The sequence below is a fragment of the Pseudomonas sp. FR229a genome (assembly GCF_030209115.1).
Classification (GTDB): Bacteria; Pseudomonadota; Gammaproteobacteria; order Pseudomonadales; family Pseudomonadaceae; genus Aquipseudomonas; species Aquipseudomonas moraviensis_A.
Genome location: NZ_JARVSP010000012.1, coordinates 1 through 55,223, shown reverse-complemented (window position 1 = coordinate 55,223; position 55,223 = coordinate 1). Strand labels below are relative to the sequence as shown.

General features: G+C 60.4%; 55 protein-coding genes and 1 pseudogene. 24 read left to right on the top strand and 32 right to left on the bottom strand.

All coding sequences use genetic code 11. From position 1 onward, the window contains the following. The first annotated feature begins 53 nt into the window (after positions 1-53). Positions 54-557, top strand: coding sequence for a universal stress protein (locus QRN33_RS10805; RefSeq protein ID WP_016770874.1), 504 nt, complete (start codon positions 54-56; stop codon positions 555-557). A 112-nt stretch (positions 558-669) separates the two neighbouring features. Then, positions 670-1,644, top strand: coding sequence for an HTH-type transcriptional regulator CysB (gene cysB / locus QRN33_RS10800; protein ID WP_016770873.1), 975 nt, complete (start codon positions 670-672; stop codon positions 1,642-1,644). 9 nt (positions 1,645-1,653) lie between these two features. Here cysB and QRN33_RS10795 read toward each other — a convergent pair whose 3' ends face one another. Together QRN33_RS10795 and QRN33_RS10790 are read right to left on the bottom strand one after the other, a co-directional pair. Further along, on the bottom strand, positions 1,654-2,136 hold the full coding sequence (locus QRN33_RS10795) for a GreA/GreB family elongation factor (protein WP_285408488.1): 483 nt from the start codon (positions 2,134-2,136) through the stop codon (positions 1,654-1,656). 2 nt (positions 2,137-2,138) lie between these two features. Then, positions 2,139-2,552: a hypothetical protein gene (locus QRN33_RS10790; RefSeq protein ID WP_042607890.1), complete on the bottom strand. Its 414-nt coding sequence runs from the start codon at positions 2,550-2,552 to the stop codon at positions 2,139-2,141. Positions 2,553-2,677: 125 nt separating this feature from the next. Here QRN33_RS10790 and earP point away from each other — a divergent pair, with 125 nt between their 5' ends. After that, positions 2,678-3,820, top strand: a complete 1,143-nt coding sequence (gene earP, locus QRN33_RS10785) for an elongation factor P maturation arginine rhamnosyltransferase EarP (RefSeq protein ID WP_285408486.1) — start codon at positions 2,678-2,680, stop codon at positions 3,818-3,820. A gap of 48 nt (positions 3,821-3,868) precedes the next feature. Further along, positions 3,869-4,438, top strand: a complete 570-nt coding sequence (locus QRN33_RS10780; protein WP_003226785.1) for an elongation factor P — start codon at positions 3,869-3,871, stop codon at positions 4,436-4,438. A gap of 186 nt (positions 4,439-4,624) precedes the next feature. Here QRN33_RS10780 and QRN33_RS10775 read toward each other — a convergent pair whose 3' ends face one another. The 4 genes from QRN33_RS10775 to QRN33_RS10760 all read right to left on the bottom strand — a co-directional run bounded on the left by QRN33_RS10775 (position 4,625) and on the right by QRN33_RS10760 (position 7,902). Further along, positions 4,625-5,635: an alpha/beta hydrolase gene (locus QRN33_RS10775; protein WP_042607888.1), complete on the bottom strand. Its 1,011-nt coding sequence runs from the start codon at positions 5,633-5,635 to the stop codon at positions 4,625-4,627. 36 nt (positions 5,636-5,671) lie between these two features. Further along, a complete protein-coding gene (locus tag QRN33_RS10770; RefSeq protein ID WP_007940002.1) occupies positions 5,672-6,091 on the bottom strand; it encodes an organic hydroperoxide resistance protein in 420 nt (139 codons plus the stop codon). A gap of 324 nt (positions 6,092-6,415) precedes the next feature. Further along, complete coding sequence (locus tag QRN33_RS10765) at positions 6,416-6,871, bottom strand: MarR family winged helix-turn-helix transcriptional regulator (RefSeq protein ID WP_042607887.1); 456 nt, start codon at positions 6,869-6,871, stop codon at positions 6,416-6,418. Positions 6,872-6,945: 74 nt separating this feature from the next. After that, positions 6,946-7,902 carry a LysR family transcriptional regulator gene (locus tag QRN33_RS10760; RefSeq protein WP_042607886.1) on the bottom strand — a complete coding sequence of 319 codons (957 nt, stop codon included), beginning with the start codon at positions 7,900-7,902 and terminating at the stop codon, positions 6,946-6,948. A gap of 112 nt (positions 7,903-8,014) precedes the next feature. On the opposite strand from QRN33_RS10760, the gene QRN33_RS10755 reads away from it, so the two are divergent. Then, the gene (locus QRN33_RS10755; protein ID WP_301291685.1) at positions 8,015-8,761 is read left to right on the top strand and encodes a sulfite exporter TauE/SafE family protein; all 747 of its coding nucleotides are present in this window, start codon (positions 8,015-8,017) and stop codon (positions 8,759-8,761) included. Here QRN33_RS10755 and QRN33_RS10750 read toward each other — a convergent pair. Beyond that, on the bottom strand, positions 8,751-9,605 hold the full coding sequence (locus QRN33_RS10750; protein ID WP_172667885.1) for a LysR substrate-binding domain-containing protein: 855 nt from the start codon (positions 9,603-9,605) through the stop codon (positions 8,751-8,753). The genes QRN33_RS10755 and QRN33_RS10750 overlap by 11 nt on opposite strands. A gap of 97 nt (positions 9,606-9,702) precedes the next feature. Between QRN33_RS10750 and QRN33_RS10745 the strand changes: the two genes are divergently transcribed. Next, on the top strand, positions 9,703-9,924 hold the full coding sequence (locus QRN33_RS10745) for a DUF1127 domain-containing protein (RefSeq protein WP_042607883.1): 222 nt from the start codon (positions 9,703-9,705) through the stop codon (positions 9,922-9,924). A 64-nt stretch (positions 9,925-9,988) separates the two neighbouring features. Beyond that, positions 9,989-11,224, top strand: coding sequence for a winged helix-turn-helix domain-containing protein (locus tag QRN33_RS10740; protein ID WP_285408480.1), 1,236 nt, complete (start codon positions 9,989-9,991; stop codon positions 11,222-11,224). Between the two features lie 91 nt (positions 11,225-11,315). Here the strand turns inward: QRN33_RS10740 and QRN33_RS10735 are convergent, their stop codons facing one another. Continuing rightward, the gene (locus tag QRN33_RS10735; protein WP_064361542.1) at positions 11,316-12,662 is read right to left on the bottom strand and encodes a class II 3-deoxy-7-phosphoheptulonate synthase; all 1,347 of its coding nucleotides are present in this window, start codon (positions 12,660-12,662) and stop codon (positions 11,316-11,318) included. 151 nt (positions 12,663-12,813) lie between these two features. On the opposite strand from QRN33_RS10735, the gene QRN33_RS10730 reads away from it, so the two are divergent. Beyond that, complete coding sequence (locus QRN33_RS10730) at positions 12,814-13,569, top strand: spermidine synthase (protein WP_042607880.1); 756 nt, start codon at positions 12,814-12,816, stop codon at positions 13,567-13,569. Positions 13,570-13,680: 111 nt separating this feature from the next. On the opposite strand, the pseudogene QRN33_RS10725 reads toward QRN33_RS10730, so the two are convergent. Further along, a pseudogene (locus QRN33_RS10725) lies at positions 13,681-14,473 on the bottom strand (crotonase/enoyl-CoA hydratase family protein). Between the two features lie 420 nt (positions 14,474-14,893). Between QRN33_RS10725 and QRN33_RS10720 the strand changes: the two are divergent. After that, positions 14,894-16,567: a DEAD/DEAH box helicase gene (locus tag QRN33_RS10720; protein WP_042607879.1), complete on the top strand. Its 1,674-nt coding sequence runs from the start codon at positions 14,894-14,896 to the stop codon at positions 16,565-16,567. 106 nt (positions 16,568-16,673) lie between these two features. On the opposite strand, the gene QRN33_RS10715 is transcribed toward QRN33_RS10720, so the two are convergent. Then, positions 16,674-17,441: a DODA-type extradiol aromatic ring-opening family dioxygenase gene (locus tag QRN33_RS10715; RefSeq protein ID WP_042607878.1), complete on the bottom strand. Its 768-nt coding sequence runs from the start codon at positions 17,439-17,441 to the stop codon at positions 16,674-16,676. A 103-nt stretch (positions 17,442-17,544) separates the two neighbouring features. On the opposite strand from QRN33_RS10715, the gene QRN33_RS10710 reads away from it, so the two are divergent. Then, on the top strand, positions 17,545-18,201 hold the full coding sequence (locus tag QRN33_RS10710) for a thiopurine S-methyltransferase (RefSeq protein ID WP_123419053.1): 657 nt from the start codon (positions 17,545-17,547) through the stop codon (positions 18,199-18,201). Between the two features lie 172 nt (positions 18,202-18,373). Here QRN33_RS10710 and htpX read toward each other — a convergent pair whose 3' ends face one another. Both htpX and QRN33_RS10700 read right to left on the bottom strand, forming a co-directional pair. Further along, complete coding sequence (gene htpX / locus QRN33_RS10705) at positions 18,374-19,261, bottom strand: protease HtpX (RefSeq protein WP_007908619.1); 888 nt, start codon at positions 19,259-19,261, stop codon at positions 18,374-18,376. 302 nt (positions 19,262-19,563) lie between these two features. Beyond that, positions 19,564-20,775: a pyridoxal phosphate-dependent aminotransferase gene (locus QRN33_RS10700; RefSeq protein ID WP_042607876.1), complete on the bottom strand. Its 1,212-nt coding sequence runs from the start codon at positions 20,773-20,775 to the stop codon at positions 19,564-19,566. 224 nt (positions 20,776-20,999) lie between these two features. Between QRN33_RS10700 and msrB the strand changes: the two genes are divergently transcribed. From msrB to QRN33_RS10685, 3 genes are all read left to right on the top strand, one after another. Then, positions 21,000-21,395 (top strand): peptide-methionine (R)-S-oxide reductase MsrB, encoded by a 396-nt coding sequence (gene msrB, locus QRN33_RS10695; protein ID WP_083352269.1) that lies wholly within the window; start codon positions 21,000-21,002, stop codon positions 21,393-21,395. 104 nt (positions 21,396-21,499) lie between these two features. Further along, the gene (locus QRN33_RS10690; RefSeq protein WP_285408471.1) at positions 21,500-21,985 is read left to right on the top strand and encodes a glutathione peroxidase; all 486 of its coding nucleotides are present in this window, start codon (positions 21,500-21,502) and stop codon (positions 21,983-21,985) included. Further along, positions 21,982-22,440, top strand: a complete 459-nt coding sequence (locus tag QRN33_RS10685; protein ID WP_285408469.1) for a MarR family winged helix-turn-helix transcriptional regulator — start codon at positions 21,982-21,984, stop codon at positions 22,438-22,440. Before QRN33_RS10690 ends, QRN33_RS10685 begins: the two co-directional genes overlap by 4 nt. Here QRN33_RS10685 and QRN33_RS10680 read toward each other — a convergent pair. Beyond that, positions 22,424-24,745, bottom strand: coding sequence for a hybrid sensor histidine kinase/response regulator (locus tag QRN33_RS10680; protein ID WP_285408467.1), 2,322 nt, complete (start codon positions 24,743-24,745; stop codon positions 22,424-22,426). The two genes, QRN33_RS10685 and QRN33_RS10680, sit on opposite strands and share 17 nt — an antisense overlap. Positions 24,746-24,910: 165 nt before the next feature. On the opposite strand from QRN33_RS10680, the gene QRN33_RS10675 reads away from it, so the two are divergent. Both QRN33_RS10675 and msrC read left to right on the top strand, forming a co-directional pair. After that, positions 24,911-25,801, top strand: a complete 891-nt coding sequence (locus tag QRN33_RS10675) for an ATP-binding protein (protein WP_041478431.1) — start codon at positions 24,911-24,913, stop codon at positions 25,799-25,801. Then, positions 25,798-26,280 (top strand): free L-methionine (R)-S-oxide reductase MsrC, encoded by a 483-nt coding sequence (gene msrC / locus QRN33_RS10670; protein WP_042607871.1) that lies wholly within the window; start codon positions 25,798-25,800, stop codon positions 26,278-26,280. The genes QRN33_RS10675 and msrC overlap by 4 nt, the downstream gene beginning before the upstream one ends. Here the strand turns inward: msrC and QRN33_RS10665 are convergent, their stop codons facing one another. The 8 genes from QRN33_RS10665 to QRN33_RS10630 all read right to left on the bottom strand — a co-directional run bounded on the left by QRN33_RS10665 (position 26,281) and on the right by QRN33_RS10630 (position 37,661). Further along, complete coding sequence (locus QRN33_RS10665) at positions 26,281-29,226, bottom strand: HD domain-containing phosphohydrolase (protein ID WP_285408463.1); 2,946 nt, start codon at positions 29,224-29,226, stop codon at positions 26,281-26,283. Positions 29,227-29,274: 48 nt separating this feature from the next. Further along, on the bottom strand, positions 29,275-32,919 hold the full coding sequence (locus tag QRN33_RS10660; protein WP_285408461.1) for a transporter substrate-binding domain-containing protein: 3,645 nt from the start codon (positions 32,917-32,919) through the stop codon (positions 29,275-29,277). An 8-nt stretch (positions 32,920-32,927) separates the two neighbouring features. Next, a complete protein-coding gene (locus QRN33_RS10655; RefSeq protein ID WP_042607868.1) occupies positions 32,928-33,554 on the bottom strand; it encodes a response regulator transcription factor in 627 nt (208 codons plus the stop codon). Between the two features lie 386 nt (positions 33,555-33,940). After that, positions 33,941-35,269 (bottom strand): deoxyguanosinetriphosphate triphosphohydrolase, encoded by a 1,329-nt coding sequence (locus tag QRN33_RS10650; RefSeq protein WP_042607867.1) that lies wholly within the window; start codon positions 35,267-35,269, stop codon positions 33,941-33,943. A gap of 69 nt (positions 35,270-35,338) precedes the next feature. Beyond that, positions 35,339-36,502, bottom strand: coding sequence for an EAL domain-containing protein (locus tag QRN33_RS10645; RefSeq protein WP_285408458.1), 1,164 nt, complete (start codon positions 36,500-36,502; stop codon positions 35,339-35,341). A gap of 120 nt (positions 36,503-36,622) precedes the next feature. Beyond that, positions 36,623-36,961 carry a hypothetical protein gene (locus QRN33_RS10640; RefSeq protein ID WP_042607865.1) on the bottom strand — a complete coding sequence of 113 codons (339 nt, stop codon included), beginning with the start codon at positions 36,959-36,961 and terminating at the stop codon, positions 36,623-36,625. Next, positions 36,958-37,344: a phage holin family protein gene (locus QRN33_RS10635; protein ID WP_008079909.1), complete on the bottom strand. Its 387-nt coding sequence runs from the start codon at positions 37,342-37,344 to the stop codon at positions 36,958-36,960. Before QRN33_RS10635 ends, QRN33_RS10640 begins: the two co-directional genes overlap by 4 nt. Positions 37,345-37,346: 2 nt before the next feature. Next, positions 37,347-37,661 (bottom strand): ElaB/YgaM/YqjD family protein, encoded by a 315-nt coding sequence (locus tag QRN33_RS10630; protein WP_016770842.1) that lies wholly within the window; start codon positions 37,659-37,661, stop codon positions 37,347-37,349. 293 nt (positions 37,662-37,954) lie between these two features. On the opposite strand from QRN33_RS10630, the gene QRN33_RS10625 reads away from it, so the two are divergent. Further along, positions 37,955-39,163, top strand: a complete 1,209-nt coding sequence (locus tag QRN33_RS10625) for an ammonium transporter (RefSeq protein ID WP_285408454.1) — start codon at positions 37,955-37,957, stop codon at positions 39,161-39,163. Here QRN33_RS10625 and QRN33_RS10620 read toward each other — a convergent pair. Further along, the gene (locus tag QRN33_RS10620) at positions 39,160-40,872 is read right to left on the bottom strand and encodes a cation:proton antiporter (protein WP_116657950.1); all 1,713 of its coding nucleotides are present in this window, start codon (positions 40,870-40,872) and stop codon (positions 39,160-39,162) included. The genes QRN33_RS10625 and QRN33_RS10620 overlap by 4 nt on opposite strands. Positions 40,873-41,070: 198 nt before the next feature. Here QRN33_RS10620 and QRN33_RS10615 point away from each other — a divergent pair, with 198 nt between their 5' ends. From QRN33_RS10615 to QRN33_RS10605, 3 genes are all read left to right on the top strand, one after another. After that, the gene (locus QRN33_RS10615) at positions 41,071-41,307 is read left to right on the top strand and encodes a glutaredoxin family protein (protein ID WP_123419059.1); all 237 of its coding nucleotides are present in this window, start codon (positions 41,071-41,073) and stop codon (positions 41,305-41,307) included. Positions 41,308-41,421: 114 nt separating this feature from the next. Beyond that, on the top strand, positions 41,422-41,739 hold the full coding sequence (locus QRN33_RS10610) for a hypothetical protein (RefSeq protein ID WP_042607861.1): 318 nt from the start codon (positions 41,422-41,424) through the stop codon (positions 41,737-41,739). Positions 41,740-41,809: 70 nt separating this feature from the next. Next, positions 41,810-42,700 (top strand): pseudouridine synthase, encoded by an 891-nt coding sequence (locus QRN33_RS10605; protein WP_042607860.1) that lies wholly within the window; start codon positions 41,810-41,812, stop codon positions 42,698-42,700. Positions 42,701-42,782: 82 nt separating this feature from the next. On the opposite strand, the gene QRN33_RS10600 is transcribed toward QRN33_RS10605, so the two are convergent. Further along, positions 42,783-43,004 (bottom strand): YgdI/YgdR family lipoprotein, encoded by a 222-nt coding sequence (locus tag QRN33_RS10600; RefSeq protein ID WP_016770600.1) that lies wholly within the window; start codon positions 43,002-43,004, stop codon positions 42,783-42,785. Between the two features lie 78 nt (positions 43,005-43,082). Continuing rightward, complete coding sequence (mobA, locus tag QRN33_RS10595; RefSeq protein ID WP_285408451.1) at positions 43,083-43,685, bottom strand: molybdenum cofactor guanylyltransferase MobA; 603 nt, start codon at positions 43,683-43,685, stop codon at positions 43,083-43,085. Between the two features lie 81 nt (positions 43,686-43,766). Between mobA and moaB the strand changes: the two genes are divergently transcribed. Then, the gene (gene moaB / locus QRN33_RS10590; RefSeq protein WP_016770598.1) at positions 43,767-44,306 is read left to right on the top strand and encodes a molybdenum cofactor biosynthesis protein B; all 540 of its coding nucleotides are present in this window, start codon (positions 43,767-43,769) and stop codon (positions 44,304-44,306) included. Next, positions 44,290-45,516, top strand: coding sequence for a molybdopterin molybdotransferase MoeA (locus QRN33_RS10585; protein ID WP_285408450.1), 1,227 nt, complete (start codon positions 44,290-44,292; stop codon positions 45,514-45,516). Before moaB ends, QRN33_RS10585 begins: the two co-directional genes overlap by 17 nt. Positions 45,517-45,575: 59 nt before the next feature. Here QRN33_RS10585 and QRN33_RS10580 read toward each other — a convergent pair whose 3' ends face one another. Both QRN33_RS10580 and QRN33_RS10575 read right to left on the bottom strand, forming a co-directional pair. After that, complete coding sequence (locus QRN33_RS10580; protein WP_185054017.1) at positions 45,576-45,884, bottom strand: hypothetical protein; 309 nt, start codon at positions 45,882-45,884, stop codon at positions 45,576-45,578. Positions 45,885-45,940: 56 nt separating this feature from the next. Next, on the bottom strand, positions 45,941-46,174 hold the full coding sequence (locus QRN33_RS10575; RefSeq protein ID WP_133247397.1) for a hypothetical protein: 234 nt from the start codon (positions 46,172-46,174) through the stop codon (positions 45,941-45,943). Positions 46,175-46,199: 25 nt separating this feature from the next. Between QRN33_RS10575 and yegS the strand changes: the two genes are divergently transcribed. Then, a complete protein-coding gene (gene yegS, locus QRN33_RS10570) occupies positions 46,200-47,117 on the top strand; it encodes a lipid kinase YegS (RefSeq protein WP_042607857.1) in 918 nt (305 codons plus the stop codon). Here the strand turns inward: yegS and QRN33_RS10565 are convergent. From QRN33_RS10565 to QRN33_RS10555, 3 genes are all read right to left on the bottom strand, one after another. Then, entirely contained in the window at positions 47,101-47,760 is a 660-nt protein-coding gene (locus QRN33_RS10565; protein WP_042607856.1) for a response regulator, read from the bottom strand. The two genes, yegS and QRN33_RS10565, sit on opposite strands and share 17 nt — an antisense overlap. Further along, positions 47,757-48,650 carry a sensor histidine kinase gene (locus tag QRN33_RS10560; protein WP_285408687.1) on the bottom strand — a complete coding sequence of 298 codons (894 nt, stop codon included), beginning with the start codon at positions 48,648-48,650 and terminating at the stop codon, positions 47,757-47,759. The genes QRN33_RS10565 and QRN33_RS10560 overlap by 4 nt, the downstream gene beginning before the upstream one ends. 462 nt (positions 48,651-49,112) lie before the next feature. Continuing rightward, positions 49,113-49,583, bottom strand: a complete 471-nt coding sequence (locus tag QRN33_RS10555; RefSeq protein WP_042607854.1) for a hypothetical protein — start codon at positions 49,581-49,583, stop codon at positions 49,113-49,115. Positions 49,584-50,037: 454 nt separating this feature from the next. Here QRN33_RS10555 and QRN33_RS10550 point away from each other — a divergent pair, with 454 nt between their 5' ends. Both QRN33_RS10550 and QRN33_RS10545 read left to right on the top strand, forming a co-directional pair. Continuing rightward, positions 50,038-50,973, top strand: coding sequence for a chemotaxis protein CheV (locus QRN33_RS10550; protein WP_016770829.1), 936 nt, complete (start codon positions 50,038-50,040; stop codon positions 50,971-50,973). 192 nt (positions 50,974-51,165) lie between these two features. Further along, entirely contained in the window at positions 51,166-51,972 is an 807-nt protein-coding gene (locus QRN33_RS10545; protein WP_064361557.1) for an MOSC domain-containing protein, read from the top strand. Positions 51,973-52,045: 73 nt separating this feature from the next. Here the strand turns inward: QRN33_RS10545 and ppnP are convergent, their stop codons facing one another. The 3 genes from ppnP to QRN33_RS10530 all read right to left on the bottom strand — a co-directional run bounded on the left by ppnP (position 52,046) and on the right by QRN33_RS10530 (position 54,976). Beyond that, the gene (gene ppnP, locus QRN33_RS10540; protein ID WP_039759849.1) at positions 52,046-52,330 is read right to left on the bottom strand and encodes a pyrimidine/purine nucleoside phosphorylase; all 285 of its coding nucleotides are present in this window, start codon (positions 52,328-52,330) and stop codon (positions 52,046-52,048) included. Positions 52,331-52,401: 71 nt separating this feature from the next. Then, positions 52,402-52,944: a 3'-5' exonuclease gene (locus QRN33_RS10535; protein ID WP_252880572.1), complete on the bottom strand. Its 543-nt coding sequence runs from the start codon at positions 52,942-52,944 to the stop codon at positions 52,402-52,404. 70 nt (positions 52,945-53,014) lie between these two features. Further along, complete coding sequence (locus QRN33_RS10530) at positions 53,015-54,976, bottom strand: acetyl-CoA carboxylase biotin carboxylase subunit (RefSeq protein ID WP_285408444.1); 1,962 nt, start codon at positions 54,974-54,976, stop codon at positions 53,015-53,017. Positions 54,977-55,223 lie beyond the last annotated feature (247 nt).

Below are 55,223 nucleotides of genomic sequence, written 5' to 3'. Positions count from 1 at the left end.
GCACTGCTAAGCTGAATCAATCTCCGCCATCGTTGGCTCGCGAGGAGGTCCCGATGATTCGCTCAATGCTGTATGCCACCGACCTCGGTCTCTATGCACCGTTCGTGATGCAGCATGCCCTGGCGTTGGCGCGCACCTTCAATGCCGATCTGTATGTAGTGCACGCGGTGGAACCCATGGGCCTGTTTGCCGAGTCGGTGCTGCAGAGCTATCTCGACGAACAGGCATTGAACGAATTCCATAGTCAGGGTCTGAAAACAGTCATCGCCAATATCGAACAGCGGGTGCTCGACAGCTTTCGTGAAGAACTGGGGGACGACGGCGAACAGGATCTGCAGCGCATTCGCGCAGTGCGCGTGCTGCAGGGCGATCCGTCGCAGGTGATTCTCGATCAGGTGCACAAGCTCTCGGTCGATCTGCTGATCGTCGGCAGTCACAGCCATGGCGTCGGCGCTGAAACGCCGTTGGGGCGCACGGCGGCGCGGGTGCTGCAACTGGCCAAGGTGCCGGTGTATCTGGTGCCGTTGATGGAGCGCCGGCGGCGGGAAGATCGTTGAAGCAGGAATAATGGCGTTTTGATAAAAAGTTCTAGATTTATTCTTCAAACCATTAATATAGTTATATACCGTCGCTGATGCCCGTGGCGTCTACCTGCTTTGAGGGATTGATATGAAGCTTCAACAACTGCGCTACATCTGGGAAGTGGCGCACCACGACCTCAACGTTTCCGCTACCGCCCAAAGCCTGTACACCTCGCAACCGGGCATCAGTAAGCAGATCCGCCTGCTGGAAGACGAACTGGGCGTCGAAGTCTTCGCCCGCAGCGGCAAGCACCTGACCCGCGTCACCCCGGCCGGCGAGCGCATCATCACCACCGCCGGCGAGATTCTGCGCAAGGTCGAGAGCATCAAGCAGATTGCCCAGGAATTCTCCAACGAGAAAAAAGGGACGCTGTCGATCGCCACCACCCACACCCAGGCACGTTATGCGCTGCCGCCGGTGATCAGCAATTTCATCAAGCAATACCCGGACGTGGCGCTGCACATGCATCAGGGCTCGCCGATGCAGATCGCCGAAATGGCCGCTGATGGCACCGTCGATTTCGCCATCGCCACTGAAGCGCTGGAGCTGTTCGGGGATCTGGTGATGATGCCGTGCTACCGCTGGAACCGTTGCGTGGTCGTGCCTCATGGGCACCCGCTGACCAAGCTGCCGAAGCTGACCCTCGAAGCGCTGGCCGAATACCCGATCGTTACTTATGTGTTCGGTTTTACCGGCCGCTCCAAACTCGACGAAGCGTTCAGCCATCGTGGGCTGACCCCGAAAGTGGTATTCACCGCTGCTGACGCCGACGTGATCAAGACCTACGTGCGCCTGGGTCTGGGCGTGGGCATCGTGGCGAAAATGGCCGTCGATACCAAACTCGATAACGACCTGGTGGTGCTGGATGCCAGCGAGTTGTTCGAGTCGAGCATCACCAAGATCGGTTTCCGTCGCGGCACGTTCCTGCGTGGCTTCATGTGCGATTTCATCGAGAAGTTCGCCCCGCACCTGACCCGCGAAGTCATGGCCAAAGCCATTCAGTGCCACAACAAGCAGGAACTGGAAGAGCTGTTCGACGGTGTCGAACTGCCGGTCCACTAAGGTCCCGCCTCAAAGCACCTCGGTGACAGCGAACTGTTGCCGGGTGCCCGCCACCAGAATCTCCACCTCATCGCCTTCGAACTTGCCCAGCAGGCTTTTGCCCAGTGGCGAGCGCGGAGTGATGACGGTGATCGGCTGACCCACTACATCGACTTTCAGGCCCGCCGCATCCGGCGCCAGAAACAGCCATTGCTCGCGACCCTTTTCGTCTTCCAGACCGAGCAGGGCGCCGACTTCGATACCGCGGTCTTCATCGTAGGCACGCAACGTCAGATTCTGGCACAGCGCCAGTGACTGACGGATCTCCTCAACCCGTTTCGCCTGACCGGCCGCCAGATACGAAGCCTCCAGCCCCAGGGTGTCGTATTTGTTTTCGGCGATGTTTTCTTCGTGGGTCGCGGTTTCGTAAGCGGTTTGCGCAGCGCGCTCGGCAATGTCGAGGTCGATGCGCAGCTTGTCGAGAATCAATTGGTGGACGCTGTGTTTGTTCATGATCAATCGCAGAATTGCAAAACGTTGGCGCGGCTCTTTTCGGTTGGCGCGGTCTGGTCCTGCTGCAGCCAGAACTGGCATTTCGGATTGGATGCATTGCGCGAATTGGCGCGTGCCTGATCCAGTCGCGCCTGCTGTTCATTCTTGCGCAGGTTTTCTTCGTACTGTTGGAACATCGGCGTTGGCGGCGGCGCAACGTCCGGCTGTGGCTCGACGGCTGCTGGTGGATTGACGCGCTGCTGCACCGCTTGCGCGACAGGGGCCAGTTGCTCGGCAAAAAACAGACGCGAGAGCAGCCAGCAGGTCAGCGCGATCGCGAGAAACCCCAGCCACAGGCCCAATGCGATGCTGCCGGTCAGATGCAGCGCGCTAAGCTGAACAGGCAAGGGACGACGCGGATTCGGACGGTAGGGCATGGCGGCCTCCTGGCGGATGGTTGCAGGCAAGTGACGATTGTCGCACGAAGATTAATCGCCGTTGGCTCTTCTGCGCGAGCGCATTTATGCGGACAATCGAGGTTTTTTGCCAACGGGAGAACGGCATGCCTGAAGCGAAACCCCGCTGGGATATTTTCTGCACCGTGGTCGACAACTATGGCGACATCGGCGTGACTTGGCGCCTGGCCCGGCAATTGGTGGCCGAACAGGCATTGCCGGTGCGCCTGTGGGTGGATGATCTGCGTGCGTTCGAGCGCCTCTGCCCAGAAATCGATATCGATCTTGCGCAGCAGTGGCAGCAGGGTGTCGACGTGCGACAGTGGCCGAGCGAGTGGCGGCATGCGGACGCTGCCGACGGAGTCATCGCAGCCTTCGCCTGTCAACTGCCGACTGATTACATGGACAGCATGGCCGCGCGGGAAACGCCGCCGCTGTGGCTCAACCTCGATTATCTCAGCGCCGAAGACTGGGTCACCGGTTGCCACGGCTTGCCATCGGTGAAATACAAATCGGTGCAGAAGTTCTTCTTCTTTCCGGGCTTCAAATCGGGCACCGGCGGCCTGCTGCGTGAACGCGGACTGCTCGAACAGCGTCGGCAATTTCAGCAGGATCGACCGGCGCAGCGACAATTTCTGCAGGGCCTGGGCATCGATCCTGCGCCCGGCGCACAGCTGATCTCGCTGTTTGCTTACGAAAACGCCGGGTTGGCCAGTTGGCTGGATGTGCTGGCCGCCGATGCACAGCCGACGCACCTGCTGGTGCCGGAAGGGCGGATTCTCGGTGATGTGGCGCGCTGGCTGGACGTGGAAATCCTGACGGTCGGGGCGATTCATTTGCGCGAGTCGCTGACCGTGCAAGTGCTGCCGTTCGTTCGTCAGGACCAATACGATCATTTGCTCTGGTGCTGCGATTTCAACGCGGTGCGCGGTGAAGACTCATTCGTGCGCGCGCAATGGGCGGGGCGGCCAATGCTCTGGCACATCTATCAGCAGGACGACGACATCCATCTGGACAAGCTCGATGCTTTCCTCGCGCTCTACACCCAAGCGCTTTCACCTGCGGCCGCTGAGGCGATGAACGGTCTGTGGCGCGCCTGGAGCGCTGGTCAACCGATCGGCGAGCACTGGCTGAGGGTGCGAAAACATTGGCCGGAACTTGAGGAAAACGCCGAGGCATGGTGTCTGGAACAGGCCTTGCAGGCGGATCTTGCCACGGCGCTGGTACAGTTTTATGTAAATTGGATATGATACGCGGCCTAGATTTTTGTAAATCCCATCCAAATTCGGATATTCGCAATGAAAACTGGTAAAGAACTCAAACCCGGTACCGTGATCCGTATCGACAACGATCCTTGGCTGGTTCAGAAAGCTGAATTCACCAAGTCGGGCCGTAACAGCGCGATCATGAAGACCAAGCTGAAGAACCTGCTGACCGGTTACAAGACCGAAACCGTTTACGGTGCGGACGACAAACTGGACGACGTGATCCTGGATCGTAAAGAAGCCACCCTGTCGTTCATCAGCGGTGACACCTACACGTTCATGGACACCACTGACTACACCATGTACGAGCTGAACGCCGAAGACATCGAAAGCGTTCTGCCTTTCGTTGAAGAAGGCATGACCGACGTTTGCGAAGCCGTGTTCTTCGAAGAGCGTCTGGTTTCCGTAGAACTGCCGACCACCATCGTGCGTCAGGTCGACTACACCGAAGGCTCCGCTCGCGGTGACACGTCCGGCAAGGTGATGAAGCCTGCCAAACTGAAGAACGGTACCGAACTGTCGGTTGCCGACTTCATCGAAATCGGCGACATGATCGAGATCGACACCCGCGAAGGCGGTTCCTACAAGGGCCGTGCGAAATAAGCACTGCTTTTTGCGGAAAGAAAAAACCCGACCATTGAGTCGGGTTTTTTTGTGCCTGCGGTATTTGCGGCAGCGCGAATCCCTTGTAGGAGTGAGCCTGCTCGCGATGGCGGTGATTCAGTCGCTGAAGATGTTGACTGAGACGACGCTATCGCGAGCAGGCTCACTCCTACAGGAGGGCTGCGGTTATTTCAGGTGTTCCTTGAGCTCCTGCGAAGCCTGCAACATCGCCGAACGCACCGCTGGCACCTGGCTGACCACGTTGAGCAAACCGTAATCGTGGATCATGCCGTTGTAGCGCACCGACGTAACCGGTACTCCGGCTTCGTCGAGTTTGCGCGCATAGGCTTCGCCTTCATCGCGCAGTACATCGGCGCTGGCCGTCTGCACCAGTGCAGGCGGCAGGCCTTTGAGTTGCGCGGTGGTGGCGCGCAGCGGTGAGGCGTAGATCTCGTTGCGCTGTTTGGCGTCGGTGGTGTAGTTGTCCCAGAACCACTTCATCATGTTGCGAGTGAGGAAGTGCCCTTCGGCGTACTGGTTGTACGAACCGGTGTCGAAGTTGGCATCGGTCACCGGCCACAGCAGCACCTGGAATTTGATTGCCGGGGTGCCCTTGTCCTTGGCCATCAGCGCGACCACTGCGGCCATGTTGCCGCCGACGCTGTTGCCGGCCACGGCCAGGCGCTTGCCGTCGACATTGATCTCCTTACCGTGTTCCGCCACCCACTTGGTCGCAGCGTAGGCCTGATTGATTGCCACCGGGTAGTGCGCTTCCGGCGATGGGGTGTAATTGACGAACACCGCCGCCGCCCCCGAGCCGACCACCAGATCCCGCACCAGGCGTTCGTGAGTCGGGAAGTCCCCCAGTACCCAGCCGCCGCCGTGGAAGAACATGAACACCGGCAGCTCACCCTTGACCCCGGCCGGCCGGACGATGGTCAGGCTCAACGGTTGGCCATCGACCTGCACGGTCTTCTCGCTGACATCGGCTTTGGGCAGTGTCAACTTGACCCCGGACTGCGCGCCGACCAGCACGGCGCGGGCATCCTTGGGCGACAGCTGCTCGATCGGTTTGCCGCTGCCGGCATTCAGCGCATCGAGAAATGCCTGGGTGTTGTGTTCGACATCACCGGCAAAAGCGCTGTGCACCGACAGGGCGAGAAGGGTACCGGTCAAGACTTTGCTGAAAGTGTTCATGTTCAATTTCCTTGTTCGGGCCGGGGGCTTCAGTGCTTACACGGTCACGTGCAGACGGACATCGACGTTGCCACGGGTGGCGTTGGAGTACGGGCAGACCTGGTGAGCAGCGTCGACCAGCGATTGCGCGTCGGCCTGTTCGAGGCCCGGCAGGCTGATGTGCAAGTCGATGTCCAGACCGAAACCGCCAGGGATCTGGCCGATGCCGACGTGGGCGGTGATCGATGCGTCGTCAGGAATTTTGCGCTTGGTCTGGCTGGCAACGAATTTCAGTGCGCCGATGAAGCAGGCCGAGTAACCGGCAGCGAACAGTTGCTCAGGGTTGGTCGCCGCGCCGCCAGCACCGCCGAGTTCTTTCGGAGTGGCCAGTTTGACGTCGAGAACGTTGTCGCTGGAGATCGCACGACCGTCACGGCCGCCAGTGGAAGTTGCGATTGCGGTGTAGAGAGTTTGCATGATGTGAGCCTCGTTGGTTGTGTTGTTGTGCGCTAATTGTTTGCGCGCTAAGTAGGTGTGAAGAGAATGTATAGCGCTAATGTTTAGCGCGCAAGATAAATTTTCGAAAAAACTTGGAGGAATGCGACTGTCTGGAGATCAATTAACTTGAAAGACTTGAATTAGAGCGGTCGGAGGGAAAGGTGAAGGGTGAAATATTTTCTGGCGGTGGAGATCAATTGTGGGAGTGAGCCTGCTCGCGATTGCGGTGGGTCAGTCACCGCCTGTGTAGCCTGACAGACCGCAATCGCGAGCAGGCTCACTCCTACAGGGGACTGCGTGCGTTCAGTTGAGGCTGTCTTGCAGATGACCGCGCAGCGCTTGCAGCTCGGCCTGTAACTTCTGCAGGCGTTCAAGGGTGAAGCCGCTGGCGCCAAGAATGCACTGCGGCACGGTCTGCGCCTTGTCGCGCAATGCCCGGCCTGCTGCGGTCAGCTCGACAATCACCACGCGTTCATCTTCACGACTGCGGGTGCGGCTGAGCAGGCCTTCGGCTTCCAGGCGTTTGAGCAACGGCGTCAGCGAACCCGGATCGGTCAGCAGGCGCGCGCTGATTTCTCCGACAGTCAAACCGTCCTTCTCCCACAACACCATCATCGCCAGATACTGCGGATAGGTCAGGCCCAGCGCCTGCAATAGCGGCTTGTAGACCTTGGTCATCATCAGCGAGGTCGAGTGCAGGGCGAAGCACGCCTGATTGTCGAGCAGCAGGTCGTCGCAATTGTCGCGTTCGGAAGTCATGTAAAAGCCTTGATCGTTGATCGTTTTGAATCTAGCGCTCGAACCTTTAATGCGCCAGATAAATATGCCCGGCGTCAGTGCCCGGCGAATTGCCGTTGCAGCGCCAGATCCCACGGCGGCACCGGACTGAAGCGGGTTTTGAGGTATTCCAGCAGCAGGCGACTGCGTGAATGGATCTGCTGTTCCATGCGCAGCGCATAAATGCCGGTGGACTCCGGTGGCGGCAGGCCGTTTTCGCAGAACAGCGGCACCAGCTCGCCGCGCAGCAGGTATTCACTGGCCAGCCAGGTCGGCAGGTGTGCGACGCCCAGACCCGCCGCCGCGCCACATGCCAGAGCTTCGGCATTGTTGGCGCTCAGGCGTACGCGCGACGGACGATGCAGTTGCAGCTGCCCATCCACTTCGAATTTCCAGGCAAAGGGCGGGGCGAGGCCCTCCCAATCGAGGCCGTCGTGTTCGCTCAACTGCGCGGGATGATTGGGCATGCCACGACGCTTGAGGTAGTCAGGACTCGCGCAGGCCACGCGGACCATGCTGGCCAAGGGCGTGGCGACCAGACGCGAGTCGGCCAACTGCCCGGTACGCAGCACCAGATCGACCTTGCCCAGACTGCTCCCGGCCATGTCGATGAAGCTGTCGATCAGATGCATCTGCACATCGAGTCCCGGGTACAGCAGGAGAAAGTCGGCAATCACCGGCGCCAGATGCCGCCGTCCAAATGCCGCTGGCGCATCGATGCGGATCAAGCCTTCCGGCGCGCTGCTCAACGAAACGGCCTCGGCGCGGGCCAGCTGCAATTCGGCGATGATCCGCCGCGCCCGTTCGGCAAAGGCCAGTCCGGCCGAAGTCGGCAGCACGGCATGGGTGCTGCGCACAAACAGCTGGCTGCCGACGGCACTTTCCAGGCTGTCGATGCGCCGGGCTACAGCGGAAGGCGTCAGCGGGTGACGGCGCGACGCGGCAGAAAAGCTGCCACTCTCCAGCACGTCGAGAAACAGACCAAGCTGCTCGGTCAATTGGTTGGGATTCATGGGAAACCACGCTTGTGCAAAATCGGCACAGCCATTGTGCGTTGCTGTGCGTTTCCCCGCTAGGCGCGAGTGCGTAGCATTGGCCGCCTGTCGTTAGAGGATTACGCTTGTGATGGATTTTCTGTTGTACCTGCTGTTCGGCGCTGCCCTTGGCACATTGGGCGGGATCTTTGGCATTGGCGGCGGTTTGATCGCGATTCCGTTGCTCGGCGTGTGGTTCGGCCTTGATCAGCAGATCGCCCAAGGCACGGCGCTGGTGATGGTGGTGCCCAACGTCATGCTGGCGCTGTGGCGTTATCACCAGCGCAACCGCATCGAATTGCGCCATGCGCTGCCGCTGGCGGTGATGGGTTTCTGCTTCGCCTGGCTCGGCTCGATCTGGGCAGTGGGCATTGATGCGCAAACCATGCGCATCGGCTTTGTCGCGTTTCTGGTGGCGCTGTCGGCCTACAACCTGCTGAAAATGTTTGGCCCGCGCCCGGCGCCGACTGCCGAGATGCGCTATTCGTGGCCTTGGCTGGGTGTGCTTGGCGCCGCATCGGGAACCATGGGCGGCTTGTTCGGCGTGGGCGGCGCCGTGGTCGCGACGCCGGTGCTGACCAGCCTGTTCGGCACCACGCAGGTGGTCGCTCAGGGCTTGTCATTGGCGCTGGCCTTGCCGAGCACCGGTGTGACGCTAGTGACTTACGCCGTGCACCACGAAGTCGACTGGATGATCGGTTTGCCGCTGGCAGTCGGTGGTCTGCTCAGCATCAGTTGGGGCGTGAAAGTTGCCCACGCCATGCCGGAGAAACTGCTGCGCGGGCTGTTCTGCGGCTTCCTGGTGCTGTGTGCGGTGATGCTCGCATTTAAAGTTTGAAGCCTTCGACGATGTGTTCGGCCAGGCACTCGGTGATCGGCGACGGGTTGTTCAGGTTGCGGATCAGCATGATGCTCGCCTCGGGCAACAGCGGCAGGTCTTCGGCGGCGCCGAGGATGCGCATGTCCGGGGTGATCAGGCTTTCCAGCTGCGCGGTGATCGCCAGACCCGCGCTGACCACGGCCATCAGCGCCGACAGGCTGCTGCTGTTGTAGGCGATGCGGTAATCGCGGCCCATCGCGTCCAGCGCATTGCACGCCCACAAGCGGCAGAAACAATCACTGTTGAACATCGCCAGCGGCAGCGGCGTCTGTTCGTGGGCGCTGAAGTTCTGCGCCTCGGCCCAGACAAAGCGCTCCTTGCGCAATAACTGGCCAATCTCGTTACCGGGTTCACGGGTGACGATCGACAAATCCAGATCAGTGCGTTGCAGCAATTGCTTGCTCGACTCGCAATGCACCTCGATCTGGATCAGCGGATAGAACTGCGCAAATCGCGACAGGATCCCCGGCAGAAAACGCATCACATAATCATCCGGTGTGCCGATGCGCACGGTGCCGACCATGTGCGGCTCGCGCAGGGTGTTGAACACCTCACTGTGCAGCTTGAGGATGCGCCGCGCGTAACCGAGCAGCACCTGGCCCTCAGCGGTCAAGCGCACCTGGCGACCATCGCGCTCGAACAGCTGGCGCTGCAACACGTCTTCTTCCAGGCGTTTCATCTGCATGCTCACCGCCGACTGGGTGCGATTGACCATCTCGCCAGCACGGGTGAAACCGCCCTGATCGGCAATCGCGACGAAGGTGCGCAGGACATCGGTATCGATACTGGGGTACGCGGACAATTGATGAATCTCCGTGATGCATGCCATCAGAAACATTCGTTGGATTGATCTTAGCGCCGGCGCGAGACTTGAGCCATCCACAAAAGGAGGCAAGACGATGAAAGGTCAAAGAGAGTATGTAAGTGAACAACAGCAGGCTGGCCACGGGCATATCGTGTCCGATCTGCTGCACAAGTTCAGCCGTTGGTACGAGCTGCACCGTGAGCGGGAAATGCTAGCTGGGCTGAGCGACGAAGCGTTGAAGGACATCGGCATCAGCCGCGCCGATGTCGAACACGAAACCGTGCGGCCGTTCTGGGACGACCCGATGCATAAATGATGAGGCCATCGCTACACAAACCCCTTTCAGGTGAGGTAGGTTGCGAGCAGACATGGAGGAATCAATGCCCGCGACAGTGTCCTTTTCCATCAAACAGGCGCGACGTCTGGCGCTGGCTGCCCAAGGGTTCAATGGGCGCCAGCCGCCGACCGTCAACGCCAGCCACCTCAACCGGCTGATCGATCGGCTGGGTCTGCTGCAAATCGATTCCGTCAATGCCGTGGTGCGCTCGCACTACCTGCCGCTGTTTTCCCGCCTTGGTTTCTATTCTTCCGACTTGCTCGACCAGGCTGCCTGGAGTTCGGGGCGTCGTCGTACGCTGTTCGAATATTGGGGCCATGAAGCGTCGCTACTGCCGCTGTCGATGTACCCGTTGCTGGGCTGGCGGATGCAGCGAGCCAGGCGGGGCGAGGACATCTATCAGCACTTGGCGAAGTTTGGTCGCGAACAACAGGAAATCATTCGCCGCGTGCTGGCCTCGGTTGAAGAGCGGGGCGCGTTGGGCGCGGGAAGTCTGTCGACCCGCGAAGACAAGGCCGGGCCGTGGTGGGACTGGAGTGCTGAGAAACAGGCGCTGGAATGGTTGTTCGCCGCCGGCGAGGTGACGGTGGCGGGGCGACGCGGGTTTGAGCGTTTGTACGATTTACCCGAGCGGGTGATTCCGGCAGCGATCCTGCAGCAGCCGCTGGCGGATGAGGCCGAAGCTCAACGCGGTTTGCTGTTGCACGCAGCGCAAGCGCTGGGCGTCGGTACGGAGAAAGATTTGCGCGATTATTTCCGGCTGAATCCTGCGGATGCACGGCCGCGTCTGGCTGAGCTGGTCGAGGCGGGGCAATTGCAGATGTGCGAAGTCGGCGATTGGCGGCAGATCGCCTATTGCCTGCCGGAGCCCAGAGTGCCGCGCAAGGTCATTGCCAGTGCGCTGTTGTCGCCGTTCGACTCATTGATCTGGGAACGCAGCCGCACCGAGCGCCTGTTCGATTTCCGTTACCGCTTGGAGATTTACACGCCGCAGCCCAAGCGGGTTTACGGCTATTACGTGCTGCCTTTTTTGCACAACGAGCGGATCGCGGCGCGAGTCGATTTACGCGCCGAAAGAGCGGCGGGGCAGTTGGCGGTGCATGCGGTTCACGAGGAAGAGCCGGGGCTGGACGAGGAGGGGATGCTGGCGCTGGCCCTGAATTTGCGGCAGATGGCGGGTTGGTTAGGGCTTGAGCGGGTGCAGTTGAATTGTCAGCGCGAGAGTGCTGCTCGGCTCAGGCTGGCATTGGCGCAACTGGATGGCACCGGCTCCCTGTAGGAGCTGCCGAAGGCTGCGATCTTTTGCTCTTGTTTTTGAAGATCAAGATCAAAAGATCGCAGCCTTCGGCAGCTCCTACACGGGATCCGGTTTAGCGCCGGACTTGCTTCAACGTTTCGGCAATCAGAAACGCTAATTCCAGCGACTGATCGGCATTCATCCGTGGATCACAATGGGTGTGATAACGATCGGACAAGCCATCCTCGGTAATCGGCCGCGCGCCGCCAATGCACTCGGTGACGTTCTGTCCGGTCATTTCGATGTGGATGCCGCCGGCATAACTGCCTTCCGCTTCGTGCACCTGGAAAAACTGCTTCACTTCGCCAAGGATCTGCGCGAAGTCGCGGGTCTTATAGCCACTGCTGGCCTTGATGGTGTTGCCGTGCATCGGATCGGAGCTCCACAGCACGTGCTTGCCTTCGCGCTGCACCGCGCGGATCAGTGCCGGCAGGTGATCGCCAACCTTGTTTGCGCCCATCCGCGCGATCAGGTTCAGACGGCCCGGATCGTTGTCGGGATTGAGCACGTCGATCAGGCGGATCAGGTCATCGGGGTTCATGCTCGGACCCACTTTGACCCCGATCGGGTTGTTCACCCCGCGCAGGAATTCGACGTGCGCGCCGTCGAGCTGGCGGGTGCGGTCGCCGATCCACAGCATGTGCGCCGAGCAATCGTAGTAATCGTTGGTCAGGCTGTCGCGGCGCACGAAGGCTTCTTCGTAGTTCAGCAGCAACGCTTCGTGGGCGGTGAAGAAACTGGTTTCGCGCAGTTGCGGCGAGCTGTCCATGCCGCAGGCGCGCATGAATGCCAGGGTTTCATCGATGCGGTCGGCGAGGTGGGCGTACTTCTCGGCCAGCGCCGAGTTGGCGATGAAATCCAGGTTCCACTTGTGCACTTGATGCAGGTCGGCAAAACCGCCCTGAGCGAAAGCGCGCAACAGGTTCAGGGTCGCCGTGGACTGATGGTAGGACTGCAGCAGACGTTCCGGATCCGGCACGCGGCTCTTTTCGTCGAAGCCGATACCGTTGACGATGTCGCCACGGTAGGCCGGCAAAGTCACCCCGCCGATGGTTTCGTCGTTGGCCGAACGCGGCTTGGCGAACTGACCGGCCATGCGCCCGACCTTGACCACCGGGCAGCCGGCGGCGAAGGTCATGACGATTGCCATTTGCAGCAACACTTTAAAGGTGTCGCGGATCTTCGCTGCGGAGAACTCGGCGAAGCTTTCCGCGCAATCGCCGCCCTGCAACAGAAACGCCCGGCCCTGGGTGACTTCGGCGAACTGACGGCGCAGCTCGCGCGCTTCGCCAGCGAACACCAGCGGCGGATAACTGGCCAGCGTTTGCTCGACCTGGCGCAGGTGCGCGGCGTCGGGGTATTGCGGTTGTTGCTGGATCGGCAGGGCGCGCCAGCTGTCAGGGCTCCACGGTTGGCTCATCACGGTCTCGAAGTTCGTACGCAGGGGAGCGCCATGTTAGCAGCAATTAGTGCGTGACCTGTTCCCGCCCCATCGCCGACAATCGCCGCTTTGCCACGGTGCCACAGCGGCGCCATCGCGTCACCGCGCCCGGTGACCATCAGGAGACGAAATGACTGAGGAGCGCGTCGAGCATCTGCTCGCCGAAGTACAGGATGAGTTCGGCGTGATTCGCGTGCTGGAAGTGGCCGATTACCGCTTTCTCGAATTCGGCGATGCGATCGAGCAGAGTTGCGTGTTCACCGCTGACCCGAGCTGGCTGGAGTATGACTACACCCGTGCGATGCTGATCGGCGCGCTGTGTCACGAGCAACCTGAGAGCGCACTGTTTCTCGGATTGGGGGCGGGCACGCTGACCCAGGCCTGTCTCAAGTTTCTGCCGCTGGAAGACGTCGAAGCCATCGAACTGCGCCCGGACGTGCCGCGTCTGGCCATCGAGTACCTCGGTCTGGATGACGATCCGCGTCTGTACATCCGCGTCGGCGATGCGCTTGAGCTGCTGCCCACTGCCGAGCCGGCGGATCTGATTTTCGTCGACCTGTACACCGATGTCGGGCCCGGGGTCGGGCATCTGGCCTGGAGCTTTCTCGGCGATTGCCAGAAGCGCCTGAATCCGGGCGGCTGGCTGGTGATCAACCAGTGGGCCACCGACGATGGCAAACCACTGGGCGCGGCGTTGTTGCGCGGCCTTTATCACCGGCATTACTGGGAGCTGCCGGTGAAGGAGGGCAACGTGATTCTGATCGTCCCGGCGGACCTCGATCAGACGCTGGATCTGCAGGCGCTGACCCAACGGGCCGAAGCGCTGGCGCCACAGCTGGGGTATTCGTTGCAGTCGTTGATCAAGGCGATTCGCCCGGCGACCTGAAACGAGGGCCGTGCCGGCCCTATCGCGAGCAGGCTCACTCCTACAGGGGATTGCATTTCAAATGTAGGAGTGAGCCTGCTCGCGATGTCGCCTCGACAGGCGCCAGACTTCTCAAACTCCTTTGAAGATCCCTGGCCGCCGCTCCACCAACGACCGCACCCCCTCCCTGGCATCCTCAGTAGCAAGCAACTTCTTCACCAGTGCCGGTAACGCCTGCGCCGCGGCCGTCTCACCCTCATAGCGCGCCTTTCGCGCCGACAGCAAAGTCGCCTGCACGCCCAGCGGCGCCTGCCGGGCAATCCGTTCGGCCAGCTCGATCGCCCGCGGCATCAGGTCTTCACTGGCCATCACTTCCTGCACCAGGCCCAGATGCAACGCCTCGTGGGCATCAAACTCATCGCCCGTGAGCAACCAGCGCATCGCATTGCCCCAGCCGGCGATCTGCTGGAAACGCAAAGTCGCCCCGCCAAACGGAAAGATCCCACGTTGCACTTCCATCTGCGCGAAGCGGGTGTTGCTCGCGCACAGGTTGATGTCCGCCGCCAGCATCAGCTCGATGCCGATGGTCAGGCAGTAACCCTGCGCGGCGACGATCACCGGTTTGCTCACCCGGGGCCCGACGAAAACACCCCAGGGATCGCAACCGCCGCTCGGAACCTGCCAGCACTTCGGCCAGTGCGGCACTGGCATTGACCAGATCGAGCCCGGCGGTGAAGTGCTCGCCGTGGCCGAACACCACGGCCACCCGCGCTTCGCGGTCGGCTTCGAACTCGCCGTAAGCCAGGCTCAGCTCATTGAGCAGATCGAGGTCGAAGGCATTGCGCTTGGCCGCCCGATCAAGGCCGATCAGGTACACGTGACCACGACTTTCTCGGCTGACGCGGCCGGCGCAGGGCTGATTCATGAAGAATTCCTCGAGCAGGATGGACGGGTGCGCGGCGCTTTGCCGCAGGTCGGTGAACCGTTTAAGCGTCATCACCCGCAGGGCCGGGCCTTTGCAAAATAGACCGTTGCACGATTATCCGCAAAAGCCCGTTACACGGCGGTGACACACGGGTTGTGGCGATAAAAAAAGCTCCCTTTTTGGGCAAAATCCGGTATAGTGCGCGCCGGCCTTTAACCGGGCCGCGTTTAGGTAGCGCAATTTCCCGAAGTCAGCTTCGGCTGCACGTCCGCACTGCGGGCTCTTCCTTGACGATTCATCTTCATTCATTCGTTTTCGCAAATCCCCGCCGACAAAGCTGCCAGGGCGACTCTTGAGTCTCAACACGGCATGCGCAGCTTTGGAGCATGGGTCTTTGCGGATGCACTTAGAGGCAGACCCATGACCCAGGAAACCGGCGGATTCGCCGCTTTTAATCTCAACCCGAATATTCTTGCAGCCGTCGCAGCGACCGGCTACGAGGAGCCTTCGGCGATTCAGCAGCAATCGATCCCGATCATCATGGCCGGCCAGGACATGATTGGCCAGGCGCAAACCGGTACCGGTAAAACCGCCGCGTTCGCACTGCCTATTCTGCACCGCATCGATCCTGCCAAGCGCGAACCGCAAGCCCTGATCCTGGCGCCAACCCGAGAGTTGGCGCTGCAAGTAGCAACCGCTTTTGAAACCTACGCCAAGCAAATGCCAGGCGTTACGGTCGTGGCCGTTTACGGCGGCGCGCCGATGGGCCCGCAACTCAAGGCAATCCGTAATGGCGCACAGATCGTTGTCGCCACTCCGGGTCGTCTGTGCGACCACTTGCGTCGCGACGAGAAAGTCCTGTCGACCGTGAACCATCTGGTTCTCGACGAAGCCGACGAAATGTTGAAGCTGGGCTTCATGGATGACCTGGAAGTCATCTTCAAGGCTCTGCCAGCGACCCGTCAGACCGTTTTGTTCTCGGCGACCCTGCCGCAGTCGATCCGCGCCATTGCCGAACGCCACCTGCGCGATCCGCAACACGTCAAGATCCAGACCAAGACCCAGACCGTTACCGCGATCGAACAGGCTCACCTGTTGGTTCACGCTGACCAGAAAACCTCGGCCGTGCTCAGCCTGCTGGAAGTCGAAGACTTCGACGCACTGATCATGTTCGTGCGCACCAAGCAGGCCACCCTGGACCTGGCCAGCGCCCTCGACGCCAAAGGCTACAAAGCCGCCGCGCTGAACGGTGACATCGCCCAGAACCAGCGTGAGCGTGTGATCGACTCGCTGAAAGATGGCCGTCTGGACATCGTTGTTGCCACCGACGTTGCTGCCCGTGGTCTGGACGTTCCGCGCATCACTCACGTGTTCAACGTTGACATGCCGTACGATCCGGAATCCTACGTGCACCGTATCGGCCGTACCGGCCGTGCCGGTCGCGAAGGTCGTGCCCTGCTGCTGGTGACTCCACGTGAGCGCCGCATGCTGCAAGTGATCGAGCGTGTAACCGGTCAGAAGGTTGCCGAAGTGCGTCTGCCGGACGCTCAGGCTGTGCTCGATGCCCGCATCAAGAAACTGACCAACAGCCTGTCGCCGCTGGTCGCTGATGCCGAATCGACTCACGGTGAGCTGCTCGATCGCCTGACCGCCGACATCGGTTGCACCCCGCGTGCACTGGCCGCTGCGCTGCTGCGCAAGGCTACCAACGGTCAAGCGCTGAACCTGGCGGCGATCGAGAAGGAACGTCCACTGGTGCCGAACAACGCACCGCGTGGCGACCGTCCTGAGCGTTCCGGCGATCGTCCGGACCGTGGTGATCGCGAGCGTCGCGCGCCAATGCCGTTGGGCGAAGGCCGTGCTCGTTGCCGTACCGCGCTGGGTGCGCGTGACGGTATCGCTGCGAAAAACCTGTTGGGCGCCATCCTCAACGAAGGCGGTCTGGCCCGTGAAGCGATCGGTCGCATCCAGGTGCGTGACAGCTTCAGCCTCGTCGAGCTGCCGGAAGAAGGTCTGGAAAAACTCCTGACCAAACTGAAGGACACTCGCGTTGCTGGCAAGCAGTTGAAGCTGCGTCGCTATCGCGAAGATTGATCCGCCTCTGGGCTGATTGATCGCAGATAAAAAATCCCCGACTGGTTCGGGGATTTTTTTTGCCTGTGTTTTGGCGTCTGTGGGAGCGAGCCTGCTCGCGAAGGCCTCAACCGAAGCGATAAATATCCATACCCAACGCGCCCATCGTAAAGCCCTGATGCGCCACGCTGAAAATCCCGCCAGCACCGCGAGCAAAGAACAACGGCAACAAATGCTCTTCACTCGGGTGACTGCGCACGGCGCTCGGTGCCTGCTGGCGATAATCATGCAGCGCCGCCTCATCGTCGGCGGCAAGCCTGGCGATCATCCAGTCACGAAAGTCCCGCGCCCACGGCTCAATGCTTTCCGGCCCGGCGTGCCAGTCCAGTTCGCGCAGGTTGTGGGTGATGCTGCCGGAGCCGATCAACAGAACGCCTTGCTCGCGCAGGCTCGCCAGAGCACGGCCAACTCGCGTCTGCAGTGCCGGGCCGCCGCGACTCGGCAGCGAGACTTGCACCACCGGAATATCGGCCTGCGGATACATCAGCGACAACGGCACCCAGACGCCATGATCGAACGGTCGTTGCGGATCGAGGCGCGACGGCAGGTCATTGGTGTTGAGAAGCTCAGCCACTTCGGCTGCCAACTGCGGATTGCCCGGCGCCGGATATTGCACTTCGAACAACGCTCGCGGAAAGCCGCCGAAGTCGTGCCAGGTCTCCGGGTGCGGATGGCTGCCGACCAGCAGTTCGTGGCTTTCCCAGTGTGCCGAGACGATGACGATGGCTTTGGGGCGCGGCAGTTCGGCGGCCAGTCGCGCCAGTGCCGGGCCGCTGGCACCGGGTTCCAGTGCCAGCATCGGTGAACCGTGGGAGATAAACAGGCTGGGCAACATGGGCGGACTCCTCAGCGTTAAGATGAGCCATCTTCAGTCAGGTCATCGATCTGAATCCAATATAAGTTTCTGCGGTTTTTCATCGGTTTTTCGGGAGTGATCCATGCAGCCTGAGTTTTGGTACAAGAAATGGGATTCGAACCAGATCGGCTTTCACCAGCCCGAGGCCAACCCGTATTTGCAGCGCTACTGGGCGGATCTGGCGATTGCACCGTCGGCGCGTGTGCTGGTGCCGCTGTGCGGGAAGAGTCTGGATCTGCTCTGGCTTGCCGGGCAGGGGCATCAGGTGCTTGGGGTGGAGCTCGCGGAAAGGGCTGTCGAGGATTTTTTCGTTGAGCACAAGCTTGAGCCGCAGATCAGCGAGCAGGGCGCGTTCAAGGTTTATCGAAGTGATGCCGTCGAACTTTGGTGCGGGGATTTTTTCGCGCTGAAGGCGGAGGATGTCGCGGGTTGCACTGCGTTGTATGACCGCGCCGCGTTGATTGCCCTACCGGAAGCGATGCGCGAGCGCTACGCGACGCACCTGCAGCAGTTGCTGGCGCAGGGGATGAAAGGGTTGGTGATTACCCTGGATTACGATCAGACGCAGATCCCGGGGCCGCCGTTTGCGGTGAGCGATGGTGAAGTGCAGCGGTTGCTGGGCCAGGGTTGGGAGGTGGAGAGGCTGGAAGAGCGGGATATTCTGGCTGAGAGCCCCAAGTTTCTGCAGGGCGGGGCTGAGTGGTTGGTGGAGCGGGCTTATCGGGTTTCTTCCAGATAGTTTTTTGTTAACAGTTCCGGCGTCTTCGCGAGCAGGCTCGCTCCCACAGGGGAATGCATTCCAAAGGTGGGAGCGAGCCTGCTCGCGAAAGGGTTGGCACTGCCAGCGCATAATCGTCGGACACAAAAAAAGGCCCGCATCACTGCGGGCCTTCTTTTTCAGTGCGATCAAATCAACCGCGACGACGCAGGGCGTCAATACGCTCTTCCAGCGGCGGGTGGCTCATGAACATGCGGGCGAAGCCCTGTTTGATGCCACCATTGATGCCAAAGGCGTTCAGGGTGTCGGGCATATGCACCGGCAAGCCCTGTTCGGCGCGCAAGCGTTGCAGCGCGCCGATCATCGCGCTGGTACCGGCCAGGCGGGCGCCGGCTTCGTCGGCACGGAATTCGCGCTTGCGCGAGAACCACATGACGATCGCACTGGCGAGAATGCCCAGCACCAGTTCGGCGAAGATGGTCGCGACGTAGTAGGCGATGCCCTGGCCTTCTTCGTTCTTGAAGATCACCTTGTCGACGAAGTTGCCGATGATCCGCGCGAAGAACATCACAAAGGTGTTCACCACGCCCTGGATCAGTGCCAGCGTAACCATGTCACCGTTGGCAACGTGACCGATTTCGTGGGCCAGTACGGCTTTCACTTCATCGGGCGAGAAACGCTCGAGCAGGCCCTGGCTGACCGCGACCAGCGCGTCGTTCTTGTTCCAGCCGGTGGCGAAGGCATTCGCCTCGTAGGCCGGGAAAATCCCGACTTCAGGCATCTTGATCCCGGCTTCGCGGGACAGTTGCTCGACCGTTTGCAGCAGCCATTGCTCATGACGAGTGCGTGGCTGGCTGATGATTTGCGTTCCGGTGCTCATCTTCGCCATCCACTTGGAGATGAACAGCGAGAACAGCGAGCCGGCGAAACCAAAGACCGCACAGAAAACCAGCAGCTGACTGAGGTCGAGATCGACCCCGTTGGCCGCCATGAACCCGTTGAAGCCGAACAGGCTCAGGGTGATGCTGGCTATCAGCACGACCGCCAGGTTAGTGGCCAAAAACAGCAGGATGCGCATCATGGTTGTAGAACTCTCCTCAAGCTAAAGATGTAGCGTACTGCGGGGTATATAAGGTGCGGCACCGGGCTATTCAACCGAGTGACTATTTCAAACTGTGTCCTACAGCGGTTTCCTGAGGAAAAAGAAAATTCCCACTCTCAATTCCGATGCGGATGACACAGCTTCGCGCCCCGCTGCCATTAGGTCGGACACGTCTGCACGCCTCGCATCGCAAGTGTAGAAGGGCTGCAAAGGTGCGGAACAAAGATGTGTTGCTGAATCAGACAGTACGCAACGGCTGATCGTTGCGCACTGCTGGCCTATTACTGGCGGTAGGACTTGAGGAAGTTGCCGATACGGCCGATGGCCATTTCCAGATCATCGACGCGGGGCAGGGTGACCACACGGAAGTGATCCGGCCAGGGCCAGTTGAATGCCGTTCCTTGCACCACCAGCAGCTTCTCGGAGAGCAGCAGGTCGAGGACGAATTTCTCGTCGTTATGGATCGGGCAGACCTTCGGGTCGATTTTCGGGAATGCGTACAGCGCGCCCATCGGCTTGACGCAACTGACACCGGGAATGTCATTGAGCAGTTCCCAGGTGCGGTTGCGCTGTTCCAGCAGGCGGCCCTGGGGCAGGACCAGATCGTTGATGCTCTGATAGCCGCCCAGCGCGGTCTGGATCGCGTGCTGGCTCGGCACGTTGGCGCACAGACGCATGTTGGCCAGCATGTCGATGCCTTCGATATAGCTCTGTGCGTTGTGTTTCGGCCCGGAGATGGCGATCCATCCGGAGCGGAAACCGGCCACGCGGTAGGATTTCGACAGGCCGTTGAAGGTCAGGCAGAGCAGGTCCGGCGCCAGCGAAGCGGTGCAGATGTGCACGGCATCGTCATACAGGATCTTGTCGTAGATTTCATCGGAGAACACCACCAGGTTGTGCGCCCTGGCGATTTCCAGCATGCCCAGCAACACTTCCTTCGAGTACACCGCACCGGTCGGGTTGTTCGGGTTGATGATCACCATGGCCTTGGTGTTCGGGGTGATCCTGGCCTTGATGTCGGCCAGGTCCGGGAACCAGTCGGCGCCTTCATCGCACAGGTAATGCACGGCATTACCGCCGGCGAGGCTGACCGCAGCGGTCCACAGCGGATAGTCCGGCGCTGGCACCAGCACTTCGTCGCCGTTATTGAGCAGCGCCTGTAGCGACATCACGATCAGCTCGGAAACACCGTTGCCCAGGTAGATGTCTTCGATGCCGACGCCCTCGACCTGTTTCTGCTGGTAGTACTGCATCACCGCCTTGCGCGCGCTGAACAGGCCTTTGGAATCGCTGTAGCCTTGCGCGGTCGGCAGGTTGCGGATCACGTCCTGGAGGATTTCGTCCGGCGCTTCGAAACCAAACGGCGCCGGGTTGCCGATGTTCAGCTTGAGGATGCGCTGGCCTTCCTCTTCCAGTCGTTTGGCGTGCTTGAGCACCGGGCCGCGAATGTCGTAGCAGACGTTGGCGAGCTTGTTCGATTTGCTGAACTGCATGGCGATGTGATCCCGAAAATGAACGATCCAGACGGCAAGTGGACAACCGTACTGGGATTGCTGCGTCTTCGCACAGGCGGAGGTCTGTCGCTTGAGCGCTCAGAATCCGTTTGAATGCGCCCGGTCTGGCTGCCAGACTGGCGCGTGACGAGGCGCAATCATACGTGCCGCCCGATCCGTGGAAAAGGTACAGATCGGGCTTTTTCAGCCGCTGAGGTGTGATGATGGAAAAGTTGCAGAAAACCCTGGAAGAGTGGAAAGCCATGCTCGACCCCGAGCAGTACAACGTCTGCCGTCTGAGTGCCACCGAGCGCCCGTTCTCCGGCAAATACAACGACACCAGAACCGACGGTGTCTACCACTGCATCTGCTGCAATGAACCACTGTTCGATTCCACGACCAAGTTCGATTCCGGTTGCGGCTGGCCGAGCTTCTACGCGCCGATCGGCGAAAGCGCGATGACCGAAATCCGTGATACCAGCCACGGCATGATCCGCACCGAAGTGAAATGCGCGCGCTGCGATGCGCATCTTGGCCATGTGTTCCCGGATGGCCCGCCACCGACTGGCCTGCGGTACTGCATCAACTCGGTGTGCCTGAATCTCGAGCCCCGCGAATAACCGAACCAGGCGACGCGATGTCGCCTGTTTTTCGAATAATTAAATTGCACACAATTCAATTGCTCGTTATGTTCGCCCTTTCCTCACGATTGCGGAGCCATCTCATGAGCGACAATCTGCTGAATATCCCCTGCACCACCATCAAGGGTGAGCAAAAGACCCTCGCCGACTTCGCTGGCAAAGCAGTGCTGGTGGTCAACACGGCGAGCAAGTGTGGCTTCACTCCGCAATACAAAGGCCTCGAAGAGCTCTGGCAGACCTACAAGGACCAGGGGCTGGTGGTGCTGGGCTTTCCCTGCAACCAGTTCGGCAAGCAGGAACCGGGCACTGAGGGCGCCATCAGCGAATTCTGCGAGCTGAATTTCGGCGTCAGCTTCCCGCTGTTCAAGAAGATCGACGTCAATGGCGCCGATGCTCATCCACTGTTCGTGCAGTTGAAGAAACGCGCCCCGGGCGTGCTCGGCTCGCAGGGCATCAAGTGGAACTTCACCAAGTTCCTGATCGGCAAGGACGGCCAGTTGGTCAAGCGTTTCGCCTCGACGACCAAGCCGCAGGATCTGAGCGGCGAGATCGAAGCCTTGCTGAAATGAGTCTGGCGGTTGATTCGCTGAAGCTCGACAGCCAGTTGTGCTTCAAGCTTTACGCAGCCTCGCGGGCGGTGATTCGCGCCTACAAGCCGATGCTTGATCAGTTGGGCCTGACTTACCCGCAGTACCTGGTGATGCTGGTGCTGTGGGAGTGGCATGACGCTGCACCGGAGCAGCCGACGGTAAAAGCCCTCGGTGAACGTCTGGCGCTGGACTCGGGCACGTTGACGCCGTTGCTCAAGCGGCTGGAGCACATCGATCTGGTCCAGCGTCGGCGCTCGGAGCGCGATGAACGCGAGGTGCATTTGAGCCTGACGCCTGTCGGCGCAGCACTGCGCGAACAGGTCGCGCCGCTGAAAGCGCGCCTGTTATGCGACAGCGACGTTGATCTCGACCGTCTCAACGACTTGCGCGCCGGCCTCGATCACTTGCTGGGGCAGATCAAAGCGCTGACGTAGTCGGCATCCACTGATCGAGCAACGCCGCGAGTTCTTCGCGGCGAAACGGTTTGGCCAGATAGTCGCTCATGCCGGCCGCGCGGCAGCGTTCGCGCTCCTCGGACATGGCATTGGCGGTCAGCGCGACGATCGGCAGATTCGGCCAGCGTCCGCTCTGGCGAATCTGCCGACTGGCTTCATAGCCATCCATCACCGGCATGTTGCAGTCCATCAGCACCAGACCGAAATCGGCAAACTCCAACTGGTCCAGCGCCTCGGCGCCATGGCCCGCCACCACCACATCGCAGCCTAGCTTGCCGAGCATGCCTTTGGCGACCAACTGGTTGACCGGGTTGTCCTCGACCAGCAGCACCTTGCCCCGACGCGTGGACGGCGAGGCATCCGCTTGCGTTTCACTGAGGGTGGCGACATCCGGTTGCAGAATCCGCCGCAGGTGCTGATAGAGCGCGTTGCGCGCCAGCGGCCGGGCTTGCTGCTGCAAGGGGGCGAGGGCGGCGGCTTCTTCGCTGGGCAGGAAACTGCCGTAAGCCGTCACCAGCAGAATCGGTGCGGTGATGTTCGGGCGCAGACCGAACAGGCACTCCGGGCAATCAGTGATCAGTACGTCAGGATTCAGGCCCAGCAGCGAGTCATCGATGGTGCGCTGCGTGTATTCCAGCCCCCACACCGGCAACAGGCTTTTCAGCAGCTCTGCCAGACCACTGCTGGCGGCGGTGATCGCCAGAACCTTGCCGCGTAACGGCTCCGGCGCCAGTGCGCGGGTGTGGCTTGGCAGGGGCAGATCGGCGCAGAACTGGCTGCCGAAACCGCTCTCGGAACTGATGGTCAAGCGGCCCTGCATGGCTTCGCAAAGGTTATACGTCAGCGCCAGACCCAGCCCGGTGCCGCCGTATTGACGGGTAATGCCAGCGCCGGCCTGAGTGAACGGCTGGAAGATTTTCACCTGAGCTTCCTGGGCGATACCGATGCCGGTATCGCAGACTTCGATGCGCACGCCATGCTTGTGCGCCGACAAACGCACGTCGACCCGACCGAAGCGGGTGAATTTCAGTGCATTGGACAAAAGGTTGCTGACAATCTGCCGCACTCGCGTCGGGTCCCCCAGCACCAGGGCCGGGAAGTGCGGCTCGATCAAACAGGTCAGCTCAACGCTCGGCGCAGCATTTTGTGAGAGCAGATTGGCCGTGTCCTCGATCAGCGAGCCGAGATCGAACGGGATGTTTTCCAGCTCAAGTTGCCCGGCGTCGAATTTCGACAGGTCGAGAATATCGTTGAGCAGTTCCACCAGCACCTTGCCCGAGTCGTGGGCAATCGACAATTGTTGCTGCTGCTCGGCGTTCAGCGGGCCGTCCAGCGACAGCGCGATCATCCCCAGCAAGCCGTTGAGCGGCGTGCGGATTTCATGGCTCATGTTGGCCAGAAAGGCCGAACGCGCTTCGGCCATGTCCAGCGCCGTGCGGCGCGCCACTTCGAGTTCTTCGTTGGACTGGCTGAGGCGGGCGTTGATCGCCTTGAGCTCGGCGGTGCGCGCCGAGACGATGTCTTCAAGTTGCGCGAGGTATTCGGTCAGGCGGTTTTCCGCTGTACGCCGTTGCTGGATTTCCGTGGCGATGTTTTCGAATTGCTGATTGGCGACTTTCACCAGTACGCCGATTTCATCATTGCCGTGGCCGGCGGGGCACTCGAGCGTGGTCGGCTCGGCGCTGCGTGGATCGCGGCCGCTGAGTTCGCGGATGACTCGCACCAGCGGCTTGGTCAGCATCACGTAGAACAGCGCCAGCAGGATCCCGGTCAGCAGCAGGCTGCGGGCGAAGCCATTGAGCAGGGTGACTTCTGCACGTCGCAGGAAACGGCTGCCGAAGGCATAGGTGTCGACTTCGAGCTTGAGGACGCCGAGGGATTCGTTGGGCAAGTGGTCGAGGTACAGGCGGTCTTCGAAATGACGCTTGGCGCCGAACAGGAAGTCGCTGATCAGCCGATAGTTGCTCTGCAGTTCCGGGCGTTTGACGTTGGCCAGCACGGTCTCGTTGTTGTCGATCAGTTGCGCGGCGATGATCGCCGGCGAGCGCAACAGGCCCAGGGTGAGTTCCTGCGCCAGTTCGGCGTCGATGTTGTAGGCGATGCGCGAGGCCGGGTTGTGGCTGATTTCCAGCAGGGCGAGGATTTCCCGGTTGATGGAAGCGTCTTCGCTGGCATAATCGATGCCGATCTGCAGCAGACTGAGCAGGGTGCCCAGAATGAACCCGACCAGCACGGTAAGCCTGGCTTGCTTGTATGACAGCCGGTGGGTGAATTTGATATCCATGAGGTGTTGAACCACTTCCGTTTCCCTTCGCTGCTCAAGCATAGTCGATCATGTATGGATACCGAGGTTCCCGAATCGCCTTGTAACAAGGCTTGGTCGGGCAATTCTATCTGTGCAGGGTCGCTGGATCGTCATCATCACTGTGAAAGTGCCCGAGGAGAAGACGTGGATTCCCGATTGAATGCTTTTCTTGAACGCGCCGAGTCGGTTCTGGCGCGAATCGAACCACTGTTGCCGGCACCGCGTCCTGTCATTGACTGGAATACGTGTCTGGCGGCGCGCTGGCAGCGTGACGGGCGCAGCGGTTATCTGCTGCCGCTGGAAGTCAGCCTCGACATGCGCCTGTCGGACCTGATCGGCGTCGACCGTCAGTTGGAGCAACTGGGGCGCAACACGCAACAGTTTCTCGATGGCATGCCGGCCAACCACGCGTTGCTCTGGGGCTCGCGCGGCACTGGCAAGTCCTCGCTGGTACGGGCGTTGCTGGCCGAGCATGCCGGCGCGGGCCTGCGTCTGATCGAGATCGAGCGCGATCATCTGGCGGACTTGCCACGGGTGGTCGAGCAGGTCGCCAAATTGCCGCAACGTTTCGTGCTGTTCTGTGATGACTTGTCGTTCGAATCCGGCGAAGGCGACTACCGCGTGCTGAAAAGCGTGCTTGACGGTTCGCTCGAGCAGGCCCCCGACAATGTCTTGCTGTATGCCACTTCCAACCGTCGCCACCTGGTGCCGGAAAAGGAAAGCGACAACGAAAACTGGAAGCGCGTCGACGGCGAACTGCACCCGAGCGAAGCGGTGGAAGACAAGATCGCCCTGTCGGACCGCTTCGGTCTGTGGCTGTCGTTCTATCCGTTTACCCAGGAACACTTCCTCAATGTCGTCGAACACTGGATCGGCCAGTTGGCCGCCAAGGCCGGCCTGAGCTGGCAGCGCGACGAAGCACTGGACATTCTCGCCGTGCGCTGGGCCACCGGCCGCGGTAATCGCAACGGACGTTGCGCGTATCAATTCGCCCGCTACTGGGTGGGACTGAAATTGCTGGAGCACAAGGCATGATTGATTTGCAACACAGCGGCCAGGGCCTCGAAGGCTACGGTATGTTGGCTGCCCAACTGGAGTCGCTGCTGGCGGACGAGCGCGATTTCATCGCCAACGCCGCGCAGTTTTCCGCGTTCCTGTTCAATCAGCTCGATGATTTGAACTGGGCCGGTTTCTACCTTAATCGCAACGAAGAACTGGTGCTCGGCCCGTTTCAAGGCCAGATCGCGTGCGTGCGCATTCCGTTCGGGCGTGGCGTATGCGGCGCCGCTGCTGCCAGTCTGCAGACCCAGCGCGTCGAAGATGTGCATGCCTTCCCCGGCCACATCGCCTGCGACAGCGCTTCGAACAGCGAACTGGTGGTGCCATTGGTCAAGGACGGTCGCCTGATTGGCGTGCTTGACCTCGACAGCCCGAAGCTGGCGCGTTTCGGCGCCGCAGACCAGGCCGGCATCGAGCAGTTGGCAGCGATTTTCCTGCGCCTGACCGACTGCTGATCAACCGCTGAGGCCAGCCTTGTGCAACAGGCTGGCCGTGTCCACGCTGTCGATTTGCGCGGGATCGAGAAACCGCGTCGCGTACTGCATGTACACCCCCTCGTTGATGAACAGGCCGAACAGCGGCGCGTCAATGTGCGCGTCGCGGCACATGGTCGCCATGATCCCGAGCGCCTCGCTCAACGATTTGGCTTTCTTGTAAGGGCGATCGGCGGCGGTCAGCGCTTCGAAAATATCGGCAATCGCCATCATCCGCGCCGGCAGGCTCATCTGCTCGCGCTTCAGCCGTTTCGGGTAGCCGGTGCCGTCCATTTTTTCGTGATGGCCGCCAGCGATCTCGGCGATGCTGTCGAGGTGGCCGGGGAAGGGCAGGCGGCTGAGCATCATGATCGTCTGCACCATGTGGTGATTGATGATGTAGCGCTCTTCGCGGGTCAGCGTGCCCCGGGCGATCTTCAGGTTGTAGAGCTCGCCGCGGTTGTACTTGTATGCGGGCACATCGAGTTTGAAACCCCAGGGATTGTCTTCCGGGATCAGTTCGTTCGGGTCGCGTTCGATCAGATGCTCGGGTTTGTCGGCCAGCAGTCTTTCGCTGACGGGCAGCGTGGGCGCAGGCGTTTTCGCCTGGCGGCGGTGTTCTTCCCATGACACACCAAGGCGATCGTCAAGCGTGCGCAGCCAGGTGCGTAGCGCGATCTGATCAAGGCGTTGCAGATCAGCCTCGGCCATGGCCTCGCCACCGAGATTGCAGCGGGCCACAAAGGCAAAATCGTCGTCCAGCGTCATCAACTCAAGGTCACGCGAGCGGGCCAGCGCAGCGTCGTCTGCACCGTTCGCCAACGTCTGCCAGTAGTTGATCCAGACATCACGCTTGAGCACTTCGAAACGCGTACGGACTTCATGGATGCGGTCGTTGATGGTTTCAAGTTTGGTGGCTTTGTCGACCACGTATTCCGGCGTCGTGACCTTGCCGCAATCGTGCAGCCACGCGGCGATGTGCAACGCCTCCCATTCATCCTCACTGGGCTGATAGGCACTGAACGCCGGCGCCTGGCTGGCGGCGGCAGCCTGGGCGAGCATCAGCGTCAGTTCCGGTACTCGCTGGCAGTGGCCGCCGGTGTACGGGCTCTTGGCGTCGATCGCGCTGGCGAGCAGCTGGATGAAAGCATCGAGCAATTGTTTCTGCCGGGCCTGCAGGCGCTGGCTTTCGATGCTCACCGCCGCCGCGCCGGACACCGCCTGCAAAAAGGCGATGCGGTCAGGCCGCAGTTTTTCCAGATCGCTCGGCGCACCGCTGTCATCGACCAGCAGAATCAGCAGGCCGATGGTTTCGTCATGCTGGTTGTGCAGGCGGATACCAATCAGGTGGATGCGTGGCGACTGCATCGCCAGGAGGATTTTCTGCAAGTCGCCGGCCTGATCGAAGCCCAGATGGCTGACGGTATTGTTGGCGCTGGCCAATTGTTCGAACCACGCCGGCCCGCTGTTTTGATGCAGCTCACGGCCCTGAATGTCGAACGCCTCCAGTGCTTGCGGTACGCCATCGATGATCAGCCCATAAGGTTCCATGCGGGCACCGTCCGCTTCACGCAGATAGATCAGACCGGCCTGAGCCTGGGCGATTTGCACGGTTTCGAAGAGCACTCGTTCAAGCAACGGGGCGAAGCGTGTTTCGGCACACAGGCTGTCGGTGATTCGGAAGAAACTGCCCAGGGTGTCCTTCATCCGCGCCATGGACAGGCTCAATCGGTCGATTTCCAGCACGGCTGAGCGGCGGGTCAGTGGGAAGTTGAAGTCGAAGCTGCGAATGGCATCGGCTTCCTTGACCAATGCATGCAGCGGTTTGACGAGGATCCGCGAAGTCACCCAGCCCAGTGGCAGGCACAGCAGCAAGATCGCCAGGGTGATGAGCGCGCCTTGCCAGCGCAGGCGGAAAGCGTCGGCCAGTAATTCATCTTCCGGCACCAGCAGCGCCAGTTGCAGACCTTTTGGCCCACCTTCCTCAATGCCGGTACGGGCGACGATCCATTGCCGGCCGTTCACCTGCAGGCGCTTGCCAATATCTCCTGCGCTGAAAAGCGCGTTCAGCTCGGGGCTCAGATCGGCCGCTCGGGCCAGCCGCGCCGAGCGGTCGTCGACGATCAGGCGATGGCTGTCGGGGTAGGCCACGGCATTGCCGTCGGTGTCGTACAACGCGATTTCCGTAGAGGGCGTGACCCGGTGCCTGCCAAGGGCGGTCGACAGCGAAGCGAGGGTCAGGTCGGCGCCAATCACGGCGTTCTCGCCGCTGCGCCGGGCCAGCGTGGTGCCGACATTGTGAGTGGAGAAAAATACGTAGGGTTCGGTGGTGATCTGCCCGGCCTGTTGCAGGGCGTCGCTGAACCAGTTCCGGTTGCGTGGATCGTAGGCGTCCTGCGGATGATCGCGGCGGCTGATCGGGGTCAGGGCCTGATCAAAGAACAGTGATTGCGAGCGTATGGCGCCTTGGGGATCGTGCTCGATGCTCCACACCTGATAAACCGCCGTGTCCGGCGCCTGCAACTGGGCCTTGAGCGCCGCCGTGCGCAGCGCCCGCACCATGAAAAAGTCGCCATTGGCGTAACCCAGATACAGCGAGGCCAGCGCCGGGTTGTCGACCAATGACTGGCTGAAGGGCTTGAGCAAGGGCAGGCGATGCTCAAGATCAGCAGACTGGGCCGCCGGGGTATCTGCCAGCAGGCTCAACAGATGGCGGATCGGCTGGTAAGTTGCCTGCAGGTCATCGCGCACATCCTGTTCGATGCGATCGAACAGTTTCTCGCTGCTCGACAGAATGATCTGCGTGGTCTGGCGGTAATTGAACAGGCCCAGCACTACGCCCGTCAGCAACAAAAGAAAAGTGAACATGACGCTGATGTGCACGTGCAGCGGCAAGCGGCGCTGCTCGGGGCGCAGTGGGCTGGGCATTGCAGGCTCTCCATGAATGTTTAACTCACTGCTCAGCTCCAAGCATAGTTAAGACTCGCTCACTGTGCCTTGGTCGGCCAATGCCAATTGATGTTGCAGGGCTTGCTCCAGTTCGAGCATCGCCTGACTGGTTGCTTGCCATCGGCGGCCAATCTCCAGCGATGGAAGCGCTTGCTGGCAAGCGTCCTCGAGGGCATCGCAACATTCGATCAGCCGCGATGCCTGGGCGATGCGTGCCGCGCCCTTGATCTTGTGGGCGACTACTGTCAGTCCTTCGCGATCATCGGCAGGCGAAAGAGTGAGCAGTTCCTGGCGGTCGAGGCGGCTGCTTTTGAGCAGCTCCACCAGCAAGCGGCGTGTCTGCGCCGGGTTGCTGCCGGTCAGCAGGCACAAACTCTGCAGGTCGAACACCGATGCGGGAGACGCTGGCGTGATCCCGTCGATCCACTGCCCGAGCAGGGTCAGGCTCAGTGGCTTGAACAGGCAATCGTTCATGCCGGCGAGTTTGCAGCGCTGGACTTCCTCTGGCTGGGCGTTGGCCGTGAAACCTAGCACGGTGCACGGCGGGCGACGATTTTGCAGCTCGAACTGGCGGATGGCGCGAGTCAGGTCATATCCGTTCATCACGGGCATGTTGCAGTCGGCAATCACCAGATCGAAATGCTCTGCCTGCCACAGTTCCAGGCCGCTGCGGCCATCTTCGGCGATGCTGAAGCGGTGACCGAGAAACTCGAGCTGCTGGCACATCAGCAAACGGTTGGCGGGATGGTCGTCGACCACAAGGACATGCAGGGGCGTCGTTGCAGGTTTGATCGCCGGCTCGCTTTTCGCTGGGTGTGCCGTTGCCGGGCGGATTTGCAGTGGCAGGGACACGCAGACCTGAGTGCCCAGTTCCGGCTGGCTGTTGAGCTGCAGTTGTCCGCCCATCATTTCACACAGATTGCGACTGATGACCAGCCCCAGCCCGGCGCCGCTTGTGGCCTGGCGACTGCCATTTTGTGCCTGGGCAAACGGTTCGAACAGGCGCTGTTGATCTTCGGCGCTGATCCCGACACCGCTGTCCTGCACGGTCAATTGCATCAGAGCCCGTCCGGTTGCGTCCGATGTCATTAAGTCCAGGGTAATCCGCACGTGGCCGTGGTCGGTGAATTTGATGGCATTGCTGACCAGATTGGACAGCACCTGCTTGAAGCGCAGCGGATCCAGATGCACCTCCACGGCCGGGTCCGGCGGATTGAAGACGACTTGCAGGGCGAGGTTTTTCTGCCGGGCGAGACCGTCGAAGATGCGCGCCACGGATGTCACCGTGTCGACCAGGTTGATCCAGTCCGGACACAGGCTCAGTCGCCCGGATTCGATGCGGGCGATGTCGAGAATATCGCCAATCAACCCCAACAGATCCTTCGCCGAATGGTACGCCGTGTCGATGGATGCTCGATCCGGATGCTGGGGCTCGATGCGTTTGAGGGTCAGCTCGAGCATGCCGATCACGGCGTTCATCGGTGTGCGGATTTCATGGCTCATGGTCGCCAGAAACGTGCTCTTGGCCCGGTTTGCCTCGTCTGCCTGCTCCTTGGCCGCGCGCAGTTCCTCGAACAACTGACGGCGTTCACTGATATCGATCCAGCCGCCGATGATGCCCTGGACGTCGCCGCTGGAGTCGCGGTAGGGAAGGATCCAGTGGTAAATCGTCAGACGGCGGTTGCCGATGTGCAGGGGGCGGTCGAGTATCAGCGCGGTACCTTCGGCGATGACTCTCTGGTAATCGGCGTGGAAGGCCTGGGCCTCGAAAGCATTGCTCACTGTGCCCTGCATGACCCCTTTGCCAAGGATGTCCTCACGCTTGGCGTTGAACGCCTGGAGATAGCTGTCATTGCAACTCTGCAGCAGACCCTGGCGATCCCGCACGTAGATCGGATGCGGCGTGCCGTTGACCAGAGATCGCATGAACTCCAGTTGATCGTTCAACGCGCGCTCGGCGGCGCGGCGCTGTTTGATCTGATGGCGCATGTAGGCGTTCCAGGTCAGTAACAGCAGCAGGATCAGGCCGGCGGCGGCGATGACTTGATAGAACAGACGCTGATAGTTTTGCCAGATGTTCTGCGATGCGGTGGAGTAACCACGCCAGCGACCGTTGATCACACCGAGTTCTTCCGGAGCGATGCTCAGCAGTGCCTTGTTGATGATCGAGGCGAGCTCGCTGTTGTCACGGGCGGTAGCCAGTGAAAACGCGGCCTGACCGGTACCGATGGTGGTGGTGATCTGCAATGGCCGGGCAAAGATGCGCGATGAAATGAAGTAGTTGGCGATCACCAGTGAGTTCACGGCGCCGTCGACATGGTTTTCAGCCAGCATCGACACCGCGCTGAAACTGTCGGGCGTTTCGATCACTTCAATGCCCGGGAAGTCTTCCCGCAAGTAATCGACCAGTGGATTGCCTTGGGCGATCGCCAGCCGCTTGCCTTTGAGTTGTGCCAGGTTGGTCGGGCCGTCGGCGCTTTTGCGGGTCAGCAGCACGTAGGAATTCTCAAGGTAGGGCCGGCTGAAGCTCAGGGTTTTTTCGCGTTCGGCACTTGGCAGCAGCGCGGCGATCAGATCGGCTTTGTGGTTGTCGATCTGTTTGATCATTTCCGCATCGTTGCGACTGCGCTGAATTTCGAAACGCAGGCCGGTGCGCAAGCGAATGAGTTCGAGCAGATCGGCGCTGATGCCCCGAAAGTTGCCGGCGCTGTCGAAGAAGGTCAACGGTGCGAACGCTTCATTGACCACTACGCTGACTACGGGATGCTGCTTGAGCCAGCTCTCCTCGCGATGGGTCAACTGCAGTTTTCTGTCGGTGAGCAGCAAGTCGCTGCCAGCGCTCCAGCGTTTGCCGATTTCGTCGCGCTGGCTGCCCGGAATGGCATCTAGCACCGTGTCGACAATGGCCAGCAGTTGCGGATTGCTGCGCCTTACGGCGAAGCTGAACCCTTGCGCTTCCTGCTTGCCGAAGTTGGCCATGCGGACATTGTTCAGATACCCCTTGTTGATCATGTAGTGGGTGGAAAGGGTATCGCCGAGAAACACATCGGCCTGGTCGAACGCCACGGCGTTGATTGCATTCTGGTAGGACGGATAACAGGTAATGAGCGCCTTGGGATACAGCGCTCTGATCTCGGGCAGTGGCAAGTAGTGATAAACCATGCTCAGGCGCAGCCCGGCCAGACCCTCGGTCAGAGAGCGGGTTTCATCCTCGCGGGTCACCAGTACTGGCTGATCGACCGCGTAAGGTCTGGAGAAAGCGAGATTGGCGTTGCCCGCTTCGTAGCCGTTGGCTGTGCCGAGCAGGTCGATCTGGCCGTCGACCAGGGCGCGAATGGCAGCGTCGCGGGAGGGGAAACGTTGCACCCTGATCGGTAAGCCGGTGGCCTGGCCGAGGATGCCCGCGTAGTCGGCGGTGAGTCCTTCGTAGTCCTTGCCGCTCACGGTCATGTCGAATGGCGGGTAGTCAGGTGCAGAGGTTCCCAGCACCAGTTCGCTGCGACTCTGCAGCCATTGCCGCTGAGCAGGCTGCAAGACAACCTGGACGGCTTCGCTGGCCGAGCGACTGAGCAAGGCGTAGTCCGGTGAGACGCCTGGCATGGCAGATGCGTTGGCGCTCAGGCACAGACCTGCGCTCCAGGCGATTAGATAGTCCTTTAAACGGCTGGGCATGTAGGGTCTCACACAAGAGCGTTGCGTTTGGCCATCTCGATAAGTTCTACAAGGGATCTGGCCTTGAGTTTTTGCATCAGGCGTTTTTTATACGTGCTCACCGTCTTGTTACTTAGGAACATGCCCTTGGCAATTTCTTTATTGGTACGGCCCTGGGCAAATAACTGCAGTACCATCAATTCGCGATCATTGACGGATTTGAATAATTCAAGTTCGACATAACGGATATCGTCACAGCGAACCGGATTAAGTGCCTGGCTGGGGAAGTAGTTATAACCGGAGAGTACCGCTTTGATTGCGCTGACCAGTTCGCTCAGATCTTCCTGTTTACAGACATAACCGGAGGCACCGGACTGCATGCAGCGAATCCCGAACAGCGTTGGACATTGCGCGGTCAGAATGAGAATTTTGAAATTCGAACCCATGGTGTTGAAGCGGGCTAGCACTTCGAGGCCGTCCAGCTTGGGAATGCTGACATCCAGGATGACCAGGTCAGGCATGCATTCGCGGACCATTTGCATGGCATCGACACCGTTATCGGATTCACCGACGACCTTATAGCCTTCATGTTCCAGCAGCATTCGGACGGCGAGACGGATAACCGGATGGTCGTCCACAATAAAAACGGAGTTCATAAATAGAGTCCCATGCAAGCATGAATAAAGCGCGCACCTTAGCTCAGATGCGTGAGCACTCGCATGGACTGGCAGTGTCGTGACTACCTTATAGGATTAGTCCTACGCGTAATAAGGAAAGGGACTACGTTAAAATTAGGTTTGACGTAAGGAAGTGCGGGGTTGGCAGGACTTCACTGTTGGCTTGTCAGAGTTTGCAAGTGTTGGGCTTTGATAATTTTGCAAGTGTTTAAATATGGGTTTAACAGTGCGCCGTCGTGGTGTTTATCTTTTCCGCTATCAGCTCACGCGCTGCCCTGGCCAGCACGGCGTTTTCCGAATGATCGCGGGGGGCAGCTGGTTGTATCCAGTCGGTCATGGTGCCCGCCCGACTGGATGCAGCAGACTCAGTGGCTGGAGCGGCCGGTCATTTCCAGCGCCATGTCGCTGGCATAGCTGTCGGTCATGCCGGCGATGAAATCGATCATGCGCAGAAACGAGCTGTGCAACGACCCCCGCGGGTCCGGGGCGTTATTACCGAGCAGATCGAGGATGCGCCGACTCTTGAACGACGGCGTGCGGCCGTTGTGTTGCTCCAGCGCGGCGCCGCAGAACGAATTGAGCAGGATTTCCAGCGTCGTATACGCGCCGATTTCGTGCAAGGTCTTGCGCTTGTCCTGAAAGATTTTCTTGCGGGCAATGTCCTTGGCGTTCAACACGCAGCGTTTCGCCGGCCCGTGCATGTGTTCGACCAGATCGCCGTGCAGCGTGCCCGCAAGCAGGGCGTCCTGTTGTTCGACAAAGGCCCGCGCCGCTGCGTTGGTCAAGTGCTCGATGGCCTTGCCGCGCAGGATCGCCAGCTTGCGCCGCCGGGAATCCTGCGGGCCGAGCTGGCGATAGGTTTCCGGCAGGTCGTCACCGACCAGTCCGAGCAGCAGCGATTCGACTTCGGCGTATTCCAGGAGCTCCATCTCCAGACCGTCTTCGAGATCGATCAGCGCATAGCAGATGTCGTCGGCTGCCTCCATCAGATACACCAATGGATGGCGTGCCCAGCGCTGATCTTCCAGTTGTGGCAGGCCGAGCTTGTGAGCGATCTGTTCGAGCAGCGGCAGTTCGCTCTGGTAGCAGCCGAACTTGTGTTTCTTGTAGCCAAGGGAGTCAGCGTGGCGCGCGGTCCACGGGTACTTCAGATAGGTACCCAGCGTCGCGTAGGTCAGGCGGGTGCCGCCATCGAACTGGTGATATTCCAACTGTGTCAGCACGCGAAAGCCTTGAGCATTGCCCTCGAAATTGAGGAAGTCACCGCGCTCGGCTTCGCTCATGCCATCGAGCCAGCCGCGCCCGGCGGCTTGTTGAAACCAGTGGCGAATGGCGTCTTCGCCGGAATGGCCGAACGGCGGGTTACCGATGTCGTGAGCCAGGCAGGCCGACTGCACCACCATGCCGAGGTCGGCGGGGTCGCACCATTCCGGCAGCGCGCTGCGCAGGGTTTCGCCGACGCGCATGCCCAGCGACCGGCCGACGCAACTGACTTCCAGCGAGTGGGTCAGGCGCGTGTGAATGTGATCGTTGCTGGTGACCGGGTGCACTTGGGTCTTGCGCCCGAGGCGGCGGAAGGCACCGGAGAAAATGATGCGGTCATGGTCTTTGTGAAAAGGGCTGCGGCCAAGTTCTTGCGGGCTGTGCAGCGGCTTGCCGAGGCGTTCGCGGTTGAGCAGGGTAGGCCAATCCAAGGCTGATTCTCTCCGTCTGGTGACTGATCGCCCTAGCTTCCCGGTTCGGCCCCGTGCCTGCAAGCAGAACTACAGGCCCGCCGCATCGATATCGATCAACAGCAAGCGCTCACCGTTATCGAAGAACTGCCCGGCGGTCAGGCAATACTGGTTGCTGGTGGCATCGCGATAAGTACTCGACAGGGTCAGGCGGCGTTCTTCCCAGCCTTCGGCGAGCAGATGATAGAAGTAGGGTCGCCATGACCAGTTGTGCCCCAGGTAGCGATCATCGGCGAACCAGCCGTCGTGTCGCCATTCCAGATTGGGCGTCATTTGCGTGCCGTGACGATCACATTGATAAAAGCGCAGCAGCCAGGGAAACGCCTGCAGCTTTGGTAGTGCGCTGAGCGGAGCGCGGGCCTGCGCCCATTGCTGCAGAATCGCCATCAACTCACTGAGCTGCTGGCGCATCTGCATCAGCCGTCCGCGTTCGCTGAGTTTCTGCTTCACATAGCGCTGGCGCAGTTGAGCGAAGTGCGCGACGAAAGCATCCGTAGCGAAGAAATCTTCCTGCGCACGGGCGAAGAGAAAACCCTGCACGTAGCGCGAGCCGCATTCCAGAGCGAAATTGAGCTGCGCTTCGGTTTCGACACCTTCAGCGATGATCCAGCAGCCGGTTTTCTCGGCCATTTGCGCAAGTGCTTTGACCACATCGCTGCTCGGGCCACCAAGGGCCGCTGCCTGGAACAGGCGCATGTCGAGCTTGAGAATGTCCGGTTGCAGGGCCAGCACCCGATCCAGCTGCGAATAGCCAGCGCCGAAATCATCGATGGCGATTCTCGCGCCTGCGTCGCGGTAGCGTCCGACCACCTGTGACAAACGTTCGCTGTTGCCACCCAGCTCGGTGATTTCGAACACGATGCGCTGCGGATCAACCTTGTTCCGGGCCAACTGCTTGAGACTGGGCAAGGCCTGATCCGCACGCAGGCGACTGATCCAGCGCGGCGACATGTTGAGGCTGAGAAACCATTCTGGCGGTGCCTCATGCAGGCGGCTCAAGGCATGATCACGGATCTGCCGGTCGAGACGACGAAGGGCGGTGGCCGGGGTGCGCGGATCGGCGAATAACGGTCCGACCGAGGTCAACTGACCATCGCCGTGACGCAAGCGGCCGAGTGCTTCGACGCCTGCAATGCGTCCGGTGGCGGTGTCAATGAAAGGCTGAAAGCAGGCGAGCGGTTGCCCGTCGATCACGGCAAGTCCTTAATCTTATTGTTCGTTGGCCGCGTTTGCCGGATAGGCACGCGGGATTGAATCCCCCGATAAGGAGATTCATCCCGGCGCTATTGCAAGATTGTAGCCAGAGACACCGACTCAGCGTTTGCCCGAGCTGTGCATGACCAGTTTGATCAGCGGTCCGAGCGTGGTGCCGAGACGCAGCAGGCGGGTCAGACCGCCACCGCCGCTGCGTTTCGAGCCTTTGCCGGTGAGGAAACCCAGCAGCGTTACCGCCGCCACGCCCCACAACGGCGCATGCTTGATGCCGAAACCGTCCTGCACGTTCTGCTTCATGCCACGCATGCGCTGCAAGGGTTGCAGCACTTGCGCGGTTTCGTGGCGGATTTCCTGACGGTGCATTTCCATGCGCAGGCGGATCAGGGCCTTGCGCATTTCCCGGCGCGAGCTGTTGTGCGGAAGTTCAGGCAGGCTCATGGCAGCAGGCGCTCCCGGTCGTTGGCCAGCTCTTCGAGCGTGCCGTGGAAAGGGGAGGACTCGTCGAAAATCGCCGCTTTGAGGCGCAGGCCGCAGAAGATCGACGCCAGCGTGTAGAACACGCACAGGCCGATGATCGCCGCCAGACGGTAGGTGTCCCAGAAGATGATCATCACCAGCGTCGACAGGCCCACCAGCAACAGCAGGGCAAACACCAGCGCCAGACCGGCAAACAGCAGCAGGCTGACGGTGCGTGATTTCTGCTCCTGCAATTCGATGCCGAACAACTCGACATGACTGTGCAGCAAGCCCAGAACGGCGGCGCCGAGACGACGCGTGGAGGAGGCGGTGCCCGCAGTCGGGCCGGATTCACCGATCGACATGATCAGCGCCGAGTAGCCAGCAGGCCAATCAGAAAACCGACGCCGGCCGCGATGCCCACCGATTGCCATGGGTTGGCGGACACATAGTCTTCAGTAGCGGTAACCGCCGCCTGACCGCGTTCGCGCAGAGTGTCTTCAGTCACTTTCAGGGTCTCGCGGGCGCGCAGCAGGCTGTCATGAATCTGGGCGCGCAGCTCATCGGCCTGATCGCCAGCGAGGGTCTTGGTGTGCTCGAGCAAGCGTTCGGTGTCGGCAACCAGAGTCTGGAAGTCGTTCATCAGGATTTCTTGAGCAGTCTTTGCCTTGATGCTGGCCATTGGTGGATCTCCGTAGGTGGCTTTGAAGCGTTCGAGTATGAGCCTTGCGTGAAGGTTCAGTGCAAATGCCTGGTACAACTTTTGCTGTGTCGTGGTGCGTCGCTTGGCATTCGTGCGCTGTTGCCGGGCGAAAAAATCCAATTCATCTGCTTGCGGTTCGTGATCGGACATCAACAGTGCGCCAAATCAGTTCATCCCATTTGTGGATGGATGACTGACGGCGCGCAACTTGGTGCATGAAATGTCCCCATGAACCGCTTTGGTGCCTTTTTAACCTTCAGGTCTGCCTCCTCATGGAAAATCTGCAAAGCGCTGTGAACACGCTGGTTCACAGTTCCAACACCTTGTTCATTCTGATCGGTGCGGTGATGGTACTGGCGATGCACGCCGGTTTCGCCTTTCTGGAGGTTGGCACGGTCCGGCAGAAGAATCAGGTCAACGCACTGTCGAAAATCCTCAGCGATTTCGCCGTCTCGACCCTGGCCTATTTCTTTATAGGCTATTGGATCTCCTATGGCGTGACCTTCATGCAACCCGCCGCGGTGCTCAGCGCCGACCATGGCTATGGACTGGTGAAGTTTTTCTTTCTGCTGACCTTCGCTGCCGCGATCCCGGCGATCATTTCCGGCGGTATTGCCGAGCGCGCGCGTTTCGTCCCGCAGCTGTGCGCGACGGCGCTGATCGTGGCGTTCATCTATCCGTTTTTCGAGGGCCTGGTCTGGAACGGCAACTTCGGCCTGCAAGGCTGGCTGGCGGCGAAGTTTGGCGCCGCATTCCACGACTTCGCCGGCTCGGTGGTGGTGCACGCCATGGGCGGTTGGCTGGCGTTGGCCGCCGTGTTGTTGCTCGGGCCGCGCAATGGTCGTTATCGCGATGGTCGGCTGGTCGCATTTGCGCCATCGAGCATCCCGTTTCTGGCACTGGGCTCGTGGATCCTGATTGTCGGCTGGTTCGGCTTCAACGTGATGAGCGCGCAGACGCTGCAAGGTGTCAGTGGCCTGGTCGCCGTCAACTCGCTGATGGCCATGGTCGGCGGCACCGTTGCGGCGTTGATCGTCGGGCGCAATGACCCTGGCTTTCTGCACAACGGCCCGTTGGCCGGTCTGGTGGCGATCTGTGCCGGGTCCGACCTGATGCACCCGGTCGGCGCACTGGTGACGGGGGCAATTGCCGGAGCCTTGTTTGTCTGGTGCTTTACCGCTGCTCAAGTCAAATGGCGAATCGACGACGTCCTCGGCGTATGGCCGCTGCACGGCGTGTGTGGCGTGTGGGGCGCAATTGCCTGCGGCATTTTCGGCCAGACTGCGCTGGGAGGTCTGGGCGGGGTGAGTCTGATCAGCCAGGTGATCGGCACCGTGCTCGGCGTCGTGGTGGCGCTGGTCGGCGGCTTTGTAGTTTACGGCGCGATCAAGGCTCTGCATGGGCTGCGCCTGAGTCAGGAACAAGAGTATTACGGCGCCGACCTGTCGCTGCACAAGATCGGCGCGGTGAGTCAGGACTAGATTTCCTCATCATTGGCTCCGGGGTAGAAACCGTGGAGGAGGCGATAGCGATCGATGCGCACCTGATCGACTTTCTCCTGCACCTGATGCGCTGGCAGGCCAAGCATGATCAGTGCGTGTGAAGCGAGCATCAGGCTCGACTCCAGAAGCTCCGGCACCACCTCGGTGGCGCCGGCGGCTCTGAGCTCGGCCGATTGGCTGTCGTCACGGGTGCGCACCAGGATCGGCACCTGTGGGTTGAGTCGGCGCGCTTCGCGGAGGATGCGCAACGCCACATCACTTTGATCCACGGCAATCACCAGCAGCCTCGCGCGTAGCAGGCCGACGGCAGTAAGCAGGTCGCCACGCGCCGAGTCGCCGTAATGCACGTCGCTTTCCCCGCTAGCGGCTTCCTGTACCCGTACCGGGTCGTTGTCCAGCGCGACATAGGCTTGCCCGGCATTGCCCATGAAGCGCCCGATGGACTGGCCAACGCGTCCGTAGCCGCAGATCACCACATGTTGGTCGAGATCGGCGTTGAGCGCGCTGATCTGTTCGATCTGCGCTTCCTGATTGGGCTTGCGGTGCAGAACGGCGGCAAGGCGCGGCGCTGCGCGCAAAAGCAGCGGCGTGAGCAGCATCGAACAGAACGTCGCCGCGAGCAGCAGGGCACCCGGTTCGGCCGGCAGCAAACTGTTCTGTTGCATCTGCGCCATCAAGGCAAAACAGAATTCGCCGCCCTGGGCCAGCGCCAGACCGCTGCGCCACGCGGTTTCGCTGTCGCTGCCACGCCACTTCACCAGCAGCGCAACCACGATGCCCTTGACCAACATCAGTCCCAGCGTCAGGCCGATGATCAACAGGCTGTGACTGACGAACAATTGCAGGTCGATCAGCATGCCGATGCTGACGAAGAACACGCCGAGCAGGATGTCGCGAAAAGGCCGGATGTCGGCTTCGATCTGGTGCCGATAATGGCTCTCCCCGAGCAACATGCCGGCCAGAAAGGCGCCGAGGGCTGGCGACAGGCCCAACAAGTGCGTGAGCCATGCGGTGAGCAGCACTATCACCAGTGCCAGCAGGACGAACAGCTCCGCCGAGCGTGACGCCGCCACTTCATGAAACAGCCTTGGCAGCAACCAGCGACTAGCGAGCAGCAGGCCGAAGAACAGCACCACGGTTTTGCCCAGGGTCAACGGCAAGGCCCAGTACCAGGGCTGCTCGCTGGTCCCGGCGAACACGGGCACCAGTGTCAGCAGCAACACTGCGACGACGTCCTGAAACAACAGCACGCCGACCGCGTTCTGGCCGTGGCTGCTGAATACTTCACCGAGACTGCCCAGCTCCTTGGTCACAATCGCCGTGGATGACAGCGATAGACCGGCACCGAGCAACAGCGCTGGCATCATCGGCATGCCCAGCCCCATCAACAGTGTGCCGAGCAAGGCTGTGCTGATGAGCACCTGCTGACTGCCGAGGCGAAACACCACCTGACGCAGCGCAATCATCTTCGACAGGGAAAACTCCAGGCCCAGCGAGAACAGCAGGAACACTACGCCCAGCTCAGCGACATCCGGCAGATGTTCGCTCTCGTTGACCCAGTCGAACGCGTTCGGCCCGACCATTAATCCCACGCACAGGTAGCCCAGCACCGGTGGCAGTCGCAGGCGCCGGAACAGGGCAATCACCACCAGGGACGAGGCGAGAATGATCAACAGATTTGCAAACACGGGACACTCCGCTGTCAGGGCGTTGGCCTCTGAAGCGTAGAGGCAAAAAGTCCGCGAGGATGACGCAATTGCAATTTGCGCCGAATGATTTGCGTCAGGATTTTGCGCCAGCAGCGTTGCATCCTTTGGGCGGTGGCGGGTCGACGAGGGTTCGGCACCGTCCTAGAATGGGCTCACTTGTTTTCCGGTAATGCCGTCATGCCTCCTGAATGTCAGCTGTTCGGCACCCTCGGGTGTCATCTGTGTGAAGTCGCCGAAGCCGAGCTGATGCCCTTTGTCGAGCATGGTCTGCTGGTGGAACTGGTGGACATCGCCGAAGACGAGTCGTGGTTCGAAAAGTACAGCTTGCGCATTCCGGTACTGCGGCGGGTCGACACTGGCGCGGAGCTGGATTGGCCGTTCAGTGGCGATGAAATCGTGGCGTTTTTACGCTGATGCAGAGTTGTCCTGTTCATTCCGCTGGTCGCAGCAACCCATCCTTGCGTTGGCAGTCCCCGGCTTCTTCGGTTACTGTATGTTCATACAGCAATCGAGTCAGAGGGATGAACCGTGGTCAATGTCGAACAGTTGAAGAGCAGCGTTAACCGGATGTCGGTCGACGTGGTGCGCGAGGCCGTCCTCGAATTGCGCCTGGACGGGCTGGTCACGGAAGGCAAGACGCCGTTCAACAAGCTGCATTTCAATACCTGCTTTGCCGAAATCGAAGCCCTGTTTCAACGCGCCGGTTATCACAAGCAGCTGGATGTGGTCGGTTATCAGGGCCTGCTGTATGCCTTGTACGATCCGGGGCGCTGGGAGGCGGTCGATGTGTTGCGCTGGCTGAAGGAGTTCACCGAAGCGGCGGCACTCAAATCGGTGCCGGCGTGAAGAAACTGCGCTAGGTGGCTTTGCCTCGGTGTTGGATAATGCCGGCCTGCATTGAGGATTCCTGTTTCGTATGTCCACTCCCGTTTTTTCCGCTGCGCACAATCAGGCCAGCACGTTGTACCTGCCGCCCGGTCCCTGGCTGACGGTCCTCGATTGCCTGTGCGAGCACTTCAGTGCCATCGGCCGCGAGCAGTGGCTCGACCGGATTGCTCGGGGGCGGGTGCTGGATGCACAGGGCCAGCCGATTGCACTGGACTTGCCGTACAAGGAAGGTTTGCGCATTCATTACTTCCGCGAAGTACCGGACGAGAAACCGATCCCGGTGGTCGAGTCGATTCTCTACGCCGATGAACATCTGGTGGTGGCCGACAAACCTCATTTCCTGCCGGTCACGCCGGCCGGGGAATATGTCGAGCAGACCCTGCTGCGGCGGCTGATCCGTCGGCTGGACAATCCGCATCTGGTGCCGCTGCACCGCATCGATCGGCACACCGCAGGGCTGGTGATTTTCTCGGCCAATCCGCAAACCCGTTCCGCCTATCAGTCGCTGTTCCCGACGCGGCAGATCGACAAACGCTACGAAGCGATTGCCCCGGCGCTGCCCGATCTGAATTTTCCGTTGGTACACAAGAGCCGGTTGGTCGATGGCGAGCCATTCTTCCGCATGCAAGAGGGGCCTGGTGTCAGTAATACCGAAACGGCGGTCGAGGTGCGCGAGAAAAACGGCGATCTGTGGCGCTATGGCCTGTTTCCGGTGACCGGCAAGAAGCATCAGCTGCGTGTGCACATGACCGCGCTGGGGGCGAGTATCTGCAACGATCCTTTTTATCCGACTGTGCTGAAAGATGTCGAGGACGACTACGCCAACCCATTGAAGCTGCTTGCGCAAGGCCTGCGCTTCATTGATCCGGTGACGGGTGAATTACGGGAGTTCGAAAGCCGGATCACCTTGCAGTGGTGACAACCGATCCACTTTTGCTACGCCCATGAAAAAGCCCGCATCGCAATGCGGGCTTTTGTGTATCCGGTATCGACCCGGAGCCTTACAGCTCTTTAACGGTACGAACCTGATCCTTGTTGATGCGGGTTTCTTTGCCGTCCAGTTGCTGGAACTCGTAGAAGCCCGAATCATCATCGTATTTCGGGGTGTCGACGGCCTGGATTTCGCGACCGTCATTCAAGGTGATCACTGTTGGCGAGGAGCAACCGGCGAGGGTTGCCAGGCCCAGTGCGAGCATGAAAGTGGCGAGGGTCCGTTGAGTCATGAGTGTGTCTCCGAATGGGAAATCTTCTGGTTACTGAGCTTGAGACGTAAACAAGGCGTGAGAGTTCCTTGGATAATGTCAGTCTGACACAGTGTTATGCAGATGTAACAATTCGGGGGTGTTGAGGTTGGCCAGTCGTGGGTCGTTGTCGGGGCATTGCAATGCGACGGCGCCCAGACCGCGCATCACCCGCCCGGGGCTGCGTTCACCGCTGTGCCACGCCGCTTCGAATGCCGGCAATAGCGCCACAGGAATCACGCACAGCAGCGGTTCCCAGTGCTCGCCGTGGCGCAGCATTAAAGGTTTTTCACGTTGCTGATCGGCGGTGGCAAGCATGGCTTGCAGCAACGCCTCGTCGATCCGTGGCACATCGCATGGCAACACCAGCAAGTGCGCATGACGCGCCGCTTTCAGCCCTGCGCGAATCCCGGCCAGCGGGCCCGGAAAGTTCCCCTCATCATCCATGACCAACTGATCGGCAAACGCGGCATAACGCTCGCGATTGCGGTTGCACGAAATAATGAGATCGTCGGTCAGCGGCCGCACCTTACGCTGCAAATGCGCGATCAAAGGCTCGCCCAGCCACTCGATGAGCCCCTTGTCCTGACCGCCCATGCGCTGGCCGCGTCCACCGGCCAGAAGCAGGACAGAGCAGGGTGGCAATGGGCTGTTCAAGGGCATGACGACTCTCCAGAGGGGCGGCAGAAAAATGAGCCGCTGTGATATAACACCGGGCTGTTTCCCCTACAACTGGAAGAGCCTATGAAAGCCAAGGCTGATGTACCTTTCGTGCCGCTCAATATCGCGGTGCTGACTGTCAGCGATACCCGAACCCTGGAAACCGATACCTCCGGCCAGGTCTTCGTCGATCGCTTGATCGCGGCCGGCCATGCGCTGGCCGAGCGCGTTCTGCTAAAAGATGATCTGTATAAAATTCGCGCGCAAGTCGCCAACTGGATTGCCGACGATGTCGTTCAAGTGGTGCTGATCACTGGCGGCACCGGCTTCACCGGCCGTGACAGCACACCGGAAGCAGTGGCGTGCCTGCTCGACAAGCAGGTCGACGGTTTTGGCGAACTGTTCCGCCAGATATCCGTGGCCGATATCGGTACGTCGACCGTGCAGTCCCGTGCCCTGGCAGGTCTGGCCAACGGCACGCTGGTGTGCTGCCTGCCAGGTTCGACCAATGCCGTGCGTACCGGATGGGACGGCATCCTCGCTGAGCAACTGGACGCCCGTCATCGTCCGTGCAATTTCGTCACCCATCTGAAGCAGGCGGCGCCTTGTGAATCCCGTGGGTAAGCCAGGCAAGGCCGGCAGTTTGTTGCCCGTCGAAGCGGCGCTCGAGCGTTTGCTGGCCATGGCCGATGCATCGCGCATTGTCGAGCGCGAGCACTTGCCGTTGGCTCAGGTGGAAGGACGGGTGCTGGCTGAAGATCTGATCTCGACACTGGATCTGCCGCCCTGGCCGAACAGCGCCATGGACGGCTACGCCTTGAACCTTGCTGACTGGAAGGGTGAGCCGCTGGCCGTCAGTCAAAAGGTCTTCGCCGGGCAGTCTCCGCAACCGTTGGAGCGAGGCACTTGCGCTCGCATCTTTACCGGGGCACCGCTGCCGCCGGGCGCGGACTGCGTCGAGATGCAGGAAAACGCTGAAGTTCAGGCCGACGGCCGAGTGCGTTTCCTTGAAACGCTGAAACCAGACCAGAACATTCGTCCGCAGGGCCAGGAAACCACGGTTGGCGAATTGGTGCTGCAGGCAGGCACCCGATTGGGGCCGATTGAGCAAGGTCTGGCTGCTTCGCTTGGCTGCGCCGGCCTCAATGTCGTGCGCAAGCCGCGCGTGGCGGTATTGTCCACCGGTGACGAACTGGTTGAGCCCGGCCAGGCACTGGGCCCGGGCCAGATCTACAACAGCAACCGCGTGCTTCTGTGCAGCTGGCTGCAGCGTCTGGGCTGTGAAGTCATCGATGGCGGAATTCTCCCGGACGATCTGCCCACCACAAGGGCCCGGCTGGGCGAGTTGCAAAATGTCGATCTGATTCTTTCCACCGGCGGTGTCTCGGTCGGTGAGGCGGATTTCCTCGGCATTGCCTTGCGTGAAGAAGGCGAACTGGCCTTGTGGAAGCTCGCCATCAAGCCTGGAAAACCCTTGACCTTCGGCCATTTCCGCAACGTGCCGGTGATTGGCCTGCCCGGCAATCCCGCCTCCACGCTGGTGACGTTCGCATTGCTGACGCGGCCTTATCTGTTGCGACGCCTGGGTGTGCAAGACGTCGAACCGCTGAAGTTTGCAGTGCCAGCAGGTTTTGTCTGGCCGGTGGCCGGAAACCGTCGCGAATATTTGCGCGGACGTCTCGAGCACGGGCGGGCAATCATCTACCGCAACCAGAGTTCGGGTGTGCTGCGTAGCGCGGCGTGGGCCAACGGATTGGTCGAAGTCCGAGAAGGCCGCACGCTGAGCGAGGGTGATGAAGTGAACTTCATTGCGCTCAGTGAGCTTCTGGGGTAGACCTTCTCACCCATGCACGCGTCGGCGGGTACGCACGGCGCGTGCAACGATTGGTTCGGTCAGTTGCTGATCAGTGTCACCAACTGGTCGAATCGGCTGTTGGCCACCCATCCCAGCAGTCCCAGGATGACAGCGGTCGCACCCGCCGAATACGCCAGACGGTGTTTGATGGTACGGACGTCATTGAGCATTTCGTCCATGTCGCGGCGCATGTATTTGAAATGGGTTTCCAGCTCGCTGACACGGGGCTCCATATCAAACTCTCCAGTGGGTTTGGCGCTGTTGCAATAATCCGCTTTTTTACTGGCACGACTTTCGGCGAGCGCGGCGACCGGGCTCACCGGTGCCTTGGTTTCATGGTTGTGCATGGAAGTACTCGCTGAATGAATCAACTGCACGCTTGCTGATGTTTCCATGACGCGATTCATGAAAATAAATCGGGGGGGATCCGTTCATTACCGGCACATCCTTGTGTAATTGGGTTGAAGGTTGATGCTGCCAGCACACGGTGACCCAAGGGCCGGGCGCGGTCAATTAAGCCGATTCCTGTTGTTTCGTAAGAAAAAATACCGCTGTGCAGGAAGCTTGCTGTTCGAACAGGAATTAATTGCTCTCCCCGGTGGCTTTTTCGAGGCACGCCGTGGTCAAGATGTTTCAATCGATTCAATTCTTGGAGTGACGTTATGAGTGAACGCCGGGCACTGCTGATCTTGCATGGCAAACAGGCACTCAACGAGGATGTCCGCGCCGCTGTTGAGGCCAGGCGCGAGTCAGGCTGGGAGCTTGCGGTGCGAGTGACCTGGGAAGCCGGCGACGCCCAGCGTCTGGTAGAAGAAGCGCTGGCCGCCGGCTACACGAAAATCATCGCCGGCGGCGGCGACGGCACCTTGCGTGATATCGCCGAAGCATTGGCTCAGCATCCGCAAAAAGCCAGTCTCGTCTTGCTGCCACTGGGCACCGCCAACGATTTTTCCCGGGCTGCCGGCATTTCCCTGGAGCCGGCGCAGGCCCTCGATCTGCTGGACGTCGAGCCTTCGGATATCGATCTGGGCGAAGTCGGCGGGCAGATTTTCCTCAACATGGCGACGGGTGGATTCGGCAGCCAGGTCACCGCCAATACCTCGGAAGACCTGAAAAAAGTCCTGGGTGGCGCGGCTTATCTGTTCACTGGCCTGACCCGGTTCAGCGAGCTGCACGCCGCTTACGGTGAGTTGCAGGGGCCGGATTTCCATTGGCAGGGCGAACTGCTGGCACTGGGCATCGGCAACGGTCGGCAGGCGGGTGGCGGGCATGTGTTGTGCCCCGAGGCGCGAGTCGACGACGGTCTGCTGGATATCAGCATTTTGCCGGCGCCGCAGGAACTGGTCGGGACACTGAAGAATTTGCTGAGCGAGGGCTTTGGCCTCGACAACATGTTTGTACGCGCGCGGTTGCCGTGGGTCGAGATCAAGGTCGCCGAAGGGCTGAGCATCAATCTCGACGGCGAGCCGCTGGAAGGCGATAGTCTGCGCTTCGTGGCGAAACCCGCAGCGTTGCAGGTGCACCTGCCGAAAGACTCGCCGCTATTGGGCCCACAAGCGTCAATCAGTCATCCAGGCTGATGATCTGTTCACGCACGGCGAACAGTACCAGACCCGCTACGTCGTAGATCTGCAGGCGTTTCATGATCTGCGCGCGATGGGTTTCCACGGTCTTGACGCTCAAGCCCAGGCCGTTGGCGATTTCCCGGGTGGATTTGCCTCGTACGATCAGCCGAAGGATCTCCAGCTGGCGCGCCGTCAGGTTGTGCGAATCGGCGATGTCCGGCTGGCTCTTCTGGTTACGGGTCAATGCCTGGTTGATCACCGTATGAGCAATGGCGGGGCTGAGGTAGCGTTCGTTGTTGCGCAGGGCTTCCAGTGCGTGTTCGAGCTCGGTGGCCGTGGTGTCCTTGAGCAGGTAACCATGGGCACCGGACTCCAGCGCCTGCATGATCAGCGCCGGATCGGTGTGCATCGACAGGATCAGAACCTTGCTCTGCGGGCGCACGCGCTTGAGGCGTTGCAGCGCTTCCAGGCCCCCGGTTTCCCTCATCGAAATGTCCAGCAATACGATGTCGGGGCTCAATTGCTCGACCATTTCGAGCAGTTGCGAACCATCATTGGCTTCGCCGATTACCGCGTAACCGGGAATATCCAGTACCAGAGCGCGCACGCCGGCCCTGATCAGCGAGTGGTCATCCACCAGAAGTAAGTTACAAGTCAACGCATAACCTTATTCGTACTGGCCCGTTCGAGCGCTCGCGGCGCCCAGGGGAAAAGTGCTTCGATTCTTGTGCCTTTGCCCGGCTCGCTGACAACGCTCAATGTGCCGCCCAACTGTTCGATGCGCTCGGCCATCCCGGCCATGCCGCGCTGGCCTTCTCTGGCCGGGTCGGCCGCCGGGGCAAAACCGAGACCGTCATCGCTGATCAGCAGAGTCAGACCTTGCGGCAGACGCTGCACTCGAATCAACAGATTTTTTGCCTGCGCGTGGCGCAGGATATTGGTAACGGCTTCCTGAGCGATGCGAAACGCCGCGACCGCCATTTCCTCGGGAATGCCGTTGAGCCGTTGCTGGCAGTCGAGGCTCCAGTTGACCGAGCTGTTGGCCAGCGTCTTGAGCAAATGCGCACGCAAGCTGGCTTCAAGCCCCAGACTGGTCAATTGCCGCGGATTGAGAATGGCCGAGACGTCACGCACTTTGGTCAGGGTTTCGTCCAGCGTGTCGCACAGCACCGCGCATTGTTCTTGCAGATCTTCCGGCAGGCGACGCTTGAGCCAGTCACTTTGCAGTTTGGCGGCGGTGAGCAATTGGCCGATATCGTCATGCAATTCGCGGCTGAGGCGGTGCCGTTCGTTTTCCTGGACTTGCAGCAGACGATCGGCCAGCTCTTGCGGCTGGAACTTGATCGACTTGCGCGACAAGCGATATTGCACCCAGACGCAGGCGGTCGCGGCGATCTCGATCGCCAGCAACCCCAACGGAATACCTGCGGAAAAACAATAGGCCAGTAAACTGCCAAGGGTCGCCAGAACACACAGCATCAGTGTGAAGCGCCGGGCGTTTTCCCGTGAGGGTGGCCATGTAATGAGTGACTTGAGACTGGCGTACATAACGGATGGAGCCAATGGATGTTCGCTGCGGGCAGACCGGCCGGTAACGGGCGGATCTCTGTGTGGAAATACTGTCAATTATGTTATTGATTCAAACCGCATTCGTTAAGCAATCATTGACCGGCAATAACATCGGTACCGAAACGCTGAAGTCAGTGTGCCATTAATCGGCAGGCAACTAACCGGCGGCATAATACCACTTAACATACCGTTGGTCGCGGTCGCTATATATGTCTATCTGGTCAGGAAATACCGGATCGTGGACGCAAGTTCCATATTGGAAAAGTTGGAATTATTGTATTTGGACGACTTCGATTTGCCTGGAAGTATCGCCGGGTGCACACAGGGAAAACCCTGATGCCGGCACTTGGAAATCAGCCGTTGGTCGGGCGGATTATTTTGCCCGGATTGTCGCTGGCAGGTATCAACTATTCAATTACGACAGTATCGCGGCCTGGTTTCTCAAGCTTGGCGCGCCGTCAGAGACGAAGGGAGCAAACGTTTGCTCGCCGTCTTCGGCTCAAGGGTGTCCTGGCCCATGTGCGCCGCGAACGCTTCAAGCAAGGCTGCCTGCTCGCTTTCATCGAGGCTCAGTTGGCCGGTTTTAGGATCGACCAGTTCAAGCTGCCACGCCATCAGGGTGAAGCAGTCTCGCAGTGCATCGAGGGCCTGCTCGTGCAGGTCGACATGACCCTGGGTCAGATTCAGCAGGTTGTAGATATGCAGGGAAAACTCGGAGATCGCTTCCAGCGCCAATGCTTCGGCCCGGCCCGCCAGCTTGAGCAGGGTGCCGAGCATGCAGTCAATGGCATCCTTGTCATTGCTGATCAGTTGCAGGTGGTTCAGGCATTCTTCGGACTTGGCGAGAAGCGTTTCGGCCTCGACCAGAAATTCGGGGAAGCGCTGCGCCCAGTCTTTACGGTCGATTGGCATGTTCATCTCCACCACGTCGTGTTGGTTGACGGATGGCCGTGTGTGGCGACGATCGTGGATCGTCGGCAGATCGCGCCCGGCGGTGCAGGTGCACGGACCGAGGGGTTCCAGAGGGTGGGTTGCCACTGAATTGCGATCGCACACAATAGCCTGACTCCGTTCATGCAATGAGAATGGCGTCACAGTAATGGCTATTGGAAAGGGCGAATATCAGGTTGGGCCTGATTGTGGCTAGGGGAATCCCTTAGGCGCGGGAACCTAACGTGCAAACCGAGGTCGCGCCGCAATGAATCTAGCAGATGAAATCACGAACGCCAGTAAAGCATGATGTCAGTGTGACATCAATGGGCGTTTATGGCATTTTTACGGGTGCTGCTTACAGCAATCAAGATTAGCTGAACGCGGCCGATAAACCCCCATAGTGAATTCATCAGAACAAGCCCAGGAGTCATTGATGGCCGGCATTCTCGACACGGTAGACCAACGCACGCAACTGGTGGGTGAGAATCGCCTGGAAATCCTCATGTTTCGCCTGGCCGGACGCCAGTTGTTCGCGATCAACGTGTTCAAGGTTCAGGAAGTACTGCAACTGCCGAAGCTGACCTTGATGCCGCAGCGTCATCCCTTTGTCTGCGGCGTGGTCAATCTGCGCGGCCAGACATTGCCAGTGATCGACCTGTCCCAGGCGATCGGCATGCGCCCACTGGTGCCGGGCCCGAACAGCACGATCATCGTCACCGAATACAACCGTTCGGTGCAGGCCTTCCTTGTTGGCGGTGTCGACCGCATCGTTAACATGAACTGGGAAGCCATTCTGCCGCCGCCGACCAGTGCCGGCCGCCAGCATTACCTGACTGCGATCAGCAAGGTCGACGATCAACTGGTCGAGATCATCGACGTGGAAAAAGTCCTCGCCGAAATCGTCCCGTACAACGCCAAGGTCTCGCGCGAGAAACTCGACGACCCGGTACTGGAGCGCGCCCGTGGGCGCGAAGTGTTGCTGGTGGATGATTCCAATGTGGCGCTTTCGCAATTGCGCGACACCCTCGGCCAGCTCGGGGTGAAAATGCACATCGCCAGCGACGGTTTGAAAGCCTTGAACATGCTCAAGGCCTGGGCCGATACCGGCGTGCACATGACTGACAAACTGCTGATGATCTTCACCGACGCAGAAATGCCGGAAATGGACGGCTATCGTCTGACCACGGAAATCCGCAACGACCCGCGTCTGCGTGGCTTGTACGTCGTGCTGCACACCTCGCTGTCTGGCAGTTTCAACGACTCGATGGTGAAGAAGGTCGGCTGCGACAACTTCCTGTCCAAGTTCCAGCCGGACAAACTGGTCGATGTGGTGCGCCAGCGCCTTATGCTCGACGCCGTGCCAGCCTGAAACACGCAGATTTTGCTTCCTGTGAGAGCGAGCCTGCTCGCGAAGACGCCGGCACATTCACCATCCATGCTGTCTGAGCCTGCGCTTTCGCGAGCAGGCTCGCTCCCACAACGGATATGTTCAAACCCACTACGGCTTTGATTCAGCATTGAAGCTCGTATAGGGTGGCGTTTTTCCATCAGGGAGCTGGCCATGCTGCGTCTGAGCGCGCTTTATCGTTACCCGTTGAAATCCGGCAAGGGCGAAATCCTGCAAAGCATCGAGCTGGACAAGCTGGGCCTGGCGGGCGATCGACGCTGGATGCTGGTGGACGAGGCCAGCGGACGCTTTCTGACCCAGCGTGCCGAAGCGAAAATGAGTCAGTTGTCGGCATTGTGGAATGCCAGCGGCGGTCTGACCCTGAGCGCTCCAGACCAAGGCTCCATCGAAGTCCCATTGCCTGCGGCCGACGCCGAGCTGCGCGGGGTGACGATCTGGCGTGACACCCTGCGTGTTCCGGACGCCGGTGATCAAGCCGCGCGATTTGTCAGCGACTTCCTCGGCAAACCGACGCGTCTGGTGCAAATGCCACTGGAGCGGGCGCGCACCACCCAGTCGGGATTCGGCAAGGACGACGATCAAGTGGCGTTCGCGGACGGTTATCCGTTGCTGCTGATCGGCGAAGCCTCGCGGCTGGCGCTTGCGGAAACAGTCGGACGACCGCTGGAGATGCTGCGTTTCCGCCCGAACCTGGTCATCGAAGGCAGCGCTCCTTACGCCGAGGACAACTGGAAGCGTATTCGCATCGGCGACATCGAATTCCGCGTGGTCAAGCCGTGCGCGCGCTGCATCATGACCACGGTCGACCCGCAAACCGGTGAGCGCAGCGCTGATCGCGAGCCTTTTGCGACACTGCAAAAGCACCGCTCTACCGCCGATGGCGCAATGTTCGGGCAGAATCTGGTCAACGACGGCAACGGCCGCCTGGAAGTCGGCATGCCGGTGGAAGTTCTCGAATAGGCTGTCGCTGAAATGAAAAATGCCCGTGTCTTCTGGACACGGGCATTTTTTTGCGCTGTGAAAACCGGCGGGATCAGCCGCGGTATTCGCACAGGTAAGCGGTATCGACGGCGACTTTCAGCTGGAACTTGCTGTTGGCCGGGACGTTGAACTGGCTGCCGGCGGCGAAGGTTTCCCAGTCGCTGCTGTCTGGCAGTTTTACACTCAGCGCGCCGGAAACGACGTGCATGATTTCCCGCTGGCTGGTGCCGAATTCGTATTCGCCCGGGGCCATGACGCCAATGGTCGCCGGACCTTCAGCGGTGCCAAAGGCGATCGACTTGACGGTGCCGTCGAAGTACTCGTTGACTTTAAACATGGGCGGATTCCTCGAAAAGGGCTTGAAAGGGGGCGGCCAGTATGCACAAGGCTTGCAACCTCGTCACGCCCCTAAAGCGGCAGGACCAGCGGCAGTAATCGTGCAGTATTGCGCGCATCTTCCAGGGCCCGATGCTGTTGACCGCTGAACTGCATGCCCGCCAGTTGCAGCGCGCCGTTGAGCCCAAGCGGTCGTTCCAGGCGGCGGGCCTTGGCGAAGCGTTGTTTGAGGTTCATGTGCGGCACTTTGCTCAGGCCACTGTCGATGTTCAGGCGCTGCCATTCCTGCAGCAGTTGCTGGCGATCGTAACCGCCCCAACTGGCCCAGCCTTCAAGGCGAGCCTGATGCTGCGCCAGCCAGCGCTCGAAAGCCGGCCAGACGTCGCTCAGCGGTTGTGCCGAATCGATGTTGGCCTGGGTGATGTGCGTCAGCTCCCGACAGAACGGCGTCAGCAATGGACGGCGGGTTGGTTTGACGAAGCGCTGGAAGTGATCCTGCTCGCGCCCGGCACGATCGACCAGCGTCGCACCGATCTCGATAATTTCCATCTCCGTCACCGGCCAGCCACCCTCGTCTGTGGTGGCTTCCAGATCTATGACCAGCCAATGGGGCATCGCAGGGTTCCTGATTTCCGCGTTCTGATTTATCAGAGCGTAGTCAAACCCCGCGCTTGTGTCCGGGCGACTACTCGACCTGCAACAGAACCTGACGATTTTTTACCTGATCGCCGACCTTCACTTGCACCCGTTTGAGCACGCCATCGATGCCGGCTTTCAGCGGATGCTCCATTTTCATTGCCTCCAGCACCACCAGCAATTGACCCTTGCTCACCGTACTGCCTTCGCTGACCAGCACGTCGACAATGGCACCGTCCATCGGTGCTTTCAGGGTGCCGGAGGCGACGCTGGTCTGACTGCCGATCTGCGCATGAGTTCGATCCTCCAGGCGCAGGCTGCCCGGATGGGTGAACAGCCAGAGCTGCCCGTCGTGCAGACGATAGGCGTGGCGCTGGCGCAGACCGTTGACCTCCATGGTGACCGATTGCGCGGTGTGCTCGATGACTTTCAATTCCAGCGTGCGTTCGCCGACCTGCACGACGCATTCACCGGATTTGCGCGCCAGCACCGACAGTGCCCAGTCCTGCTCGTCACTGCCGAGTCGATAGTGCAGAGGCACGCTGGCGTTGTTGCGCCAGCCGTTCAAAGGGGCGCGATGGGGCAGGGCGCTGGCCTGATAGAACAACACCACGGCAATCGCCAGTTGCTCCGTCGTTGGCACATGGGCGTTGAGACTGGCGTGGCTGGAAAAGTGCTGCTGGATGAAAGCGGTGCTGAAGTCGCCACTGATGAACTGCGGATGTTGCAGCAGGCCTTCGAGCAAACGTTGATTGCTCTGCACCCCGAGCAGCACGGTGTCCTGCACCGCACGCAACAGCTTGCGCCGCGCCTCTTCACGAGTGGCGCCGTGGGCGATCAGTTTGCCCAGCATCGGATCGTAGAACGGGCTGACCGACTGACCTTCAAGCAGACCGTGATCGATGCGCGCGCCGTGCCCCAGCGCTGGCTGCCATGCGGCGATCCGGCCGGTTTGCGGGAGAAAGTCCGCGGCGGGATCTTCAGCGTAGAGGCGCACTTCCATGGCGTGACCGTCGAGATGGATCTGTTCCTGCGTCAGCGGTAGCGGCTGGCCTTCGGCGACCAGCAACTGCCATGCGACCAGATCAAGTCCGGTGATCATTTCCGTCACCGGGTGTTCGACCTGCAGGCGCGTGTTCATCTCCAGAAAATAAAACTGCCCGCGCGCGTCGAGCAGAAACTCCACGGTGCCAGCGCCGACGTAATCCACCGCGCGCCCGGCCTTGAGCGCCGCCTCGCCCATGGCCTGGCGCAGCTCGGCGGTCATCACCGGGCAGGGTGCTTCTTCGATGACTTTCTGATGGCGGCGCTGGATCGAGCAATCGCGTTCGCCGAGGTAGACCAGATGGCCGTGCTGATCGCCGAACAGCTGCACTTCCACATGGCGGGGTTCGATCAGTGCCTGCTCAAGGATCAACTCGTCACTGCCGAAACCGTTCAGTGCTTCGGAACGAGCCGTGCGCAGTTGCGCCGCCAGTTCGCTGGCCTCGTGCACCAGGCGCATGCCGCGTCCACCGCCACCGGCGCTGGCCTTGATCATCAGCGGATAACCGATGCGCTCGGCCTCGGCCAGCAGGGTCGCGTCGTCCTGCGCGGCGCCCTGGTAGCCTGCAATGCATGGAACACCGGCATCAAGCATGGCGATCTTCGACAGGCGTTTGCTGCCCATCAGTTCGATCGCGTCGGCGCTGGGGCCGATGAAGATCAGCCCGGCTTCGGCGCAGGCGCGGGCGAAATCGGCGTTTTCCGAAAGGAAGCCGTAGCCGGGATGAATCGCATCGGCGCCGCTGCGTCGGGCGGCTTCGATGATCGCCGGAATGTTGAGGTAGGACTGCTGCACCGGCGCCGGGCGAATGTGCACCGCCTGATCGGCCATTTGCACATGCAGCGCATCGGCGTCGGCATCGCTGAACACGGCGACGGTGCGATAGCCCAGCGCCTGGGCCGTGCGCTGGATGCGGCAGGCGATTTCACCGCGGTTGGCGATCAGGATTTTGTGGAGAGTGGGCATGGTGAATTTCCTGAAATGATGGCGGTGAATGTGATGGCCTCATCGCGAGCAGGCTCGCTCCCACATTTGCAATGCATTTCGACCCGGGATTTGTGGATGGCGGGCATGGTGGGGTTTCCTGAGGTTTTTGCGGTGGGTTGGATGGCCTCATCGCGAGCAGGCTCGCTCCCACATTTGCACTGCATTTCGACCTGTGGGAGATTCTATGGTTGTCCTCAAGCGATAACTGCCCCTTTTGGTTGATATT

Bases quoted from the DNA above. Each gene is read 5' to 3' on its own strand.
- QRN33_RS10805 (WP_016770874.1), top strand. From the start codon at position 54: ATGATTCGCTCAATGCTGTATGCCACCGACCTCGGTCTCTATGCACCG.
- cysB (WP_016770873.1), top strand. From the start codon at position 670: ATGAAGCTTCAACAACTGCGCTACATCTGGGAAGTGGCGCACCACGAC.
- QRN33_RS10795 (WP_285408488.1), bottom strand. From the start codon at position 2,136: ATGAACAAACACAGCGTCCACCAATTGATTCTCGACAAGCTGCGCATC.
- QRN33_RS10790 (WP_042607890.1), bottom strand. From the start codon at position 2,552: ATGCCCTACCGTCCGAATCCGCGTCGTCCCTTGCCTGTTCAGCTTAGC.
- earP (WP_285408486.1), top strand. From the start codon at position 2,678: ATGCCTGAAGCGAAACCCCGCTGGGATATTTTCTGCACCGTGGTCGAC.
- QRN33_RS10780 (WP_003226785.1), top strand. From the start codon at position 3,869: ATGAAAACTGGTAAAGAACTCAAACCCGGTACCGTGATCCGTATCGAC.
- QRN33_RS10775 (WP_042607888.1), bottom strand. From the start codon at position 5,635: ATGAACACTTTCAGCAAAGTCTTGACCGGTACCCTTCTCGCCCTGTCG.
- QRN33_RS10770 (WP_007940002.1), bottom strand. From the start codon at position 6,091: ATGCAAACTCTCTACACCGCAATCGCAACTTCCACTGGCGGCCGTGAC.
- QRN33_RS10765 (WP_042607887.1), bottom strand. From the start codon at position 6,871: ATGACTTCCGAACGCGACAATTGCGACGACCTGCTGCTCGACAATCAG.
- QRN33_RS10760 (WP_042607886.1), bottom strand. From the start codon at position 7,902: ATGAATCCCAACCAATTGACCGAGCAGCTTGGTCTGTTTCTCGACGTG.
- QRN33_RS10755 (WP_301291685.1), top strand. From the start codon at position 8,015: ATGGATTTTCTGTTGTACCTGCTGTTCGGCGCTGCCCTTGGCACATTG.
- QRN33_RS10745 (WP_042607883.1), top strand. From the start codon at position 9,703: ATGAAAGGTCAAAGAGAGTATGTAAGTGAACAACAGCAGGCTGGCCAC.
- QRN33_RS10740 (WP_285408480.1), top strand. From the start codon at position 9,989: ATGCCCGCGACAGTGTCCTTTTCCATCAAACAGGCGCGACGTCTGGCG.
- QRN33_RS10735 (WP_064361542.1), bottom strand. From the start codon at position 12,662: ATGAGCCAACCGTGGAGCCCTGACAGCTGGCGCGCCCTGCCGATCCAG.
- QRN33_RS10730 (WP_042607880.1), top strand. From the start codon at position 12,814: ATGACTGAGGAGCGCGTCGAGCATCTGCTCGCCGAAGTACAGGATGAG.
- QRN33_RS10720 (WP_042607879.1), top strand. From the start codon at position 14,894: ATGACCCAGGAAACCGGCGGATTCGCCGCTTTTAATCTCAACCCGAAT.
- QRN33_RS10715 (WP_042607878.1), bottom strand. From the start codon at position 17,441: ATGTTGCCCAGCCTGTTTATCTCCCACGGTTCACCGATGCTGGCACTG.
- QRN33_RS10710 (WP_123419053.1), top strand. From the start codon at position 17,545: ATGCAGCCTGAGTTTTGGTACAAGAAATGGGATTCGAACCAGATCGGC.
- htpX (WP_007908619.1), bottom strand. From the start codon at position 19,261: ATGATGCGCATCCTGCTGTTTTTGGCCACTAACCTGGCGGTCGTGCTG.
- QRN33_RS10700 (WP_042607876.1), bottom strand. From the start codon at position 20,775: ATGCAGTTCAGCAAATCGAACAAGCTCGCCAACGTCTGCTACGACATT.
- msrB (WP_083352269.1), top strand. From the start codon at position 21,000: ATGGAAAAGTTGCAGAAAACCCTGGAAGAGTGGAAAGCCATGCTCGAC.
- QRN33_RS10690 (WP_285408471.1), top strand. From the start codon at position 21,500: ATGAGCGACAATCTGCTGAATATCCCCTGCACCACCATCAAGGGTGAG.
- QRN33_RS10685 (WP_285408469.1), top strand. From the start codon at position 21,982: ATGAGTCTGGCGGTTGATTCGCTGAAGCTCGACAGCCAGTTGTGCTTC.
- QRN33_RS10680 (WP_285408467.1), bottom strand. From the start codon at position 24,745: ATGGATATCAAATTCACCCACCGGCTGTCATACAAGCAAGCCAGGCTT.
- msrC (WP_042607871.1), top strand. From the start codon at position 25,798: ATGATTGATTTGCAACACAGCGGCCAGGGCCTCGAAGGCTACGGTATG.
- QRN33_RS10665 (WP_285408463.1), bottom strand. From the start codon at position 29,226: ATGCCCAGCCCACTGCGCCCCGAGCAGCGCCGCTTGCCGCTGCACGTG.
- QRN33_RS10660 (WP_285408461.1), bottom strand. From the start codon at position 32,919: ATGCCCAGCCGTTTAAAGGACTATCTAATCGCCTGGAGCGCAGGTCTG.
- QRN33_RS10655 (WP_042607868.1), bottom strand. From the start codon at position 33,554: ATGAACTCCGTTTTTATTGTGGACGACCATCCGGTTATCCGTCTCGCC.
- QRN33_RS10640 (WP_042607865.1), bottom strand. From the start codon at position 36,961: ATGAGCCTGCCTGAACTTCCGCACAACAGCTCGCGCCGGGAAATGCGC.
- QRN33_RS10635 (WP_008079909.1), bottom strand. From the start codon at position 37,344: ATGTCGATCGGTGAATCCGGCCCGACTGCGGGCACCGCCTCCTCCACG.
- QRN33_RS10630 (WP_016770842.1), bottom strand. From the start codon at position 37,661: ATGGCCAGCATCAAGGCAAAGACTGCTCAAGAAATCCTGATGAACGAC.
- QRN33_RS10625 (WP_285408454.1), top strand. From the start codon at position 37,955: ATGGAAAATCTGCAAAGCGCTGTGAACACGCTGGTTCACAGTTCCAAC.
- QRN33_RS10615 (WP_123419059.1), top strand. From the start codon at position 41,071: ATGCCTCCTGAATGTCAGCTGTTCGGCACCCTCGGGTGTCATCTGTGT.
- QRN33_RS10605 (WP_042607860.1), top strand. From the start codon at position 41,810: ATGTCCACTCCCGTTTTTTCCGCTGCGCACAATCAGGCCAGCACGTTG.
- QRN33_RS10600 (WP_016770600.1), bottom strand. From the start codon at position 43,004: ATGACTCAACGGACCCTCGCCACTTTCATGCTCGCACTGGGCCTGGCA.
- mobA (WP_285408451.1), bottom strand. From the start codon at position 43,685: ATGCCCTTGAACAGCCCATTGCCACCCTGCTCTGTCCTGCTTCTGGCC.
- moaB (WP_016770598.1), top strand. From the start codon at position 43,767: ATGAAAGCCAAGGCTGATGTACCTTTCGTGCCGCTCAATATCGCGGTG.
- QRN33_RS10580 (WP_185054017.1), bottom strand. From the start codon at position 45,884: ATGCACAACCATGAAACCAAGGCACCGGTGAGCCCGGTCGCCGCGCTC.
- yegS (WP_042607857.1), top strand. From the start codon at position 46,200: ATGAGTGAACGCCGGGCACTGCTGATCTTGCATGGCAAACAGGCACTC.
- QRN33_RS10560 (WP_285408687.1), bottom strand. From the start codon at position 48,650: ATGTACGCCAGTCTCAAGTCACTCATTACATGGCCACCCTCACGGGAA.
- QRN33_RS10555 (WP_042607854.1), bottom strand. From the start codon at position 49,583: ATGCCAATCGACCGTAAAGACTGGGCGCAGCGCTTCCCCGAATTTCTG.
- QRN33_RS10550 (WP_016770829.1), top strand. From the start codon at position 50,038: ATGGCCGGCATTCTCGACACGGTAGACCAACGCACGCAACTGGTGGGT.
- QRN33_RS10545 (WP_064361557.1), top strand. From the start codon at position 51,166: ATGCTGCGTCTGAGCGCGCTTTATCGTTACCCGTTGAAATCCGGCAAG.
- ppnP (WP_039759849.1), bottom strand. From the start codon at position 52,330: ATGTTTAAAGTCAACGAGTACTTCGACGGCACCGTCAAGTCGATCGCC.
- QRN33_RS10535 (WP_252880572.1), bottom strand. From the start codon at position 52,944: ATGCCCCATTGGCTGGTCATAGATCTGGAAGCCACCACAGACGAGGGT.
- QRN33_RS10530 (WP_285408444.1), bottom strand. From the start codon at position 54,976: ATGCCCACTCTCCACAAAATCCTGATCGCCAACCGCGGTGAAATCGCC.